This is a genomic window from Shewanella rhizosphaerae, from assembly GCF_019457655.1.
Lineage (GTDB): Bacteria > Pseudomonadota > Gammaproteobacteria > Enterobacterales > Shewanellaceae > Shewanella > Shewanella loihica.
In genome coordinates, this window is the sequence record NZ_CP080420.1 from 2,010,867 (window position 1) to 2,068,537 (window position 57,671).

Annotated in this window: 42 protein-coding genes (1 of these 42 only partly in view); 27 read left to right on the plus strand and 15 right to left on the minus strand. The window is 53.8% G+C overall.

The genetic code is table 11. The features are described from left to right. The 3 genes in view from napA to K0I63_RS09075 are tightly spaced (at most 11 nt apart) and all read left to right on the plus strand, a layout consistent with a single transcriptional unit that may run on beyond the window. A protein-coding gene (napA, locus tag K0I63_RS09065) for a nitrate reductase catalytic subunit NapA (protein ID WP_220080810.1) crosses the window boundary here: on the plus strand, positions 1 to 2,459 show its 3' portion. Its footprint begins 31 nt before the window's first position; only the last 2,459 of its 2,490 coding nucleotides appear in the window; the start codon falls outside the window, past its left edge; its stop codon occupies positions 2,457 to 2,459. A gap of 11 nt (positions 2,460 to 2,470) precedes the next feature. Continuing rightward, on the plus strand, positions 2,471 to 2,950 hold the full coding sequence (locus K0I63_RS09070) for a nitrate reductase cytochrome c-type subunit (protein WP_011865569.1): 480 nt from the start codon (positions 2,471 to 2,473) through the stop codon (positions 2,948 to 2,950). A 10-nt stretch (positions 2,951 to 2,960) separates the two neighbouring features. After that, positions 2,961 to 3,548, plus strand: coding sequence for a cytochrome c3 family protein (locus tag K0I63_RS09075; RefSeq protein WP_011865570.1), 588 nt, complete (start codon positions 2,961 to 2,963; stop codon positions 3,546 to 3,548). Positions 3,549 to 3,648: 100 nt separating this feature from the next. On the opposite strand, the gene K0I63_RS09080 is transcribed toward K0I63_RS09075, so the two are convergent. Beyond that, positions 3,649 to 4,569 (minus strand): LysR family transcriptional regulator, encoded by a 921-nt coding sequence (locus K0I63_RS09080; RefSeq protein WP_220045018.1) that lies wholly within the window; start codon positions 4,567 to 4,569, stop codon positions 3,649 to 3,651. A gap of 301 nt (positions 4,570 to 4,870) precedes the next feature. Between K0I63_RS09080 and K0I63_RS09085 the strand changes: the two genes are divergently transcribed. Next, entirely contained in the window at positions 4,871 to 5,353 is a 483-nt protein-coding gene (locus K0I63_RS09085; protein ID WP_220083201.1) for an excinuclease, read from the plus strand. Between the two features lie 216 nt (positions 5,354 to 5,569). Here the strand turns inward: K0I63_RS09085 and ilvN are convergent, their stop codons facing one another. From ilvN to K0I63_RS09105, 4 genes are all read right to left on the minus strand, one after another. Beyond that, a complete protein-coding gene (gene ilvN / locus K0I63_RS09090; protein WP_220083202.1) occupies positions 5,570 to 6,064 on the minus strand; it encodes an acetolactate synthase small subunit in 495 nt (164 codons plus the stop codon). Beyond that, entirely contained in the window at positions 6,064 to 7,785 is a 1,722-nt protein-coding gene (locus K0I63_RS09095; RefSeq protein ID WP_220083203.1) for an acetolactate synthase 3 large subunit, read from the minus strand. The genes ilvN and K0I63_RS09095 overlap by 1 nt, the downstream gene beginning before the upstream one ends. Before the next feature lie 453 nt (positions 7,786 to 8,238). Then, positions 8,239 to 9,462: a multidrug effflux MFS transporter gene (locus tag K0I63_RS09100; RefSeq protein ID WP_220083204.1), complete on the minus strand. Its 1,224-nt coding sequence runs from the start codon at positions 9,460 to 9,462 to the stop codon at positions 8,239 to 8,241. A 204-nt stretch (positions 9,463 to 9,666) separates the two neighbouring features. After that, positions 9,667 to 10,554, minus strand: coding sequence for a class II glutamine amidotransferase (locus K0I63_RS09105; RefSeq protein ID WP_220083205.1), 888 nt, complete (start codon positions 10,552 to 10,554; stop codon positions 9,667 to 9,669). 231 nt (positions 10,555 to 10,785) lie between these two features. On the opposite strand from K0I63_RS09105, the gene K0I63_RS09110 reads away from it, so the two are divergent. Beyond that, on the plus strand, positions 10,786 to 12,669 hold the full coding sequence (locus K0I63_RS09110) for a choice-of-anchor I family protein (protein ID WP_220083206.1): 1,884 nt from the start codon (positions 10,786 to 10,788) through the stop codon (positions 12,667 to 12,669). Between the two features lie 65 nt (positions 12,670 to 12,734). Here K0I63_RS09110 and K0I63_RS09115 read toward each other — a convergent pair whose 3' ends face one another. Next, positions 12,735 to 13,406 carry a glutathione S-transferase gene (locus tag K0I63_RS09115; protein WP_220083408.1) on the minus strand — a complete coding sequence of 224 codons (672 nt, stop codon included), beginning with the start codon at positions 13,404 to 13,406 and terminating at the stop codon, positions 12,735 to 12,737. Between the two features lie 309 nt (positions 13,407 to 13,715). On the opposite strand from K0I63_RS09115, the gene trhO reads away from it, so the two are divergent. From trhO to K0I63_RS09135, 4 genes are all read left to right on the plus strand, one after another. Then, a complete protein-coding gene (gene trhO / locus K0I63_RS09120; RefSeq protein ID WP_220058333.1) occupies positions 13,716 to 14,696 on the plus strand; it encodes an oxygen-dependent tRNA uridine(34) hydroxylase TrhO in 981 nt (326 codons plus the stop codon). 673 nt (positions 14,697 to 15,369) lie between these two features. Beyond that, positions 15,370 to 15,849, plus strand: a complete 480-nt coding sequence (slyA, locus tag K0I63_RS09125; RefSeq protein WP_220083207.1) for a transcriptional regulator SlyA — start codon at positions 15,370 to 15,372, stop codon at positions 15,847 to 15,849. Between the two features lie 5 nt (positions 15,850 to 15,854). Continuing rightward, complete coding sequence (locus K0I63_RS09130; RefSeq protein ID WP_220083208.1) at positions 15,855 to 16,913, plus strand: HlyD family secretion protein; 1,059 nt, start codon at positions 15,855 to 15,857, stop codon at positions 16,911 to 16,913. Positions 16,914 to 16,922: 9 nt separating this feature from the next. Next, a complete protein-coding gene (locus tag K0I63_RS09135) occupies positions 16,923 to 17,951 on the plus strand; it encodes a DUF2955 domain-containing protein (RefSeq protein WP_220083209.1) in 1,029 nt (342 codons plus the stop codon). Here the strand turns inward: K0I63_RS09135 and K0I63_RS09140 are convergent. Next, positions 17,948 to 18,751 carry a slipin family protein gene (locus K0I63_RS09140; protein WP_220083210.1) on the minus strand — a complete coding sequence of 268 codons (804 nt, stop codon included), beginning with the start codon at positions 18,749 to 18,751 and terminating at the stop codon, positions 17,948 to 17,950. The genes K0I63_RS09135 and K0I63_RS09140 overlap by 4 nt on opposite strands. Before the next feature lie 9 nt (positions 18,752 to 18,760). Next, positions 18,761 to 20,260, minus strand: coding sequence for an NfeD family protein (locus K0I63_RS09145; protein WP_220083211.1), 1,500 nt, complete (start codon positions 20,258 to 20,260; stop codon positions 18,761 to 18,763). Between the two features lie 172 nt (positions 20,261 to 20,432). On the opposite strand from K0I63_RS09145, the gene yegD reads away from it, so the two are divergent. Together yegD and K0I63_RS09155 are read left to right on the plus strand one after the other, a co-directional pair. Further along, positions 20,433 to 21,806, plus strand: coding sequence for a molecular chaperone (gene yegD / locus K0I63_RS09150; protein WP_220083212.1), 1,374 nt, complete (start codon positions 20,433 to 20,435; stop codon positions 21,804 to 21,806). Positions 21,807 to 21,873: 67 nt separating this feature from the next. Continuing rightward, a complete protein-coding gene (locus tag K0I63_RS09155) occupies positions 21,874 to 22,368 on the plus strand; it encodes a CreA family protein (protein ID WP_220083213.1) in 495 nt (164 codons plus the stop codon). Positions 22,369 to 22,468: 100 nt separating this feature from the next. Here K0I63_RS09155 and K0I63_RS09160 read toward each other — a convergent pair whose 3' ends face one another. The 3 genes from K0I63_RS09160 to pdsR form a co-directional block, all read right to left on the minus strand. After that, positions 22,469 to 23,656 carry a cystathionine beta-lyase gene (locus K0I63_RS09160; protein ID WP_220083214.1) on the minus strand — a complete coding sequence of 396 codons (1,188 nt, stop codon included), beginning with the start codon at positions 23,654 to 23,656 and terminating at the stop codon, positions 22,469 to 22,471. Positions 23,657 to 23,756: 100 nt separating this feature from the next. Then, the gene (gene pdsS, locus K0I63_RS09165) at positions 23,757 to 25,931 is read right to left on the minus strand and encodes a proteobacterial dedicated sortase system histidine kinase (RefSeq protein WP_220083215.1); all 2,175 of its coding nucleotides are present in this window, start codon (positions 25,929 to 25,931) and stop codon (positions 23,757 to 23,759) included. Positions 25,932 to 25,933: 2 nt separating this feature from the next. After that, a complete protein-coding gene (pdsR, locus tag K0I63_RS09170) occupies positions 25,934 to 26,626 on the minus strand; it encodes a proteobacterial dedicated sortase system response regulator (RefSeq protein WP_011865589.1) in 693 nt (230 codons plus the stop codon). A 219-nt stretch (positions 26,627 to 26,845) separates the two neighbouring features. Here pdsR and pdsO point away from each other — a divergent pair, with 219 nt between their 5' ends. The 3 genes from pdsO to K0I63_RS09185 are packed head-to-tail and all read left to right on the plus strand — an operon-like array spanning position 26,846 to position 30,759. Further along, entirely contained in the window at positions 26,846 to 27,601 is a 756-nt protein-coding gene (gene pdsO / locus K0I63_RS09175) for a sortase-associated OmpA-like protein PdsO (RefSeq protein ID WP_220083216.1), read from the plus strand. Between the two features lie 39 nt (positions 27,602 to 27,640). Beyond that, on the plus strand, positions 27,641 to 29,977 hold the full coding sequence (locus tag K0I63_RS09180; RefSeq protein ID WP_220083217.1) for a marine proteobacterial sortase target protein: 2,337 nt from the start codon (positions 27,641 to 27,643) through the stop codon (positions 29,975 to 29,977). Continuing rightward, the gene (locus K0I63_RS09185; protein WP_258406977.1) at positions 29,977 to 30,759 is read left to right on the plus strand and encodes a class GN sortase; all 783 of its coding nucleotides are present in this window, start codon (positions 29,977 to 29,979) and stop codon (positions 30,757 to 30,759) included. The genes K0I63_RS09180 and K0I63_RS09185 overlap by 1 nt, the downstream gene beginning before the upstream one ends. A gap of 66 nt (positions 30,760 to 30,825) precedes the next feature. On the opposite strand, the gene K0I63_RS09190 is transcribed toward K0I63_RS09185, so the two are convergent. From K0I63_RS09190 to K0I63_RS09205, 4 genes are all read right to left on the minus strand, one after another. Beyond that, complete coding sequence (locus K0I63_RS09190) at positions 30,826 to 31,845, minus strand: GGDEF domain-containing protein (protein WP_011865593.1); 1,020 nt, start codon at positions 31,843 to 31,845, stop codon at positions 30,826 to 30,828. Positions 31,846 to 32,001: 156 nt separating this feature from the next. Then, on the minus strand, positions 32,002 to 34,626 hold the full coding sequence (locus tag K0I63_RS09195) for a PqiB family protein (protein WP_220083218.1): 2,625 nt from the start codon (positions 34,624 to 34,626) through the stop codon (positions 32,002 to 32,004). Beyond that, positions 34,613 to 35,245, minus strand: a complete 633-nt coding sequence (locus K0I63_RS09200; protein ID WP_011865595.1) for a paraquat-inducible protein A — start codon at positions 35,243 to 35,245, stop codon at positions 34,613 to 34,615. The genes K0I63_RS09195 and K0I63_RS09200 overlap by 14 nt, the downstream gene beginning before the upstream one ends. Continuing rightward, positions 35,238 to 35,864: a paraquat-inducible protein A gene (locus K0I63_RS09205; RefSeq protein ID WP_041406612.1), complete on the minus strand. Its 627-nt coding sequence runs from the start codon at positions 35,862 to 35,864 to the stop codon at positions 35,238 to 35,240. Before K0I63_RS09205 ends, K0I63_RS09200 begins: the two co-directional genes overlap by 8 nt. A 244-nt stretch (positions 35,865 to 36,108) precedes the next feature. Between K0I63_RS09205 and K0I63_RS09210 the strand changes: the two genes are divergently transcribed. The 13 genes from K0I63_RS09210 (at position 36,109) to K0I63_RS09270 (ending at position 57,008) form a co-directional block, all read left to right on the plus strand. After that, entirely contained in the window at positions 36,109 to 36,405 is a 297-nt protein-coding gene (locus K0I63_RS09210) for a YebG family protein (RefSeq protein WP_220083219.1), read from the plus strand. 17 nt (positions 36,406 to 36,422) lie between these two features. Then, on the plus strand, positions 36,423 to 36,881 hold the full coding sequence (locus tag K0I63_RS09215; protein ID WP_220073765.1) for a GAF domain-containing protein: 459 nt from the start codon (positions 36,423 to 36,425) through the stop codon (positions 36,879 to 36,881). A 272-nt stretch (positions 36,882 to 37,153) separates the two neighbouring features. Next, a complete protein-coding gene (gene proQ, locus K0I63_RS09220; RefSeq protein ID WP_220083410.1) occupies positions 37,154 to 37,798 on the plus strand; it encodes an RNA chaperone ProQ in 645 nt (214 codons plus the stop codon). A 31-nt stretch (positions 37,799 to 37,829) separates the two neighbouring features. Beyond that, on the plus strand, positions 37,830 to 39,875 hold the full coding sequence (prc, locus tag K0I63_RS09225; protein WP_220083220.1) for a carboxy terminal-processing peptidase: 2,046 nt from the start codon (positions 37,830 to 37,832) through the stop codon (positions 39,873 to 39,875). A 72-nt stretch (positions 39,876 to 39,947) separates the two neighbouring features. Next, on the plus strand, positions 39,948 to 42,509 hold the full coding sequence (gene pepN / locus K0I63_RS09230; protein WP_220083221.1) for an aminopeptidase N: 2,562 nt from the start codon (positions 39,948 to 39,950) through the stop codon (positions 42,507 to 42,509). A 156-nt stretch (positions 42,510 to 42,665) separates the two neighbouring features. Beyond that, positions 42,666 to 42,884 (plus strand): DUF2835 domain-containing protein, encoded by a 219-nt coding sequence (locus K0I63_RS09235; RefSeq protein ID WP_220083222.1) that lies wholly within the window; start codon positions 42,666 to 42,668, stop codon positions 42,882 to 42,884. Positions 42,885 to 43,209: 325 nt separating this feature from the next. Next, complete coding sequence (locus K0I63_RS09240) at positions 43,210 to 45,258, plus strand: DUF1302 domain-containing protein (RefSeq protein WP_220045042.1); 2,049 nt, start codon at positions 43,210 to 43,212, stop codon at positions 45,256 to 45,258. Between the two features lie 18 nt (positions 45,259 to 45,276). Then, positions 45,277 to 46,641 carry a DUF1329 domain-containing protein gene (locus K0I63_RS09245; RefSeq protein ID WP_011865604.1) on the plus strand — a complete coding sequence of 455 codons (1,365 nt, stop codon included), beginning with the start codon at positions 45,277 to 45,279 and terminating at the stop codon, positions 46,639 to 46,641. Between the two features lie 147 nt (positions 46,642 to 46,788). Next, positions 46,789 to 47,802: a WD40/YVTN/BNR-like repeat-containing protein gene (locus K0I63_RS09250; protein ID WP_220083223.1), complete on the plus strand. Its 1,014-nt coding sequence runs from the start codon at positions 46,789 to 46,791 to the stop codon at positions 47,800 to 47,802. A 12-nt stretch (positions 47,803 to 47,814) separates the two neighbouring features. Then, on the plus strand, positions 47,815 to 50,118 hold the full coding sequence (locus K0I63_RS09255) for an efflux RND transporter permease subunit (protein WP_220083224.1): 2,304 nt from the start codon (positions 47,815 to 47,817) through the stop codon (positions 50,116 to 50,118). A 264-nt stretch (positions 50,119 to 50,382) separates the two neighbouring features. Further along, the gene (locus tag K0I63_RS09260) at positions 50,383 to 55,227 is read left to right on the plus strand and encodes an NAD-glutamate dehydrogenase (protein WP_220083225.1); all 4,845 of its coding nucleotides are present in this window, start codon (positions 50,383 to 50,385) and stop codon (positions 55,225 to 55,227) included. 62 nt (positions 55,228 to 55,289) lie between these two features. After that, positions 55,290 to 56,315, plus strand: a complete 1,026-nt coding sequence (gene pyrD / locus K0I63_RS09265; RefSeq protein ID WP_220083226.1) for a quinone-dependent dihydroorotate dehydrogenase — start codon at positions 55,290 to 55,292, stop codon at positions 56,313 to 56,315. 159 nt (positions 56,316 to 56,474) lie between these two features. Then, complete coding sequence (locus tag K0I63_RS09270) at positions 56,475 to 57,008, plus strand: cell division protein ZapC (protein ID WP_220083227.1); 534 nt, start codon at positions 56,475 to 56,477, stop codon at positions 57,006 to 57,008. Positions 57,009 to 57,671: the final 663 nt, after the last annotated feature.

The following is a 57,671-nucleotide window of genomic DNA, read 5'->3' on the forward strand; positions in this document are numbered from 1 at the left end:
CGGCCATGGCCGCTGCCTCAGTGGCTGGTTTGGCCTTGCCTGCAACGGCAAGCAACCTAATTACCAGTTCAGAGCAGACTAAACTTGAGTGGAACAAGGCGCCATGTCGTTTCTGCGGTACAGGTTGTTCGGTCATTGTCGCGACACGCGACGGCAAGGTGGTTGCGACTCACGGCGACGCCGAGAGTGAGGTAAACCGTGGCCTGAACTGTATCAAGGGTTACTTCCTGTCTAAGATCATGTACGGCAAGGATAGACTGCAGAGCCCTATGCTGCGTATGACCAACGGCAAATACGACAAGCATGGCGAATTTACCCCAGTGAGCTGGGACACTGCCTTCGATACCATGGCAGAGAAGTGGAAAGCCACCATCAAGAAGAAGGGCCCAACCGCCATCGGTATGTTCGGCTCAGGCCAGTGGACAGTATGGGAAGGCTACGCCGCCTCTAAATTGATGAAGGCCGGTTTTGGCTCAAACAACATCGACCCTAACGCCCGTCATTGTATGGCGTCTGCGGTAGGTGGCTTCATGCGTACCTTTGGTATCGATGAGCCTATGGGTTGTTACGATGACATGGAAAACGCCGATGCCTTCGTGCTCTGGGGTTCTAACATGGCTGAGATGCACCCCATTCTCTGGAGCCGTGTCACCGACCGTCGTCTGAGCGCGCCACACGTTAAGGTGTCTGTGCTATCGACCTTTACCCACAGATCTTTCGATCTGGCCGATCTCGGTATCGTCTTCACGCCGCAGACCGACCTGGCTATTCTGAACTTTATCGCCAACTACATCATTCAAAACGATGCGGTAAACTGGGATTTCGTCAACAAGCACGTTAACTTCCGCAAGGGTGAAACCGACATCGGCTATGGCCTGCGTCCAAGCCATCCGCTGCAGCAGAAAGCCAAGAACGTTAAGACGGCCGGCAAGTCTACGCCAATCGAATTTGATGCCTTCAAGGCCTTCGTTGCCGATTATGACGTGGCTTCTGTCAGCAAGCTTTCTGGCGTGCCGGAAGATAAGCTGATTGAACTGGCGAAACTCTACGCCGATCCAAATACCAAGGTGACCTCATTCTGGACCATGGGCTTCAACCAGCATACCCGTGGTGTATGGTGTAATAACCTGATTTATAACATTCACCTGCTAACAGGTAAGATCTCGACGCCGGGTAACAGCCCATTCTCGCTGACCGGTCAACCCTCTGCCTGTGGTACCGCCCGTGAAGTGGGTACCTTCTCGCATCGTCTGCCCGCAGACCTAGTGGTGAATAATCCAGAACACAGAAAGATTGCCGAAAAGATCTGGAAGATCCCAGATGGCATCATTCCGCCTAAGCCTGGTTACCATGCGGTTGAGCAGAACCGTCGCCTCAAAGATGGTGACATGAACTGTTACTGGGTGCAGGTGAACAACAACATGCAGGCCGGTCCTAACATGAACGAGGAAGGTCTACCTGGCTATCGTAACCCTGAAAACTTCATCGTAGTGTCTGATGCCTACCCAACGGTGACGACTCAGGCTGCCGACCTTATTTTGCCAACTGCCATGTGGGTGGAGAAAGAGGGCGCCTATGGTAACGCCGAGCGTCGTACCCAGTTCTGGCATCAGATGGTGAAGGCACCGGGCGAGTCTCGCTCAGATCTCTGGCAGTTGATGGAGTTTGCTAAGCGCTTCACCACAGACGAAGTTTGGCCAAAAGAGGTGCTGGCGGCGAACCCTGAGTACAAGGGCAAGACGCTGTTCCAGGTACTCTACCAGAACGGTAACGTAGATAAGTTCCCACTGGAGCAAGCCGATCCTAAGTACATGAACGATGAAGCCAAGCACTTTGGTTACTATGTTCAGAAGGGGCTGTTTGAAGAGTACGCCACCTTCGGTCGCGGTCATGGCCATGACTTGGCTGACTTCGATACCTACCATGAGGTGCACGGTCTGCGCTGGCCTGTGGTTAACGGTAAAGAGACCAAGTGGCGCTTCCGCGAAGGCAGCGACCCTTATGTGAAACCAGGTACAGGCTTCCAGTTCTACGGTAAGCCAGATGGTAAGGCGGTTATCTACGCGCTGCCTTATGAGCCTGCCGCCGAGTCGCCAGATGAAGAGTTTAACCTCTGGTTATCGACCGGTCGTGTGCTAGAGCACTGGCACTCAGGTTCTATGACCCAGCGTGTGCCCGAGCTGTACCGCGCCTTCCCGGATGCCGTCTGCTTCATGCATCCAGAAGACGCCAAGAAACGCGGCCTGCGTCGCGGTGATGAGGTGAAGGTGGTTTCTCGCCGTGGTGAGATCAAGACACGTGTCGAGACCCGTGGCCGTAACAAGCCGCCTGTCGGTCTGGTCTTTGTGCCTTGGTTCGACGCCAGCCAGCTGATTAACAAGGTGACGCTAGATGCGACGGATCCTTTGTCTAAACAGACTGACTTTAAGAAGTGCGCAGTTAAAGTAGTTAAGGCATAAGGAGAATCACCATGAAATCATTGAAACTTGTAACCTTGGCGACTCTGGTGACTCTCTCTGTCGGCGCGACCTTTAGCAGCGTGGCTGCCAGCGTGCCCGATGAGAAGGTTGCCACCCTCAGGCAGGCGCCGCTCGACACTAACCCGACGCCGCCTGTGATGCAGAAGGTGCGTAACACAGACGTTAAGCAGGTGCGTAACTATCCGATGCAGCCGCCGGTGATCCCCCATAAGATCGACGGCTATCAGATAGACCTGAAGGTGAATAAGTGTATGTCGTGCCACGCCCGTAAGCGTGTTGGCGACTCACAGGCACCTATGGTGAGTGTGACCCACTACATGGACAGGGAAAACAACTTCTTAGCGGATCTTTCTCCACGTCGCTATTTCTGTACTCAGTGCCATGTGCCACAGCTGGATGCAAAAACCTTGGTAGGTAATGACTTTATCGATATCGACCACTTGATTAAAGCTGAAGCAGCTAAGCACTAGGAGCGGCCGTATGTTAGATAAGTTGAAAAAAATCTGGCAGGTGTTAAGAAAACCCAGCGTGCATTTTAGCTTAGGTTTTCTTACCTTAGGCGGCTTCGTCGCGGGGGTGATCTTCTGGGGCGGATTCAACACCGCCCTGGAAGCCACCAACCAGGAAGCCTTCTGTATCGGCTGTCACGAGATGGAAAATAACGTGTATCAGGAGCTGAAGTCGACGATACACTTTACCAACCGCAGTGGTGTGCGTGCGACCTGTCCTGATTGTCACGTGCCTCACAACTGGACAGATAAGATTGCCCGTAAGATGCAGGCCTCGAAAGAGGTGTGGGGCAAGGTATTCGGCACCATCAACACGCGTGACAAGTTTGAGGCCAAGCGCCGCGAACTGGCAGAGCATGAATGGGCACGACTCAAGGCCAACGATTCGCTTGAATGTCGTAACTGCCACAATTTCGACTACATGGACTTTACTCGTCAATCGACACGTGCGGCCAATATGCACTCCACATCATTGGCCAGCGGCGAGAAGACCTGTATCGATTGTCATAAGGGTATTGCTCACCACTTACCTGATATGAAAGGGGTCGAAGGCTTCTAGTTAAGGCTCCTAGTTGGGCATTAGCGCTTAAGACACCATCTCCAAGTAAAAACGCCAGCATTCATCTCGCTGGCGTTTTTTTATCTTTTTTTCTCGAAGCTTAGGATTGCACCGAGTCGATGATCAGCTCCCTGAGCCAGCGGTGGCTGGGGTCGAGATCGAAATGTTTATGCCAGAGCAGCACATAGGTGCCGGGTACCATCTGTGTGGGGATCGGCAGTGATACCAGCTTAAACTGCCCCATCATCACCTTGGCGTATTTGGCGGGCGAGCAGAGGATGAGGTCGCTCTGCTCGCAGAGCTGCATGGCGCTGTTAAAATCGGTGAGGTTGACCGCGATGTCCCGCTTGAGGTGCTTCATCTGCAACACGTCATCCAGCAGCCAGTGGGAGATCCCACCGAAGGTGACCTGCAGATGGCGATACTTCAAAAAGGTACTCAGGTTCCACTCCTCTTGTAGCAGGGGATGGCCTTCGCGCACCAGACAGAGGGAGTGATCCCGGGTCAGCTCGACGAAGCGCAGGGCGCTGGGCAGGTTGTTGATATGCTGCAGCGAGCGTTCGTCCCATTCCCGGCAGGCGATGCCAAGATCGGTATCGCAGCGCAGCAGTCGCTCCATGCTCTCGCTATGCCAGGTGTGGCTGTCTAAGGTGATCTTAGGTGCCTGCTTGAGCAGCTTGGGCATGAAGCGCGGGTAGGTCAGCGAGTAGGCGGTCTCTACCAATTCGAGCCGAAAGCGTCTATGGCTCTTGGAGGGATCGAAGTCGCTGGGGCGGGTGAGGGAGGAGACCTGACTCAAGATTTGACGGATCTCCGGCCCCAGCTGCTTGGCCTTGGGTGTTGGACGCAGGCCGTGGGCGGTGCGCTCGAACAGCTGGTCGTCGAAGGAGTCTCTGAGCTTATTGAGCTGTTTGCTCACCGCAGATTGGCTCAGATGCAGACGCTCGGCGGCGGCCGTGACGCTCTGCTCCTCCAGCAACACCTCCAGCAGGGGAAGCAGGTTAAAGTCGAATGCTTTCAATGGGAATTCCGTTAGGGGATGGCGTTAACTGCTGCCATGATAGCCAGCTGGCAGGTTTTTAGGTAGCCCTATCTCAAAGTTTGCCTTTGGCTATTTACCTTTAGCCATGGAGTTGGTTATGCTCGGCGAATCCCACGGCGTATGCCTTTGGCTGTTTATGCCAAACTTGGCGTTAATCTAGCGCGCCGGGAAACAAGTTGGACGCTGACAGGACTGTCGGTCTGGTAATGTTAATGGAAGTGCTAGTGTGAACTAGTGCGCGGCGTGAGGATTAACTCATGCCAAATCAACGGAATTTGTAATGATGAAAAAGATACTGCTTGTAGGTTTGACCTCTCTGACCCTATGTTCTCCGCTGGCCTTTGCCAGAGATGATGTCGGCAACTATAACATCGCCTCGGTGCTTAATTCAGAGGCGGCCAAGGCCAAGCTGGGCAGTGATGTCAGCTTCTATTTTGGCGAGCAGGCCTATGGTGAGCCTGTGCAGAAACTGGGTGAGCTGAAGACCAACAAGAAGACCAATGCGTTTAATAAGTCAGATCAGGAAGCCTGCGAATGGGTCTTCCTGTCGGCGATGATTGCCCTGAAAAACAGCGCGCTGAAGCAGGGCGGTAACGCCATAGTGAATATTAAGTCTAACTATAAGAACAACCTGACCTCGAGCGAAGAGACCTTCCAGTGTGGCGCCGGCGCCCTGATGGCGGGTGTGGCGCTGACCGGTGAGGTGGTTAAGTTGGCCGAGAGTGCTAATTCTGAAACGGCTAATCCTGAAAGCGGTAAATAAATTGTTTAATATCCAAGGATTATTTTGAATTAGAACACTTGGATTAGGGCCCTTGGTTTAACGCACTTAAGTCGGACCCTTGGGTTAGGGCTCTTGGGTTAAAGCTCTTGTGTTAAGACTCTTGGTTTAAAGCTCTTGTATTAAGAAAGTAAAAACGCCAGCAAATGCTGGCGTTTTTTGTGAGTATTGATTAGTCGCTAACGATTGGGTATGCGCTTAGGCGCGCATCGCCTTCTCGCCGCGGCACAGACCGACAACACCTGAGCGGGAGATCTCAATCACCTTAGTCACCTCGCCGATGGCGGCGATGAAGGCATCGAGCTTATCCGAGGTGCCGGCCATCTGAATGGTATAGAGCTCAGAGGTGACATCCACTATCTGACCGCGGAAGATATCGGCGGTGCGCTTCACCTCCTCACGACCCGCGCCCTTGGCTTTCACCTTGATCAGCGCCAGCTCTCGCTCGATATGGCTGGACTCGGTAATGTTGGACACCTTGAGAATATCGATAAGCTTATGCAGCTGCTTCTCAATCTGTTCCAGCACTGCCTCGTCGGCCACTAGGGTGATGTTGAGCCTGGAGAGGGTAACATCATCTGTGGGTGCCACCGTCAGACTCTCGATGTTGTAGCCGCGCTGGGAGAAAAGGCCTACCACACGGGATAGGGCGCCGGGTTGGTTTTCGAGTAATACAGAAATAATTCGACGCATTAGCTTTTCTCCGTCTTGCTTAGCCACATTTCATTCATCCCGCCACCGCGGATCTGCATTGGGTAGACGTGCTCTGTCTCATCGACGCTGATGTCGACGAAGACCAGCTTGTCCTTCATGGCAAGGGCCTTCTCGAGCTCGGCTTCCAGCTCGGCCGGGTCGCTGATGGTCATGCCCACGTGGCCGTAGGCCTCGGCTATCTTGGCAAAGTTAGGCACTGAGTCCATGTAGGAGTGGGAGTGACGACCCGAGTAGATCATATCCTGCCACTGCTTCACCATACCGAGGAAACGGTTGTTTAAGTTGATAATTTTAACCGGCGTATCGTATTGCAGCGCGGTAGACAACTCCTGGATATTCATCTGGATTGAGCCATCGCCGGTGACGCAGATAACCGTCTCGTCCGGCTTGGCCATCTTCACCCCCATGGCGGCTGGCAAGCCAAAGCCCATGGTGCCCAGGCCGCCCGAGTTGATCCAGCGTCTTGGCTTGTTGAAGGGGTAGTAGAGGGCGGCAAACATCTGATGCTGACCCACGTCCGAGGCCACGTAGGCATCGCCATTAGTCAGCTTGTGCAGGGTCTGGATCACCTGCTGTGGCTTGATCCGCTCGCTGCTCTTGTCATAGGCCAGACTGTTGCGACTGCGCCATTGATTGATCTCGCTCCACCAGTAGTCGATGGCGCCTTCATCGTTTTTCATCGACGGCTCATCGTCAAGTAGGGCCAGCATGTCATCGAGCACGCTGTCGGCCGAGCCCACGATGGGGATATCCACCCTGACCGTCTTGGAGATAGAGGAGGGGTCGATATCGATATGCAATATCGTGGCGTTGGGGCAATATTTTTCCACATTGTTGGTGGTGCGATCGTCGAATCTTACCCCGATGCCGAAGATAAGGTCGGCGTTGTGCATCGCCATGTTGGCCTCATAACAGCCATGCATGCCTAGCATGCCGACGCTGTTGGCGTGAGTGCCGGGAAAGGCGCCCAGCCCCATTAGGGTGCTGACGACCGGCAGGCCGAGTCTATCAGACAGTTTGAGGATCTGCTGGTCTGCGCCCGAGATCACCGCGCCGCCGCCCACATAGAGTACCGGCTTCTTGGCCTTTAACAGGGCCTGCAGGCCACGGCGGATCTGTCCCTTATGGCCCGTCGTTGTCGGGTTATAGGAACGCATGTTGATCTCATCCGGATATTGGTATTCGTGCAATATCTGTGGATTGAGACAATCCTTGGGAATGTCAACCACCACAGGGCCGGGGCGACCTGTGGAGGCGATATAGAAGGCCTTTTTGATGATGGCTGGAATATCCTTGGCGTCTGTCACCAGGAAGCTGTGCTTCACCACGGGACGGGAGATGCCTATCATGTCGCATTCCTGGAAGGCATCATTACCAATTAAGTTGCTGGGAACCTGTCCCGAGAGCACGACCAGCGGAATAGAGTCCATGTAGGCGGTGGCGATCCCTGTGATGGCGTTGGTGGCGCCAGGGCCCGAGGTGACCAGCACCACACCCACCTTGCCGGTGGCGCGGGCATAGCCGTCGGCCATGTGAACGGCCGCCTGCTCGTGGCGTACGAGAATATGTTCTATACCGGATTTTTGGTGCAGGGCATCGTAAATATCGAGTACCGAGCCACCTGGATAGCCGAAAATGTGTTTAACGCCTTCATCGATTAATGATCGGACGATCATGCTGGCGCCGGAAAGTTTTTCCATTGGTGATCCCTCTTAAGTTACCGCGACGGTATGCAGTATCTTGATACAGCGACGGTAATCGCTCTAAACATAGAGTCTGGAGGGTAATCCAGACTCGCGCTTCACCCGAAAGCGGTCGGCTTGGGGTGACTGTTGCCAATGAACAGAATTTCATCATATTCAATAGATGAATGAATTCAAGCCTTTTATCAGCAAAGTTTGCCAAGTTGAGCAAAACTCACGTTCGAGGTGAGATGGGCATTGGCCGAAGTGGCGGTTTGATGGGGGGTGAGGGCCGTCATTAATCTTTAATCGGGCGATGTAGACTTTAGTCTCAGAAGGTTATTTTATGGCATCGCCGCCCAATTGAGTCATCGGGCGGCGGTTATCTTAGAGTTCAAGTTAATGGTGAGCTTGACGGTGAATCTAACGTAAGCGTGGCAAGTTAATGCGGTAATTGACGTATCAGCACCGTTAGCCCTGTCTTTGCTGTGAATGCGCCAGGAATTGGCATAGGCCGACCAGCAGCACGGCGCCAAGCATGAGCGCCGAGAAGGGCACGGCTGTCCCAGTGTAGAAGAGCGCCAACAGGGGGCCGGCCAGGGCGCCAAAGCCAAATCTCAGGGTGCCGATCACCGCCGTCGCCGTGCCGGTTTCTTGCTGAAACTTCATCAGCACTATGGCGTCGGCATTAACAGACATTACGCCCAGGAAACCCATGAAGGGGATGAGCGCCGCCACGGTAAAGTGATAGCTGAGTCCCAGCAGGTTAACGCTTAATAAAGCGATACCGGCGACGGCAGCCAGCAATGTGGCTACTTTTAGCATGCGGCGCGAGCCATACTTGACTACGATGCGGCTGTTGATCACGTTGGCCAGCATCAGGGCGCCGACATTGGTGCTAAAGAGGATGGCAAACAGGCTCTTATCCAGACCAAACACCTCCATGTAGACAAACGGTGAGGCGGTGAGGTAGCAGAAGAAGGCAAACGAGGTCATCACGCCGCTGGCGATATGTAGCTTGACGCCAGGCTTGGTAAACACCACGGCATAGGCGCCGAAGAAGGAACGTTGACTGCGGCCGCTTGTTTGCGCGTCGCTGGGCATTCTTAGCTTGGTCAGTACCAGGATAAGCAGCAAGCTGGCGTAACAGGCCAAGATGAAGAAGATCAGGTGCCATTCGCCCAGCTCGAGGATCAGGCTGCCCATGGTGGGGGCGATGAGCGGGGCCAGCATCATGATCAGGCTGACATAGGACATCCCCTTGGCGGTGTTCTTGCCATAGACCTCCTTGATGTAGCCGGGCACCACTACGGTGGCGGCGGCGCCGATGAAGGCCTGCAGGAATCTCAGCCCCAGAAATACCTCCACGCTAGTGACGAAGGCCAGCGCCAGGCTGATTAAACCAAAGCCGGTTAAGCCAAGTAATACTAAGGGGCGGCGGCCGATGCGGTCGGCGATGGGGCCGAAGGTGAGCATGCCAAGGGCATAGCCCGCTAGATAGAGACTCAGCGACTGCTGCACAGTGGTGACGCTGGAGTTGAAGCTTTCGGCCAGGGTCGACATGGCCGGCAGGTACATGTCTATCGCCAGCGGCGTGATGGCGACGATGGCCGATAACATGGGGATCAACAGGGCCAGATTGGGGATGCCCTGGGGTTGGCTAAGCTCAGATGACGGGATCGACGCTTTGTTCACTCATACCTCTTGTGACCGAATTTAAGACAATTTGTGGGGGTGATAACAGGTGATGGGGATGTTATCTGGGAGAAGAATGATTGTACGGGATCTCGCCTCGCCTTGGCCAATGCTTTATTGCGCTTAGGCTAATGCAAGGCGAGCCGATTTGTAACAAAACCTTGCTAGGCGGACTAGGCCCGCTAGCGAGTCCTCTAACTTGGGTTAAAGCTCGGACTGAAACGGTAGGTCCAGCTTGCGCTGACTCACCCGCTCGTTGCCTATGGCGCTCACCATGTGGTTGCGCTCCACCTTGGTCCAGTGCTCGCTCTGATCCGTTGGTGGCTCCGAGCAGATGATGATGCTGGCCTGTTCTGTATCCTGAACTGCTTCCGTGTGGGGGATAAATTCGATCCCCTCCAGGCATTCGTTAACCTTGCCGCGACCGAAGAAGAGGGAGGCGGGTTTGACGCCCTCAAGCGTGGCGAAACGGGTGACTACTGTGTGTTTACCATCAGTCACCGCAAAGTTGATGAAGGCGTTGGTGTCGGCACCCGCTGCCTTGCGTAGGCGCATGATGCAGGCGATGGTCGCCTCCATCGCGTTTTCCAGCTGACTCAGACTGGCCTGCTCGGCAAATTCCAGCTTGTCCATGAAGAGGGCGAAGGCATATTCAGAGTCCGTGTTACCTTTAATTAAGGCAAAGGCGCGATCCGAGAGCTGATTGAGCAGCTGACGACGAAACTTATCGAACTGATCCAGGCGGCCGTTGTGCATCCATAGGTAATGCATGCAGGAGAAGGGGTGGCAGTTGGCTTGACTCACCGGCATCCCCTTAGAGGCGTCGCGCACGTGGGCAAAATAATGCTGGGTCTCTACCTTCTCGGCAATCATCTTGAGGTTACGGTTGCTCCAGGCGGGATCCACATTGACGAAGGTCGCCGGGATAGGGTCATCCTGGGTGGGATACCAGCCCAGACCAAAGCCGTCGGCGTTGGTGGGCACCTTACGTTTCTGGGCGTATTTACTCTGCATCACCAGCGAGTTGGAGGCCTTAAAGATCAGGGGGGACATCAGCGCCTTGGGGCCGCTATAGGTTAAAAATCTGCACATGGACTCATCTATCCGAAATCATACCGACTCAAAATTTAGCGCGAATCGCGCGGGCGACAAAGGGAAATTTACGCCTCAAGCTAATTTTCCCCTTGCCTGTCGTTAAACTGTCACCTTCACGTCATGAATTCGTCTTATCTCCGCCTTAGCTTAGCGCAATTTATAGCCTATTTATCCGCCGCTTGGCGGTTCTTACTTAGGCGTACTCAGGGCAAGCAAAAGGATTCGGCAATGAATAACAAGATGAATAAAACGGCGATAGCTGTGGTCGTGGCAACTTTGGGTCTGACGGCCTGTAGCGGCGATGACGGCAAAGATGGTGCAAATGGTAGCAATGGCACAAACGGCGCGAGTAGCCTGGTTGCATTTACCCAGCTGCCTGCGGGCGACCTTGAGTGTCCACTCGGTGGACAGATGATACAGACAGGCCTGGATCTCAATGGCAATGGCGTGCTGGACAGCGATGAAGTTAACGCCGAGCAGACTCAATACCTTTGCCGTGAGACGGTATCTGGGCTTAGCGCCGAGCTGGTGGGGCGTTATGAGTCTGGCGTCTATGGTCAGAGCGCCGCGGAGATCGTCGGTTTTCATGTGGCGAGTAAACGTATCTTCGTGGTGAATGCCCAGAGTGGTATGGTGGATATCGTCGATGCGGCCAACTTAGCCGCAATCCCGGTAGCAGGCAGCGATGCCCTGGTGCTCAATAACCTGCCTAAGCAGGCTGTGCTGGATGTGGCGCAAGATCTTGGCCTGGCTCGTCTTGGCGGCGTAAATAGCCTAGCTATTTATGGCGATCTGCTGGCGGTGGCCATAGAGCGCGGCGATGAGGCGGGCAACGGCAAGCAGGGGATGGGCTATGTCGCCTTCTATCACATCGATAGCGCCGGTGAAGCAAGCCTTATCCATGGTGTCGAGGTCGGGGCACTGCCAGACAATGTCGTATTTAGCCATGATGGCAAGCAAGTATTGGTGGCCGGCGAAGGTGAGCCGAGCGATGACTACAGCGTCGATCCGCTAGGCACGGTGGCCATCATAGCTGTGACCGATGGCGTGCCGGCGACCAGCGCGACCTTACTGGATTTCAGCGACTTTAATCTAGGCGGCGCGCGCGAAGCCGAGCTGTCGAGCGATATCAAGATCAACGGCCCGGGTGCCAGCCGCGCGCAAGACTTGGAGCCTGAATATATCAGCGTATCGCCAGACGATAAGCTCGCCTATGTCAGCCTGCAGGAAAACAACGCCATCGCGGTGATCGACATTCCAAGCAAAGCGGTCAAGGCCATCTGGCCTCTGGGCTTTAAGGATTTTGGCTTAGCGAAGAACGCGATAGATGCCAGCGACAAGGATGACAGGGTCAATATTCAGGCCTATCCGGGCGTGGTTGGCTTGTATCAGCCCGATACTATTGCCAGCTACCAGTGGCATGGCAGCGACTTTGTGGTAACGGCCAACGAGGGGGACTCTCGTGACTATGGCGGCTTCTCCGAAGAGGCCCGCGCCGACGACCTCACGCTCGATGCTAACCATCCGCAGTTTGCCGCGGCCCAGGACAAAACGCAGCTGGCGCGCCTTAAGGTAACTACCTCAATGGGAGATGAAGATGGTGATGGCGACTTCGACAAGATAGTGGCCTACGGCGGTCGCTCATTCTCTATCTGGGATCAAAACGGTCAGCAGGTGTTCGACAGCGGCAGCGATTTCTCCCGCATCACGGCAGCGCTGCTGGGGATGAACTTCAACAACAATAACGAAGAGAACAAGGGCGACAGCCGCAGCGACGATAAGGGCGCCGAGCCCGAGGCGCTGGCGATTGGTGAGATTGAGGGTAAGCGCTACGCCTTCATCGGCCTGGAGCGCACCTCTGGCTTCATGATCTATGAGATCACCAACCCGTTTGCGGTGAAGTTTGTCGACTATGTGGTTAATCGTGACTTCGAGGTCGGCTTCGAGATCGATGGCAGCGACATCACAGGTTCGCCTGGGGCGGCGGGGGATCTCGGCCCAGAGGGGATGAGCTTCGTGGCCGCGGCCGACAGCCCCAACGGTAAGCCGCTGCTGATCATAGGCAATGAGGTGAGCGGCAGCACCAGCGTGTATCAGCTGTCGCTGCAGTGAAATTCGGCATAGACAGCTAAGGAAGGATAAAGGCGCCTGAGGGCGCCTTTTTTGTATGCTCCCGGTTAGTTTTCTAGCAGTGAGAAGCTCTCACCACTGTCGAGCCAGGTGGGGTATTTCTTCATGATGGCGGTAAAGACTGGGCTATCGATATGATTGGCGAGCCAGGCGCGTACTTTAGGGTAGGGAGCGTGTTGCCACCAGTTATTATCCACGTGAGCAAACTGGCGCACGAAGGGGAAGATGGCATAGTCGGCGAGGGTTGGAAGGTCTGCCATCAGCTGGGCATGTTCGTTCAGCCTGGCTTCCAGCCTGGCGATAAAGCGCTCGCCCTGGGCGCGATAGTCTTCTTGCGTCTGCTCTGGATGACGATCGGCGTACTTATACTTATCCAGCCAGGGCTTAAATTCATTGTCGTTTTCAGCGATCAGTGCCATGGCCGCTTGTTGCTGGCCAGGCTCATGGCTGAGGAGCAGCGCCGCTGTTTTCTCATCTCCCTCTTTGGCTTTCTTACCGAGCGCCCACAGCATGATCGACAGGCTCTCGTCGATGACGCTGCCATCTTCTAGGATAAGCACAGGTACAGTGCCCTTGGGGCTTGCCGCTAACATGGGCTCGGGCTTATGTTTGAGCACTATCTCTCTGAGCTCCACCTCCTGGCCAGCGAGAAAGAGGCCCAGGCGGGCGCGCATGGCATAGGGGCAGCGACGAAACGAATATAATGTGGGGTAGGCCATGGGGTCTCCTTGATTGCTGGCGCTATTCTTCATGGCTTTGCGCCAAATCGCAACCCCGAATGGCGTTTAGTGGTTATGAGTAAGCGCCCGTGCGAGGGGTAATAAAATACCCTTACTTTTTCTGCCTGTTTGTTTAACTGTGATTTAGGTAGAATTCGCCTCCATTTTGCGCGCCATGTCACTTATGGTCATGCTTAGGTTGATACTTAGGTTTATTCTCAGCTTCATGCTTGGGTTTATTCTTAGTTTGTGAGCGCGCCTATCCATGCACTGGGGATTAAGCCTCAGCGAGCAGTTTAAGAGGTTGATATGTCTCAGTTTGTAGTTTGTGCGTTATATAAGTTTGTCTCCCTGCCGGCCTTCGAAGCCCTGCAGCAGCCGTTGCTGAAGGAGATGGAATCTTTAGAGATCAAGGGAACTTTGCTGCTGGCCAGTGAAGGGATCAACGGTACGGTTGCCGGCAGTCAGGCGGGGATCGATAGTCTGCTGGCCTGGTTAGACGCCCAGCCAGGGCTGGATAATATCGTCTACAAGCTGTCATTTGACCATGAGATGCCTTTCTATCGCACTAAAGTTAAGCTGAAGAAAGAGATAGTCACCATGGGGGTCGAAGGCATAGATCCCCGTAAGGTGGTGGGCACCTATGTGAAGCCTAAGGACTGGAACAAGCTGATCTCAGATCCCGAGGTACTGCTGATCGACACCCGTAACGACTATGAGGTCAACATAGGCACCTTCAAGAATGCGGTCGACCCTAAGACCCAGACCTTCAGAGAGTTTCCCGATTATGTGAAGCAGAATCTGGATCCTAAGCAACACAAGAAGGTCGCCATGTTCTGCACCGGCGGCATTCGCTGTGAGAAATCCACTGCCTACCTCAAAGAGCAGGGGTTCGATGAGGTGTATCACCTTGAGGGCGGTGTGCTTAAGTATCTGGAAGAGGTTAAGCCCGAAGAGAGCCTCTGGGAAGGTGAGTGTTTCGTGTTCGATAATCGCGTGTCGGTTAACCATCAGCTGGAAAAGGGACAGTACGACCAGTGTAATGCCTGTCGTCTGCCTATTACCGAAGAAGACAAACAAAGCGAGCATTATGTGCAGGGCGTAAGCTGCCCACACTGCATAGACAAGTTGTCTGACAAGCAGCGCAAGCGTTTCGTCGAGCGTGAGCGTCAGGTGCAACTGGCCAAGTCACGCGGCGAGAGCCATATCGGCAGCGATGTGAAGCAAGTGATCGAGGCGCGCCGTCAGGACAAGGTCGAGCGCAAACAGCGCCAGCACCAGGAAGGCTAACTGGTCGGCTCTGATATCTGCACGATTGTTTGGGCGAAAAGCCAGAACAGCTTCTATACTTAAAGGGCTGCTAGAGATGAGTTGCATCGGGCGACCTGTCTGTTTGATGAGCAGTATTGGCGAGGATGTAGATAGCCTTTCAGTTTTTAGAGTCTGAGCCAATGTATTCAGAGTAAGAAGCAAAGGCGAGTGTTGTGTTATGCAATGCTCGCTTTTTTATTGGCTGCGTTGGGTTGACTGATTTGGGTGAGTAGAAGAGAAGTCAGTAGCTGCGTTTGAGCTAGTTGCCTTGAACCAAGTGCCGTGAAGGCTAAGACGTAAGGTCTTGACTACCGCCGACCAAATTGTCTTTTTACGCTTTACCCAGTGTCCTTTTTATCTAGGTTATATATCTCGAGAAACTCGTTATAACCTTTAATTTTTAATTGTTTAAATTAGTTTCCTTTACCTTTTCTCCTCAGTTTCTCTACCTCTCATATTCTGTTTTTATGGATAACCCAAAACTCACCTAAGTCATTATTTTCAAATTTCTTAGTGGGCGAGGGCGCCAGGCGATGCAGACCCTGGATGTAATTTATTTTCATTTCACTATTTACTTAGCCTGCTAAATAAATATAATGCTTAGCATGCTAAGTAATTTGTCGGGTGTCGCTACCCAGCAATGAGGATCAAGATGACTGCAGAAAATCGAGATTGGGCCGAATCGTCCAACGCGGAGCGAGTCGCCAGGCTCGCAAGACTATGGCGCATGGTCGCCGATGCCGAGCTTGCCCCATTGGGCTTGACCCATAGCCGCTGGAGTGTGCTTTGGAAACTCTATCGCATGGGCCAGCAGACCAGTCAGAAAGATCTGGCCGAGGCACTCGAGATAGAGTTGGCGTCCCTGATGCGCACCCTGAGTCAGCTGGAGCAGCAGGCCCTTATCGAGCGTCACTGCTGCGAGCATGACAAACGCGTACGGCGCGTCTCCCTGACCCAGGCCGGCCTGGATCTGCTGGCCTTCATCCGTCAGCGCATTATCGATCTGCGCGCCGAGCTTTATCAGGGCGTCAGCCCAGAGCAGCTCGAGGCGTTCGAATTTGTGCTCAACCGCATCAGCGAAAACGCCGTAAAGAAATTACACCCCACCGCCACAGTTAAAGAGGAAAAGTAGAAAGCATGACACCGGATCAGCAATTTGCCCGTTTAGTTAAGTTTGCCAGCATTGGCTTTATCCTGCTGTTTGGTTATTTCCTGGTGGCCGACCTTAAGATGCCGCTGACCACCCAGGCGATGGCAACGCGCACCATTACCCAGGTCGCGCCTCAGGTGAGTGGCCGAGTCGTCTCGGTACAGGTCGCCAACAACCAGAAAGTGAAGCAGGGCGATCTGCTGTTTAGCCTAGATGCTACCCCTTTCCTACTGGCCCAGGAGCAGGCCGAGTTGGCGCTGGAGCAGGCGAGACAAGATAACGCCGAGTTAGATGCGGCGATTGCCGCCGCGACTGCCGAGGTGAACGCCAAGGAGATCGCCTACGCGCTCAAGCAGCGTGAGGCCAAACGTATTCAATCACTCTATGCCAATCAGAGCGTGTCGCAGCAGATGATCGATCAGGCCCAAACTGAGGTGAAAGCCAGTCGCTCACAGTTGCTGGCCGCCAAGGCGCAGCTGGCTAAGGTACAGACCCTGAGGGGCTTACCGGGCGAGGATAACCTCAAGCTGCGTCAGGCCAAGAATCGTCTGTCTCAGGCGCGACTTGCCCTGAGTTATACCCAGATCCGCGCCGAACACGATGGTGTGGTCACCAACGTGCAGCTGGCCTCGGGCAACATGGTGAATCAGTCGACGCCTGTCATGGCGCTGCTGCTGGATAATGTGGATGTGATCGCCGATTTTCGTGAGAAGAACCTGCGCCACATCGCCCCAGGTGCGACCGCGCTGGTGGCCTTCGATGGTCGCCCGGGCGAGCTGTTTCAGGCGAGCGTCAGCAGTGTCGATGCCGGTGTGAGTCAGGCCCAGTTCGATGCCAATGGACGTCTGGCGACCCCAACCGAGTCAAACCGTTGGGTGCGAGATGCCCAGCGTTTCCGTCTTCACCTGGAGCTGGCCCCCGATGTGGCCATAACCCTGCCGGCCGGCGCCAAGGCAACCGTGCAGCTTCAGCCAAGGAATGTTATCTATGAGCTGTTTGCCAAGGTGCAGATCAAGTTCATCAGCCTGCTGCATTACATCTACTAGGGGCGAAGCGTGTTAATTCGTCATCATCCCTTAAGTGCCAACGATCTGCGCCAGTGTCTGCGTATCGCGACTGGCGCCACCTTGGGCTTTCTCAGCTGCAAGGTGCTGGAATTTAACTACGGGGTCTTCTTTACCGTTCTGCCCATGTTGATGCTGGGGATCTTGCCTAAGATGTCGCTGCATGTGGTGCGACAGGTAATGGCCTCATCCGCCATCGCCATCATAGAGGTGGCGCTGCTGGCCGAGTATTTGGGCTCGCACCCGATAGTGATGTCTATCGTCGCCTTTTTGCTGTTTCTCTATCGCTTTGCCTGCATGTCCCGTGGCAGCCTGTTTCTGTTTGGCGCCACCGGGGTAATTAGTCTAAGCATCATGCTGCACTTTGCCAGCTACCCGGATACAGATGTGACAGAGCTGGCGATCAATAACTTTATGGGTTGTGGCTTTTCCGTGCTTATCGCCTATCTGATGATGTACCTGTTTCCCGACGTCGATGCACGGGCGCCTATGGCTGCTATGCCTAAGGCGCCCCATCGCATGCGTCACGAGGCGCTGATGGGGGCGACTATCGCCACCATCTCCTTCGCCGTGTTTCAGGTGTTTGATCTGCGTGATTCTCTGGCGGCCCAGGCGACGACATTGTTGTTACTCTTTCCCATGCACTGGAACGGCGCCCTGGGTTATGCCAGACGCCGCGCCGTAGGTACCATACTCGGGGTGACCTGTGGCCTCTTGATGCAGCTGCTGCTCTATACCTGGGCCCATGAGCTGATGCTCCTGCTGCCGCTGTTCTGGTTGGTGACCCTGCTGTTTAGTCAGGCTCATGTGACCGAGGCGATGGGCTCTGGGGTGGGATTCGGCGCCATGACCACCATGGGTGCCCTCTATGGGCAAAACCTGACGCCGGCGAACGATCTCATCTACAGCAGCCTCTATCGCGGCGCGAGTATCTTAGGCGCCATAGTGCTTACTCTGATGGCCTGTTACCTGGTGCATCTGCTGCTTAACCGCTTCGAGGCCACCCGTTTCGGCCATTAGTCTTCCGTTTTCTTTGCCGGGGTCTCCTCCTGGTCGCTAACCCGGTTTAGCACCCCCTTGAGGAGATCCATCGGCAGGGGGAAGAGGATGGTCGAATTCTTCTCGCCGGCGATCTCTGTCAGGGTCTGCAGGTAACGCAGCAAGATGGCGTTGGGCGATTTTTTCAGGTTCTGCGCCGCTTCTACCAGCTTGGCCGAGGCCTCCATCTCGCCCGAGGCGTGGATCACCTTGGCGCGACGAATACGCTCTGCTTCCGCCTGTCTGGCGATGGCGCGCACCATGGTCTCGTTGAGATCCACATGTTTTATCTCCACGTTAGAGACCTTGATCCCCCAGCCGTCGGTGCGGCTGTCGAGGATCGACTGAATGTCTGTGTTGAGCATGTCGCGATTGGCTAGCATCTCATCCAGCTCATGTTGCCCGAGTACCGAGCGCAGCGTGGTCTGCGCCAGCTGTGAGGTGGCCTGCAGAAAATCCTCCACATTGATGATCGCCTTCTGGGCGTCTATCACCCGAAAATAGATCACCGCATTGACCTGCACCGAGACGTTGTCGCGGCTGATCACATCCTGAGTCGGTACATCCATCACCACGGTGCGCAGATCCACCCGCACCATCTGTTGCACCAGGGGGATCACTATGATGAGGCCAGGGCCCTTGACCCGGTAGAAGCGGCCCAGCATGAAGATCACGCCGCGTTCATATTCCCGCAGGATCTTGAAGGTGCTGATCAGCAGTGACACCAGCAGGAAGACGAGGGCGACGAAGAACAGCTGGGTATTGTAGGCTAAGGCTTGCATATCAACCTCCTAAGGATTGTCTGATTCGGGCAGCGTCTCCGCTGGGGTGACGATCAGGGTAAGCTTGTCGCGCCCAAGTACGATAACCGTCTCACCCGTCTGGGTCTGGGTATCGGATCTGGCCTGCCAACACTCGCCGCCCAGGGTGACCAGGCCGTACTTCTCGAAGCCTTTTACCACCTTAGCACTGGCGCCGATGAGCAGATCGTCGCCGCTGACGTTGGCAGCCTTGCGCGCCTTCCACAGGCTGGAGAGCACCCAGAGAGAGAAACCCGACGCGGTAACCGTCACCGCGGCAATCAGCGGCAGTGAGATGGAGAGATCGCCGCCCTCGGCATCGATAAGAAACAGCGAGCCCAGGGCGAAGGCCGCGATACCACCCAGGCCCAAAATGCCGAAGCTGGGCACCATGGACTCGGCGACGATAAGGGCTATGCCCAGCAGGATAAGTCCAAGTCCGGCGTAGTTGACCGGCAGCAGCTGAAAGGCGTAGAGGGCGACCAAGAGGGCGATACCGCCGGTGACACCGGCGACGCCTATGCCAGGGCTGTAAAACTCAAGCAGCAGACCATAGATACCGATCAACATCAGGATATAGGCGATATTGGGATCGGTTATGGTGGCGATAACGCGATTGCGCCAGCTCTGCTGATGGGGAGCCAGATTCGCCCCTGTCAGGGACAGGCGCTTAGCCTTGCCATCCACCACCACGCTGAAGCCTTCGAGCTTGGCAACCAACTCTTGTGGATCGGCCGCTATCAGGTCGATCACATTCTGGGCCAGCGCCTCATCTGAGGTGAGGGTAGCGGCATCGATGACCGCACGCTCGGCAAACTCGACGTTACGCCCCCTCAGGTTAGCCAGGGAGCGAATATAGGCCACCGCATCGTTGAGCACCTTGTGGGCCATGGCATCCTTGTTGTCCTTTGGCGTTGACTCGGGAGGAGACTGACCCATGCCATCCTTTTGTGCTGCCTTATCCTGGGAGCCAGATTCTTTGGGATCAGAGCCAGAACCTGAACCGGAACCAGAACCAGAGTCTTGAGGTGATGAGGGCATGCCCAGCTGCACTGGCGTCGCCGCGCCTAGCGTGGTGGTGGGGGCCATGGCGGCGATATGGCAGGCATAGAGCATATAGGTGCCGGCGCTCATCGCCCTGGCGCCTGGCGGGGCTACCAGACAGGCGATTGGGATCTTGGATGCAAGGATCGCCTGATTGATGCTTCTGAGACTCGTGACCAGCCCCCCGGGGGTATCTAGCACTATCATGATAAGCTCGGGTCGCTGCTCAGCGGGCAGGCGATTGGCGTGCTCTATCTCCTCACTTAAGTATTCGCCTATGGCAGGGCCTATGGCGCCGCTAAATTGCAGCAGGGGGATGGGTTGGGGCGTGGTTTGCTGCGCGGACTCACTGTTTTCCTCTGCGGCCGACACGCTCTTACCCAGGCTCAGCGCGATTAGCAAGAGCAGGAGGATAACACTCAGTGAACGTCGGTTTAAGCAGTGCATAACGACTCCCAATATCCCTTTAAGTTTAGTCGATTTCCCATAGTCAATATTTGTGTGAGCATTTGTAAGAGCTTTTGTAGGCGCTTGGGTGGTGGGTATTTGAGTCGGCCGCTTGTCTTTTATGGTGAGTGTGTTATTTTGCTCGGCTTTTTCATGGGCGGGAGCGCTTTGCATGTTTGTTGGATTCGATTATGGCAGCGCCAACTGCGCCGTCGGCATTATGGATGGGGAAAGGGTGCAGCTGTTGCCCCTGGCGGGGGACTCTCACTACCTAGTATCGACCCTGTATGCCTTCGACCGTGAGCTGATTGCCGAGGCCGTCTATCAGCAGCTAGCTGGTGAATTGAAGGCCGATTATGCCAAGCTACGCTCGGCGCAGCTGAGCCGGGCCCGTCATGCCCGTCAGGCGCTGGATCTCGACGGCGATGAGCAGGCGGTGTTTGTCGGTGAACAGGCGGTGGCCCATTATCTTGAGATGCCCGAAGAGGGCTTCTATGTGCGCTCGCCCAAGTCTTTCCTGGGCGCAACCGGTCTACGAGCGGATCAAATAGCCCTGTTTGAAGATATCGTCACCCTGATGATGATGCATATTAAGACCTTAGCGGATAAGCAGTTGGGCGCTAAGGGAAGAGCCACCCACGCGGTGATCGGTCGCCCGGTCAACTTTCAGGGGATAGGCGGCGAGGAGAGCAATCGTCAGGCCGAAGCCATCCTGGCGCTGGCGGCTAAACGCGCGGGTTTCATCGAGGTAAGTTTCCTGTTCGAGCCCTTGGCGGCGGGGATGGATTTCGAGGCTAGCCTGACCCAGGACAAGACAGTGCTGGTGGTCGATGTGGGCGGCGGCACCACTGACTGCTCTGTGGTGAAGATGGGGCCATCTCATATCGCTAAGGCGGATCGCAGTGAGGATTTTCTCGGCCACAGCGGCCAGCGTATCGGCGGTAACGATCTGGATATCGCCCTGGCGATGAAGGCCTTCATGCCCCACCTTGGGCTGGGGTCTCAGATGGTCAATGGCCTACCAGTGCCCAGCCAACCCTTCTGGAATGCGGTAGCGGTCAACGACATCAGCGCCCAGCGTGACTTTGCCAGCCTGACCAGCCGCAAGATGATTGAGGAGCTGATAAAGGATGCCGAGCGGGCGGATCTGTTGTCGCGCCTGCTCAAGGTGCAACGGGATCAGCTCGGCTATCGATTGGTACGCAGCGCCGAGGGCGCGAAAATTGCCCTGTCAGATGATGCCGCCACTCAGGCGAGTCTGGATTATGTCGATGCTGTGCTGGTTGCCGAAGTCGATCAGCAAGGTTTCGTTGATGCAATCGCTCAGCCTGTGGGCTTGATCCAGTCCTTAATGGCTGAGGCAATGGCTAAAGCGACGGATAAGGCACAGGCCGATATTATCTATGTCACCGGCGGTACGGCCAAGAGCCCGGCGATTTACCAAAAGATTGCCCAGATGTATCCTGAGACTGAGATAGTGGTCGGTGACCACTTTGGCAGTGTGACCGCCGGACTAACCCGCTGGGCGCAGAAGGTATTTGGCTAACGCAATAAGGTGTTAGGGCGTCAAGGCAATAAGACCACAAAACAACGAGACAACAAGGCAAAAAGGAATGAAGATGAAAGCTTGGATTGGAATCATGTTTGTTGCAGCAACAAGCCTGCTGACCGGCTGCGGTGATGATGTGGGCAAGGTGAGCCTGGGGCTCTTTACCACCAAGGATGTGATCATCGAGGCCAGGCAAGATCCTAAGATCCCCGGCGTGACCTGTCACATCAGTCGTATCGAGGCGAATCTGGACTTTGCCGATCCGTCGGATATGGGGATCGCCTGTCGTCAGACAGGGCCTATTTTGCCTGCGGATCTCGCCAATATCGACAAGAGCCACGGCGGCGAGGTGGTGTTTAAGGCTTCACTGAGTATCTTGTTCAAATCTCTCAAGGTGAGACGCATCTATGACGCCGACAGCCAGACGCTGATCTATCTCTCATACTCCACCAAGGAGACAGATGGCAGCCATAAGCACAGCCTGTCGACCGTGCCCCTGTATGGCACGCAGGCCTGGCAAGCGCCTGCGGCGCAAAACGAAGCGCCAGCGACTCACTAGCGTGAATCGGAAAAACCTGCAGGTAATTAAAACAAAGAAAACGCCGTCATCTGACGGCGTTTTTTTTATGGGGGATCCTTAAGCTTATTCAGGTGAGGCGCTAGTCGCTCTGGCCATCCAATACCGCGTTGTAGCGGGCGAAGCCGGCCTCGAGATCTTTGATGAGATCTTCAGGATTTTCCAGGCCCACATGCAAGCGGATCAGCGGCTTGCTGCTGTCCCACTGGGTGGCGGTGCGCAGTTTGTCGATACCGAAGACCCCCAAGATCAGGCTCTCGTAGCCACCCCAGGAGAAGCCCATCTTGAAGTGGTCCATGCCTTCGACGAAGGCGGTGATCGCCTTGATATTGCCGCGTTTGAGCACGAAGGAGAAGAGGCCGTTGGAGGCGCTGAAATCCCGCTTGAAGAACTCATGTCCTGGGCAGGAGTCAAAGGCGGGGTGGCGCAGATGATCCACCTCTGGGCGTGTGGCCAGCCAGTTGGCGACCTCTAGTCCATTCTTCTCATGCTGGGCCATGCGTACTCCCAGGGTGCGCAGGCCGCGACTGGCGAGATAGATATCATCCGCCGAGGTACACTGGCCCATGAGGTAGCTGTTTTCCCTGAGCTGGTCCCAATGAGCCTGGTTGGCGGTGGCGGTTCCCAGCATCACATCCGAGTGACCGACGATATATTTGGTCGCCGCCTGGATCGAAATATCCACCCCCAGATCGAAGGGGCGGCAGTTGATGGGTGAGGCCCAGGTGTTATCCAGCATGACCACCAGATTGTGGCGATGGGCGATGGCGCTCAGGGTCGGCACGTCCTGCACTTCTAGCGTGATGGAGCCGGGAGATTCGAGAAACAGTACCTTGGTATTGGGGCGGATAAGCGCCTCTATGCCATCACCTATGAGGGGATCATAGTAAGTGGTCTCTATGCCGAAGCCCTTGAGCAGCTTGTCGCACAGATCCCGAGTGGGTTCATAGGCGGTATCGACCATCAGCAGATGATCGCCAGCCTTGAGGAAGGAGAGCAGGGCGCCTGAGATGGCCGCCGAACCTGAAGGGTAGAGGGCGGTGCCTACGCCGCCTTCGAGTTCGGCGATGGCCGCCTGGAAGGCAAAGTGGGTTGGGGTACCGCGACGACCATAAAACATCTCGCCGTTGGCGCGGTTCTTGGTGGCATGACGCATATCCTCTATGGTGTCGAACACCACGGTGGAGGCGCGAAATACCGGCGGGTTGATCACTCCCTTGCTCCATTTCTTGTCCCGGCCGACGCTGACTATCTTGGTCTCTCTTTTCATCCCATACTCTCGTGTTGGCAACTCAATGCAGCCATCTTAACATCTATACGGCTAAATGAAAGTGAGATTTATTGGAGTGGTTGCCCTTTTAGCGTGGAGGCTATTGCGCCTCCAGCGGCAGACGGATATGGATAACCACGCCGGTGGCCTGACCATCCTGCATCAAGTTTTCGGCGCGTATACTGCCCTTATGAAAATCGGTGATCAAGCGGGCGATGTAGAGGCCGAGACCCAGGTGAGGCTTGTCCTGCGCCTTCTGGGCGCGCACAGACACCATGGACTCGAAGATCTGCTCGCCCATGTTGGCGGGCAGCGAAGGCCCCAGGTTACTCACGCTCAGCAGCGCCTGACGGCCCTTGGCCTTGAGTGACACCTTAATCGGCGTATCGCTCTGGCTGAACTCGATGGCGTTGGCGATCAGCTTGTCCATCAACTGGGCAATATACTCGGGCACCCCGCGCATGGTCATGGGGTCTTTGTCTATCTCCAGCTCAAATACCTGATTGGCATAGGTCATCTGATAGCCCTGCATACAACCTGAGATCACCTTGGAGAGGGGGAAGTTGTCCACCTCGGCGTCGGTCAGTGCCTCTTCGAGACGGGTCGCCTCGCTCATGTTGTTGAGGATCATGTTGAGGCGGCTCACCCCTTCGTGGGCGCGATCAACATATTTTTGATGTTGCGGCGGCAGATCCTGACTGTTGAGGTGCTCGAGGGACGAGCGCACCACGGCGACCGGGGTGCGCAGCTCATGACCGAGGCGCGACGACATGTTCTCCAGATAGTGGGTATATTGGCTCAGTCGGCCGACTATGCTGGCAAAACTACGGCTGAGATCGCCTATCTCGTCGCGCACCTTAGAGCCGACAATCGCCTTTCTGATCCGCCCCTGGCTGTCGATCGCTTGCTCGGCATCGTCCCTCAGCTTACGGATGCGGCTGGAGATGCTGGAGGCGAAGAAGAAGAGTGCCAGGGTGCCCATGCTCATCACGGTCAGGATCACGTTAAACAGCTTCTCCAGCGCCTTGTTGCGCAGGGTGCGAATGCCGTGGGTAGTCTCCTCGGCGATCACTACGCCCATCACGGTTTCGTCTATCCAGATGGGGCTGGCGGCGGCGAGGATCACCGCCTTGCCATCTGGGCTGAGGCGCCAGGTAGAGCCAAACTGACCTGCCAGGGCCTTACGGATATGGCTACCCTCCAGCACGGTAGAGTCTTTGAGCGAGTCGACGAAATGCTTAGGCGGCGTGGTCAGAATGCGATAGTAGAGCGGGTGCAGGAACTGCTGCTTGAAGCGGCCCCAGAAGGTGTCGGGTGTCTGCTCGGTTGCCGTCTGCGCCCACACATTGGTGCTGCTGTAGATATCGCCGGATTTTGCCAGTACCCGGCCGTGGCGATCCACCACCCAGATCCGTGAGCTGTTGTGACTCATCCCCTTGATGATGCTTTCGATCTCTGGCGAAGGCACCAAAACAGTCCCCAGCTTGGTAACATCATCCGTGGCCGAGGTGCCGACGATCGCCTCGACGTTACGCGTCTTTCTGTCGTTAACATCGACGATGGCAAAGCCCAGCTTGCTGCCCACCATCTCAAGCGGCATCCTCAGCTCAATGTTGTAGCCTTTATCTGTCTTCAGCCACTTGCCCTGAATGCGTACCTCTGGAGTAACGGGTTGTGACTTGCGGGGATCGGCGGGCAGCTCGAAGGCGCTGATCCAGCCGTCACGTATGGTGGCGACGATGTAACGGCGAAACTGGCCGTCGGGCGCCAGGGTGGCGATGGCCAGATGATCGTTGTTGTCGATGCGCAGGCTGTTGGTGCCGCGGTAGATCACCTTAGGATCTGTCACCTCGAAATAGCCATAGAGGTAGCCGGCATACTTGCCCACCATATGGGTGAAACTGACGTTGAGGGGCTTGCCGTCATCGGCCTTAAACAGCTGGTGATCGGCGCCGTAGGTCACCGCGCGGTGGCGGTTAGAGGCCCATTCGCCCAGCTTGCCATCCAGATGGATAGGGCCGGTTAAGGGATAGGCGTAAAGATCCCGCCCCTTTTTTACCTGTGACAAGAAGCTCGCCTGCTTGTCGAACAGCTTGGGGCGTTCATGCAGGGCGGTGGCTAACGCCTGGGTGGTGCCTTCAAGAGTCTTTTCCTGGCCGTGGCGCAGGTATTTTTCCATCTCCCACACATATTGATAGCCCAGCCAAGGCAGGCAGAGCAGGAACAGAGAGAGTACTGCGACCTTAGTACGCAGGCCGATGGGCAGATTAAACATGCTTAGTCTTGGGTATCCCAGCGGTAGCCCATGCCGTAGACGGTATCGATGCAATCGAATTCTGGGTCTTGGCTGATAAATTTCTTACGGATCCGCTTCACGTGGGAGGTGATGGTGCTGTCATCCACATAGATCTTGGCGTCCTGCATCAGCGCCTGACGGCTACGTACATGGCCTGGGCGTTTGGCCAAGGCGTGCACCATCCAAAATTCGGTCACCGTCAGCTCGATAGGCTGCTGCTTCCAGTAGACCTGGATGCGGTTGACATCTATGGTCAGGTTACCGTGCTCGATCATGCCATCTTGTGGGTTGGCACCATTTTGGATGTCCGAGCGTCGAAATAGCGCCGCGAGGCGGGCGATCAGGTGGGGGAAGCTGACATCTTTGCTCAGATAGTCGTCGGCGCCCAGTCTCAGGCCGCAGACGGTGTCGAAGTCACTGTCTCTGGCGGTCAGAAAGATGATAGGCAGGGTGTTCGACATGGCTCTGAGTGACTGGCACAGGGTAAAGCCACCATCTATCTCATCTTCCAGGCCTATGTCGATGATTGCTAAATCGGGCAGACGCGTGTTGAAGGCCTCCATGGCGCTGGGGCGGTTGGCGTATGCCTGCACAAAGTAGCCTTGCTGTTGCAGCACCTCTTTGTAGTTTTCGCGGATAGCCGCCTCATCTTCCACTATTGCAATACGCTTCATGATCCATCCATTACAGCTTAGGGTTTCTGGAGTGTGACTATACAGCAAAATACCCGGGAGAAAAGTGGCCCGGGGTAAAAGCCATTTTCTTGCCACATTTGGTCTGCGCATCGTCATTTTTGCACCCCGGACTTGCCATTTCACTCAGGTTTAATGACCTCATCGACAGGAACCACAGGGTTCTTATTCACCAATCCATGTCAACTTGAGGATTTTCCCATGAAGAAGCAGATCATTGCCGCATTAATCAGTGTTTCGTTATTTGGCAGCTCAATGGCTTTCGCTGCCCCCGCAACTCAAGCGACTCAAAGTACAAACAATAGCTCGGCCGATGAAGAGACACTTATCGGTGTGGGTTCAGGCATAGTGCTGGGCGCAGTGGTTGCTGGCCCTGTGGGGGCGATTATCGGCGCCTTCACCGGCGGCATGATAGGCCAGACGGTGGCCAACGACAGCGAGATCAAACAGCAGCAGGCCACGTTAGCCGAACAGGAGAGCCGGATGATGGCGCTCAAGCAGCAAAATGAGGCGCTGCTGACGGTGCAGCAGGAGTATCAAGAGGCCAAGGTGGAACTGGCACAGCTTAGACAGCATCAGGGCACCCGTTTGGAAGAGCTGGCCCTGGGGCTCAACGTCCAGTTTAAGACGGGCTCATCGACCGTCGAGCCGCACTTTCAGAGTCAGCTCAACGAGGTGGCCGATGCCATGGCGATCTCGCCGCAGCTTAAGTTAGATCTCACCGGTTACGCCGATCGCCGCGGCGACAGCAGCTACAACCAGGCCCTGTCAGAGCAGCGCGTGGCCGAGGTGAGAAGCTACCTGGTATCCAGAGGCGTAGATGAGGCCCGTCTGGATGCCAAGGCCTATGGCGCCAGCGCGCCGGTGAAGGATGAACAGAGCTTCGAAAATGACTTCTTCGATCGCCGCGTCACCATCAAGTTGCTGCCTGGCGATACCGCCCTGGCATCTAACTAGATCCCGCACCATGAAGCAACGCGTAAAAGGAGAAGTAAGATGTTGCCACGCCCGCGTATCAGGATGAACCAGACCGACCTTTGCCCCCCGAGGGGGGCGCTTTTTTCTCGCCAGCGTCTGGTGATCGCCGCCTTGGTGTTCAGCGTCAGCGCGATTGGCTCGACGACGCCCGCCTTCGGGCGCATGGGTCAACCGGCCGGTGTCAATGTGACGGCTGCCAAATATGGAGAGCAACTGCACCATTTCGATCTGCCCGCCGCCGATGAGCCCATTTTAGGCCAGGGTATGCTCGAGTATCGCTTAGATGGCGTTCAGCTAACGAGCAAGTTGCCCGCTACGGCGCTTGCCGTGGATACCCAGGTGCAGATGAATATCTCTGGTTGGATCAACCGGGTGTCGGTAAAGCAGGTGTTTGTGAACGACAGCGAGCATTGGCTCAATGGTCGCTATCAATTTCCGCTGCCTCACGATGCCGCGGTCGACAACCTCAAGCTGCATATCGGTCAGCGAGTGATAATCGGTGAGATCCAGCCCAAGGCAGTGGCGAGGCAAACCTTCGAACAGGCCAAGGCCAGCGGCAAGAAGGCCAGCCTGGTGAGTCAGCAAAGACCCAACATCTTCACCTCAGAGGTGGCGAATCTGGGCCCGGGCGAGGAACTGGTGGTGGAGATCGCCTATCAGCAGCAGGTGCGTTATCAAGATGGCGAGTTCAGTCTGCGTTTTCCTACGGCAATCACCCCGAGATACTTTCCCAAGGGGCAGGCTCCAGACTTAGAACAAGTGTCAGTTAACGATATACAAGGACTTAACGCCCTGAATGAGGGCGCACAGAGCGATGAGCAGAAGCTCTATCTGGATGTGGTACTGGACGCCGGTATGGCCATCAGCCGACTGGAGACCCCCTATCATCAGATGCGTCAGACCCAGCTTGGCGGCACTAAGATAGGGCTTAATCTCACAGCCAACCTGCGACCCGATCGCGACTTTCTGCTTAAGTGGCGGCCGCTGCTCGCCGAGCAGCCAAGCGCCGTGATGTTTGCGCAATTAGGCAAGACTCATGAATTCAAGAACCATGAATTCAAGAATGAAGAATCTCTTGCATCTTCACAGGCTCACAATGATCAGGTGGTGATCGAAGCAAAAGCGAATCACGCAGCCGAGGTGCAAGCGAGTGATAAAGAGGCGAAAGACAGTTATGCCCTGGTGATGCTGATGCCGCCCCAGGATAAGGCGAGGGTGCGCCTGCCAAGAGAGCTGACCCTGGTGATCGACACCTCTGGCTCAATGACGGGGGACTCTATCGCCCAGGCCAAGTCGGCCATCTTAAACGCCTTAGCCGGCCTTGGCAGCCAAGATACCTTCAATGTGATCGCATTTGACAGCAGCGTGCGCAGCCTGTCGCCGGTGGCCTTGTCAGCCACTGCGGCCAATTTGGGCAAAGCAAACCTGTTCGTGCAGAGCCTGGAGGCCGATGGCGGCACAGAGATGGCCCCGGCGCTGCTGCGGGCCTTGAGTCAGCCAGAATCTGGCGTGTCGCCCATCTCTTCGGCCGTAAAACCCGAGCGTTTGAAACAGGTGGTGTTTATCACAGACGGCGCCGTGGGCAACGAGGCCTCGCTGTTTGCGCTGATCGCCGCCAATATCGGCCGCCAGCGGCTGTTTACCGTGGGTATAGGCGCGGCGCCTAACGGCTACTTTATGGAGCGCGCGGCCAGGGCGGGACGGGGCACTTACACCTATGTGGGCAAGATAAGCGAGGTGGATGCCAAGATAGGTGAGCTGCTGGAGAAGATTGAATCGCCGCAGATCAGCGATGTGACTCTGACCTTGGACGATGGCTCGATTCCCGATTACTGGCCGGTGCAGATAGGCGATCTTTATGCCCATGAGCCGATCATGGTGGCACTGCGACTCACGCCCGCCCAGAGATCGCGCAGCGATGCCCTGATCATCTCGGGCGATCTCGATGGCAAGAACTGGCAGCGCCGCCTGGCCTTGACGGGGGGCGATAAGCCCAAGGGGATAGATCTTATCTGGGCGCGCAATCAGATAGCCAGCCTGCAGCTGAGTAAAAACGCTAAGAATCAGGCGGCGATAAAAGAGAGCGTGACCCGATTGGCGATGTATTACCACTTGGTCAGCCCATACACCAGCCTGGTGGCGGTGGATAGGACGCCATCACGCCCCGAGGCTATGGATGCCATGGAACTGTTTAAACCGGCTCCTATGCCGATGCAAAATCAGTGGCCGCAGACCGCCACCGAGAGTCGTCTCTACTTGGCACTGGGCGCCATGATGCTGCTCCTGATCGGCGCCTATTGGGTGAGTTATCTGCCTTGTCTGCGCGGGCTTTGGCGCAGACGCTTGGAGGCCTGATGATGAATCGTCGCAGACGCCTGGGACTCAGGCATGTTTTGCTTCTAACCGCCTTGATGGCGGCGATGACACTGATCTTTAAAGGAGGCTATATGCAAGCCAAGGCACATTTTGCCCAGTTCCTGATCGAGCGGGCATGGGACAGAACCTTAGCGGATCGCCAGCAACATAAGCCGTGGAGCTGGGCCGATACCTACCCGATCGCCAAGCTGCACTTTGAGGACGAGCAGGGGAGGCGCCGCGGCGCGCCGCTGTATGTGCTGGCGGGCGCCTCCGGGCGCAATCTGGCCTTCGGACCCGCCGCCATCCTGGCGGATAATCAGATCAATCATTGGGGTAACACGGTTATCGCCGGTCACAGGGATACCCATTTCGCCAGGCTCGAGGGGATCTATCCGGGTCAGGTGATCACCCTGCAGGATGCCTCGGCCGAGACCATAAGTTATCGGGTGCTGGGCACTAAGGTGGTGGATGAGCAAGACACGGCGCTGCTGGCCCAAGAAGATGCACTGCGTCTTACCTTAGTCACCTGTTATCCCTTCGACAGCCTGGGCGGCCAGAGTCGTCAGCGCTTTGTGGTGATCGCCGAGCCCATACTTAGTGAGGGAGAGAATGGGGGTGAGGAGGCAGTAGCGACGCGTCTGCCCGCATCGCCCGATACGCCGACTATCTCTGAGGAAACTGAGCTATCTAATGTACCTCAGTCGCCCCAGGGATATAAGTCGCCTCAGGGATATCAGTCTCCTCAGTTACGTCAGCAATCGGGGCGACTTCAATCTTAGCGTCTAGCTTTCACAGATTAGCGATTTGCGCTCATAGATTAGGGATCAGTGCTCATAGAATAGGGATCAGAGCGGCATCACCCGATTTCGGCCCAGGCGTTTGGCATCGTAGAGAAAGCCATCTGTGCGCTCGATGAGTGACTCGAAGGTGTCTTTCGCCTGCCACTCGCTCACCCCAAACGAGGCGCTGATCTTATCGATCGTCTGATTCTTGCGTCTGTCCTTGAGGGAGATCTTTTCAAGTGTGCGGCGCATGGCGTCGGCCAGATGGCGCGCCTTGCGCTGATGGCTGTTTGGCACGATTAAGGCGAACTCTTCGCCGCCATAGCGGTAGAGCTTGACTCCGTCGCGGCAAGATTCGTTGAGGCGCTTAGCCACCGCCTTTAACACATTGTCGCCGAGATGGTGGCCATAGGTGTCGTTAAAACTCTTGAAATGATCCACATCGGCCAAGATGAGGCAGGTACCTTCTGGAGATTGAGCCAGCAGGCCCTTGAGATCTTGGTCGAAGGCGCGGCGGTTTAGGGCGCCGGTGAGGGCGTCATGGTAGACGTCTTGCTCGGAGCGTTTCAGCGCTTCTCTAAGCGCGGCGATCTCTTCCTGGGCCTTGTCGAGACGACCGGTAAAATATTCGGTACTCTGGCGAATATCGTCTGACTCCTTCACCAGATCCCGCACCAGCCCCAATACCTTCTCCAGGCTCAGACCCTCCTCCTCGATGCGATTGAGGCGATTGAAGTTACTGTCCACCCGCTGTTGAAAGACGGTGGCGTCCTGATTGGTATCCTTGATCGATTGCGACAGCTCTATGGTCATGGCCTCCAGGTTCTGGCGCATGTTAAGCACATTAACCTCGCTGGGATCGGCAATATGTTCGCGGTAGAGCAGCTCGGCGGTGACCGGCGGACAGGTGTTGTACTCATTGACTATTCTGTCCATCTTGGTGATGAGTTCTGGATTTTGCTGACCTACGTAGGCGTACCAGAGGGCATAGTTGGTGGGGGTCGTCGGGATCTGATGCTTTAACATCAAGGGGACGGCTCTTTTGAGATTGATTGCGGCTTCGCGCAGCAAATCTTTGCTCATATCGACTCCAGAAAAACGTGGTCTCGTTTGCGCCAAGTAGATCAAGGGGCGCTAAGTGGTGCAATGTCTTGTCGTTGGCAGATGACGCCCTTTAAGCGGTCGCTAATTAAAGCATAGCCACCAAAGTGACGCCCTGCCTTTCTATACTAGAGAGCCTTAATTCAGACTTTGTTGATTTGGCGCCCATTTTAGCCAATTAGGATCCAGTTTGCTTTGCAGACTAAAGACCTGATGCTGGCCGATACGATTATTGGCTGTGGTGGGGGATTGAGTCGCCACGCCTATGCCGCCGGCGATAATGGTCTCAAGGGAGCCGGTTTCTATCTGCGCACCGGAGAAGAGGCCGAGATCGACCTTGATGCCGGAGAGATCCCAGAACTGACTGCTCTGATTCACCAGATGGCTATAGCCCTTGGCAATCTGCGCCGTCATCTCTACCCGAGTGCCCGTGGTCGAGAGTTGCACCTGTTTGACTTCACCAATCTTAATGCCGCGAAAGATGATAGGCGTGCCTATCTTGACCGAGCCCAGGTTGTCATCCACCAGGGTGAAGGTGAGGGCATCTTGACTGAGCAGGGTGGGTGATTCGACGCTGCCCATAAAGTCATGCACCTGATTGCCACTCTGGCCCGGTAGCACAGACACATAGGGGCCGGTTATCAGGGTTTCGGCAGCGGTGACGCCGGAAAGCGAGATGTTGGCATCGACGATAAAATATTGGGCGTCGTCGGCCAGGAATGGCGCGGCATAGTCGCCATAGAGGTAGGCATCCACGTTGACGCTGTGTAAGTCCTGTGACAGCTTGACCCGCTCCACTTCGCCTATCTGGTGGCCCTGATAGCGGATAGGTGCGTGACTGCTCAGGCGGGTGCTGGCATCGAAGACTATGCTAATGGGGGTGGCCTTGGCGCGGGCCAAAGTCTCTGAGCCATAGAGGTGGCTCTGATTGTCGATATCGTCTTGTTCCAGCAGTCCAAGGGAGACGCTGCCCTTTAATGCGCCTTCCAGCGGCGCCACATCCAGCTTGACGCCGTTGAGGCTGGCATCGACGCTTAGCGCGCCGTTACGCCAGAAGATGGTGCTTGGCTTAACCAGAGAGGCGAACTGCTTGTCGATACCCAGCTCGATAGCAAAGTCTTCGCTGCTGGCGCGCCAGTTGACTCCCTGCACCTCACCGATCTGCATCTTCTTGTAGTAGATGGGGGAGTGGGCGGCGAGCCCGGCACCATCTGGGCTGCCAAGCACTATCTTGAGACGATTCTGCTTGGCGAGATAGCCTTCGGCCTGCTTGGTGTTGGCAAACAGCGGCAGCGTTTGGCTAGGATTAGCGGTCTTCTTGCTGCGGCCCTGCACCAGGCTGATGGCGCCCTTGGTGAGCGTGGTCAGATCCCTTGTGTTTACGCTCACGCCGTCAAGCGACGCATCGATGGCCAGGGCCGATTCGGCAACGAAGTAGCTCCCCTGATGGATAAGCTTGGCAAACTCTGGCCAGATCTGGACGCGGTAGGCAAGACCCGAATAGTCAGGCTTAAACTCAACGCTATCTACCTGACCTATGGGCAGCTGCTTAAAGCGCACCTCGGCGTCGGCCCTGATCCCCGGGTTCTCCTCGGCGCTAAGGCTGAGCATGAGCGGTGATTGCGAGTGTTGCGGTGCCTTGGCCAGCAACGGATAGCTGGTCTGGTGCTCGCCGCTGCCCGGTAGGAAGGCTACCACATTGCCAGTCACCAGGCGGCTGGCATGCTTGATGCCGCTGAGTGAAAGATCCGCGCCCTCGAGCCAGAATTGGCTGTCTGTGCCTAACAGCTCGGCGTATTGGGTGGCGATGCTGGCATCAAAGCTGACGCCCGTTTCTGTTAGATGAGTCTGGGTGATCTGCCCGATACTGATGCCGCGATAGACGATGTCGGCGCCTGTGCTCAGGCTATCGGCATCGTTGGCCGTGAGGCTAAAGGTGATGCCGCCCAGGGCATGTTCCTTATCTTCGAAGATGGTGAAGGTCTGATTGACGCTAGCCTGTTCGCTGCTGCCCTGGGATGAGAAGCTGACGCCGCCGGCGAGGATAGCCGACAGGCTCTCTGTCTTGACCTTGATGCCTGAGAGCGAGGCGTCCAGCGCCAGGCCCGAGACGTTCCAGAAGCGTGAGTCTTGCTTCACCAGATGGGCATATTTCTTCTCTATATAGGCATTGAAGAGGATGCTGTCGTCGTTCACCAGGCGGTAGCTGACTATTTTGCCAACAGGGATCTGACGGTAAAACACCTGGGAGCCCACATCTAATGAGCCGAGGGATGCGCTGGTGAGTTCTATCATCAAGCCGTCTGAGCCCGGCGCCACAGGCGGGGCCTGATCTTCGGCGGTAAATTCGTTCTTGTAATCCCCCTCGCCTGGCTGGATGGCGATATAGTTGCCCGAGAAGAGGGCGTCCAGCCCCTCGACGCCGGTGATCGAGGCCTTAGGGGTCACCAGCCAAAACTTGGTTTCATCGCGCAGGAAAGGCGTCGAGCGGTAGTCCATCAGTAGATCTACGTATACGCCCTGAAGCTGGTCGTCGATACTGATATCAACCACCTTACCCACGGTGAGGCCCTGGTATCTGACCAGCGTCTTACCCACGTCTATCCCCGTGGCGCTTGGGAAATGAATGCGCACCTCGACGCCGGATTCGCGAATACTCTTGATGCCCAGCCAGGCACCGAGTGCCAGGGCGATCAGTGGAAGTAGCCAGATGGGAGAGAAGAGTTTTTTCTTAACGACTTTTGGTGTTTCAATTTGTGTCATCTTTCGATTCCAATCGGTCCCAGAGTAAACGCGTGTCTAATACTTTTGCCGCCAGCTGTGTCAGCAGGATCACCAAGGCGAAGGCGGTGGCTGCTGGCGCGGGTTTGGCATCCCAAATCTGCCCCATGTTTATGAGCGCCGCGGTAATGGAGATCACAAACAGATCCAGCATGGACCAGCGGCCTATCCATTCGATGATATGAAAGCCGGCCATGAGTGTCTTTTTCGAGATCGGCAGGCGATAGCTGATCGCCGTCAGATAGAGCGCCAGCCCAAAAATCTTCAACATGGGCACTAAGATACTGGCGGTAAACAGAATAATGGCAATAGGTAATAGGTCTAGATGCACCAGATGATTGATGCCGCTGAAGATGGTGTCCTGGCGAACCTGCCCCTGACTGGTCATGATGGTGATGGGGTAGAGGTTGGCCGGAAACAGCAAGATGGCGGCGGTGATCAGTAGCGCCCAGCTCTTCTGCACACTGGTGCGATCCCGGCTCTGCACCGCCTGCCCGCAGCGTGGACAGTTGCCCTGTTCGAGATGGCAGAGGAACTTGCAGGTAGGGCAGTTGGTCAGCCCCAATGATTCGCCTTGAGGAGGCTTGCTGAGCTTACTCATCCAGTACGCCCCACATATGTTCTATGTCATATTCCCGCTGCATGAAGATCACCATGATAAACAGCATGGTGAAACAGAAGGTGCCGATGCCGAAGTAGAGGTCGGTGTAATCGGAGAGCTGAAATACCGAGACGAAGATGCTGATCATATAGATCTCCAGCATGGAGAGCTGGGCCAATAAGCTGTGCTGTTTCAGAAGCTTCTTATAGATATTGCGAAAGAAGGGCACCTTGAGTCGGTATTTGACGATCAGCACCTGAGTCAGAATTGACAGAATAAGCAGGCCGGGAGCGATCACCGCCGCCACTAATACGGCGATGCCCACTACCCAATAGCCCTGGGAGGCTACGGCCATGGCGCCGCCGGCTATGGTGGTGGTGCGAATACTGCCCAGAAAGTGCATCTCAAGTACTGGGAAAAAGTTAGCGGGAAAATAGAGCACCAGCGCCGTGATACACAGGGCCAACATTCCGTTGAGCGAGCAGTAAGGGGTATCATAGAGGTTGGTGTGGCAGCGAGGGCAGAGGGCCCGCACACCCGTTGGCAAAGCGCGCTTTCTCACGACCAGATCGCAAGCACGGCAGAGAACGATACTCTTATCTAACACCTCTGTTTTCATATCTGTTCTGGGGCGCTTCCTGTCATCTAAGGTCATAGCAAGAGTGCAAATTTCTTGATATAGACCAGTAATCTATTGCCTATAAGATATTACTATAGTCAATCTATTGAAATACCTAATAAGGTGGCTCCCAAATCCGGAGCCAATAGTTGCGCAGATTCTAACAGATAAAGTTTGAGACTTGCATAAGAAGTTGTATTTATGAGATTCTACAACTGTATATAAAAACAGTGTGAGGGCAGATATGGCAGTTATAACGAAATTTGTCGTAGTCAGAGAAGGGGTGGAGAAGATGACATTCACATCTAAGAAGGAGGCGGATGCCTACGATAAGATGCTCGATATCGCGGATAATCTTCTTCCTTTTATCGAGCAAGTTGATTTAGGCTTAGATGAAAATGCATTGGAAAAACTCTGTTTCTACATGGCAGAACATAAAGATCAGCTCATGGGACTCTTAAAAGGTGGCGCAGTGACTAAGGCGACACCGGCTAAGAAACCTGCGAAGAAAGCAGAATCAAAAGCTGAAACGAAAACATAAATTGTTAGGAAATTTGTATGAGTACACCTTGTTATACGACGCTTACCCGTCAAGTTGAAGCCCTGTTTAGCGGCGAAGATAATCTCGTTACTGCGATGGCGAATTTCTCTGCGCTGCTCAACGAGCATCTGGATGATATTAACTGGGTTGGCTTTTATGTGCTGCAAGGTGAACAACTGGTTCTGGGCCCCTTCCAGGGGAAAGTGGCCTGTACCCGTATTCCAATGGGGAAAGGGGTTTGCGGCACCGCGGCCCAGAGTAACACCACCCAGCGCATCGCCGATGTCCATGCCTTCGACGGCCATATCGCCTGTGATGCCGCCAGTAACTCGGAAATTGTTATCCCGCTGCGGCGCGATGGTCAGGTGATCGGCGTGCTCGATATCGATAGCCCCTCATTCTCTCGTTTCGACGAGGCGGATCAATTGGGGCTAGAGTCCTGCGTAAAAAGTCTGGAAAAGGCTTTATTTGCTTAAACTACAACCAATTTTGCACAATTGATGGTCGCTTTCGTCTGGCGCGCCCTTATAATAGGCCGCTTGATGAATTCAAAAACACGCCGTGACATTTTTCATTAGTTGAAATGAATACATGGCGTTTATTGACTGTAATTGATAAGGTATGTTGGATTGTGTGGTCGCCGCCCAGGGGCAAATAAGCGACCCGATGTCTAACCAATATGAACGACACGCCAGTGCCGACGTTAACCCGGCGAGGTGATAGTCCCTTTTAAACTGTGGAAGTAATGATGGAATCAACAGAAAAGTTGACCGACACCAACGCAATTCTTGCGTATTTATATGAAACATTTCCTTTATGCTTTATCGCTGAAGGTGAAACTAAGCCTCTAAAAATAGGATTGTTTCAAGACTTGGCTGAAAGGTTAGCTGATGATTCTAAAGTCAGTAAAACGCAATTAAGAATCGCCTTACGCCGTTACACCAGTAGCTGGCGTTACCTGAAAGGGGTTAAGGCTGGGGCACAGCGTGTCGATCTCGACGGCAACGAGTGTGGCGAGCTGGAACAAGAGCATATCGACCATGCACAGGCTACACTGAAGGATAGCCAAGAGAAGGCGAAGGCAAAGCGTGCGGCGAAAGCGGCAACAGAGAAGACTGACAAGTCTGGTCCTAAGCCTGAGAAGAAAGCCTTCAAGAAGCCACTGCCTAAGCGTAGTAGCAAACCAGCGCCTAAAGCGGCTAAGCCACAGGTTGAAGCAAAGGATTTAACCCCGGCAACACTGACTGAGTTGAAACCAAATCAACGCGTGAGTGTCAAACTAGGTAAATCGCCTGTTGCAGGTGTTGTTCTGGACATCAAGAAAGAAGATGTTCAAGTGCAGTTAGATTCAGGATTAACGGTAAAAGTCCCGGTAGAGCATATCCTGTTATAACTGTTCATCGTTTAAAAGGAGTAACTTGTTGATGCGAAAACTCACTCTGGCAGCATCCATTGCCAGCATCTTTGTAGGATTCTCGGCATGGGCACTGACGCCCAGTATTCCATCTAGCGAGTTGCCCTCTCTAACGCAAGAGCCGCAACATAAAGTAGCGAGTAAGCGAGTGACGGGTCTGTTCACTCGCGCCCATTATCATAGATTCGATCTGGACGACGCCTTCTCAGAGCAGGTGTTCGACCGCTATCTTAAGCAGCTCGATTATCGCCGCAATGTCTTGCTTCAGAGTGATATCGACAGTTTCAAGCCTTATGCGACTCAATTTGACGACATGTTGAAGAGCGGCGATCTAACTGCCGCCTACAAGATGTTCGATCTGGTGCAGCAGCGCCGCTATGACCGTTTTGCCTACGCCTTATCCCTGCTCGACAAGGAGATGGACTTTAACGTCCCAGGCGACAGCTATCAATACGATAGAGACGATGCGGCCTGGCCAAAAGATGAAGCCGAGCTCAACGAGCTGTGGCGTCAACGGGTCAAGTACGATGCGTTAAACCTCAAGCTGACCGGTAAGAACTGGGATGAAATTGTTAAGGTGCTCGATAAGCGCTACAACAATGCCATCAAGCGTTTGAGCCAGACCAAGAGTGAAGATGTCTTCCAGGGTGTGATGAACGCCTTCTCTCGCAGCGTTGAGCCACACACCAGCTACCTGTCACCGCGCAACGCCGAGCGTTTCCAGATGGAGATGAACCTGAGCCTTGAGGGCATAGGTGCCGTTTTGCAGATGGATGATGACTACACAGTGATAAAAAGCCTGGTTGCTGGCGGCCCTGCGGCAAACAGCGAAAAGCTGGCACCGGAAGATCGCATCGTGGGTGTTGGCCAGGAAGGTAAAGAGATTGTCGATGTGATCGGCTGGCGACTAGATGACGTGGTCGAGCTGATCAAGGGGCCTAAGGGCAGTAAGGTTGTGCTGCAGATCCTGCCTAAGAAGGGCGGCTCTTCTGCCAAACCGATCGACGTGACCATAGTACGTGACAAGATCCGCTTAGAGGATCGCGCCGCGACTTCTGAGGTAATAGAGCCGGAAATCGGTGATTATGCCGGCCGCAAGGTTGGGGTGATTAAGATCCCAGGTTTCTACATGAACCTGTCTCAAGATGTCACCAAAGAGCTGGTTAAGCTAAAAGATGCCAAGGTTGAAGGTGTGGTCATCGACCTTAGAGGTAATGGTGGCGGCGCATTAACCGAAGCGACACTGCTTACCGGACTGTTTATCGAACAGGGCCCTGTGGTACAGATCCGCGATGCTAACGGTAAGGTGTCGCAAAACCGCGATAACGACGGCCGTGTGACCTATTCTGGACCGCTCACCGTGATGGTGGATCGTTACAGTGCCTCGGCATCTGAGATCTTCGCCGCCGCACTGCAAGACTATGATCGCGCGCTTATCGTAGGTGAGTCGACCTTTGGTAAGGGCACAGTGCAGCAGCATAAGAGCCTGGGCCGTATCTATGATATGTACGACAAGCCAATCGGCCATGTGCAATACACCATCGCCAAGTTTTACCGCATCAATGGCGGTAGCACCCAGCTTAAGGGCGTGACGCCGGACATTCCATTCCCGAGTGCCCTAGAGCCAGGTGAATACGGCGAAGCCGAGGAAGCCAACGCACTGCCTTGGGATAAGGTACCCGTGGCTCAGTACGGTACGCTTGGGGATATCACTCCAGAGCTAGTGACTAATCTCGATTCGCGTCACCAGCAACGTATCAAGAAAGACGTTGAATTTGGCTATATCGATCAAGATATTGCCGAGTTCAAGAAGAGCCACAAAGAAACCAGCGTCTCTCTAGTTGAGAAAGAGCGTGTGGCCGAGCGTGAAGCCAACGATGAGAAGCAACTTGCGCGTCTCAACGAGCGCCGCGCCGTGGATGGACTTGAAGCACTTAAGTCTCTGGATGACGCAGAAGAAGATGTGAAGGCGCCAGATGCATTTCTCGACGAGACTGTCTATATCACACTGGATCTAGTGGATATGGAAAGAGTGGCTAAAAACCAGGCGAAATAATATTGAGCCAAATTTTTTAAAAACGCGCTATTGGCGCGTTTTTTTATAATCTTTTCAGATGAGGGAATCTTAATGGCACAGGTTAAGGCCAAATATTTAAAAGACTATCGCGCACCGGATTTTACTATTACTCAGGTGGACCTCTCCTTTGTGCTCGATGGTGCCAATACTCAGGTGACTGCGGTCAGCCAGGTGAAGCGTCTAAACGATGCTGCACACACCCTTGAACTGGACGGTGAAGGCTTAAGCGTTAGCCAGCTGCTGGTCGATGGTAAGCTTCATGATTATCGCGTCACCGAGGGGCAGCTGAGTATCGAAACCGACTTAGCCGACTTTGAACTCACCATAGTGACTAAGCTGGATCCCGAGGCCAACCTGGCGCTGGAAGGCCTATACATGTCAGATGGCGCCTATTGTACTCAGTGTGAGGCAGAAGGTTTTAGACGCATCACCTATTTCCTCGATCGCCCCGATGTGCTGGCGATTTACAAGGTGCGCATCGAAGCCGACAAGGCGGCGTTTCCTTACCTTCTGAGCAATGGTAACCGTATCGATTCGGGCGAACTTGACGGCGGACGCCACTTCGTCTGTTGGGAAGACCCTTTCCCGAAACCTGCGTACCTGTTTGCCTTAGTCGCGGGTGATTTCGATCTGCTGGACGATAGCTTTACCACTAAAAGCGGACGCGAGGTTGCGTTGCAGGTCTTCGTCGACAAGGGCAACCTGCACAAGGCACACCACGCCATGGCATCGCTGAAGAAGTCGATGGCCTGGGATGAGAGCCGCTTCGACCTCGAATATGATCTCGATATCTACATGATAGTCGCGGTGGATTTCTTCAACATGGGTGCCATGGAGAACAAGGGTCTGAACGTGTTCAACACTAAATATGTGTTGGCAGATAAAGACTCGGCGACCGATGAAGATTATCACGGCATCGAGTCTGTAGTGGGTCACGAGTATTTCCATAACTGGACGGGTAACCGTGTTACCTGTCGTGACTGGTTCCAGCTGAGTCTGAAAGAGGGCCTGACGGTGTTTCGCGATCAGGAATTCAGCTCAGATGTGGGCTCCCGAGCGGTCAACCGTATCCATGCCATCAAGGTTATAAAGAATCAGCAGTTCGCCGAAGACAGCGGCCCAATGGCCCATGCCATTCGTCCCGAGTCTGTGATCGAGATGAATAATTTCTATACCGTGACCGTCTACAACAAGGGCGCTGAGGTGATCCGCATGATGCACACCCTGCTCGGTGAACAGGGTTTCCAGGCGGGGATGAAGTGTTATTTTGAGCGCCACGACGGTCAGGCCGTGACCTGCGATGATTTCGTCGCGGCAATGGAAGATGCCAGCGGCGTGGATCTGACTCAGTTCATACGTTGGTATAGCCAGTCGGGTACCCCTGAGCTCTCGGTCGCCGAGCGCTATGACGCCGAAAAACAAGAATACCGTCTCAGCCTGCGCCAGCATACGCCGCCGACGCCGGAGCAGAGTGAGAAGTTACCGCTGCACATTCCACTCGATCTCGAGCTGCTTGGCAGCGATGGCCGCTCGCTGCTCAGCCAGGTCTTTAGCATCACCGAGGCAGAGCAAGAGTTGGTGTTTAACGGCATGAGCGAGCAGCCAGTGCCTTCGCTGCTGCAAAATTTCTCGGCGCCGGTGAGACTTAACTTCGACTATAGCGTAGAGCAACTTATCCACCTGATGCGTTATGCCAGCAGTGAGGTGGCCAAGTGGGAGGCCTCGGCCGCACTCTTTAGCCAGGCGGTTTGGCAAAATGTGGCCCACCTAAAGGCTCAGAAGGCTATGTATGTCGACCCTCGTCTTGTCGATGGGGTGAAGGGCTTACTTCTCGATGAGCAACTGGATCAGGCATTGCTGGCAGAGGTGCTTAGGTTCCCAAGCCTGAATACCTTGGTAGAGCAGGTGACTCGTGTCGATCTCGATGCCCTGGCTTCGGCCCGCGAGTTTATGCTCGAAGAGATCGCCGCAGGCTGTGAAGATGAGCTGCTTGCGCGTTATCGTGAGCTGAGTCTGTTAGACGATGCCGGGGCGAGAGCCCTGAAGAATGCCTGCCTCGGTTTACTGCTGCAAACGTCGGATGCTCATCAAGGCCTGGCTCAGCGCCAATATGAGCAGGCGGGCAACATGACAGATAGCCTGGGCGCTCTGGCCGCGCTCAACCTTGAGCAGTCTGAGCTGCGCGCCAGTCTGCTGCAAGACTTTCAGCAGAAGTGGGCCGATACGCCATTGGTGATGGATAAATGGCTGACGCTGGAGGCATGCTGTCCGGGTGAAGATCGCTGTGATGCACTGCGTGAGCTTACCCAGCATAGCGCCTTTAGCTTCGCCAATCCGAATCGGGTACGCTCCTTGATCGGCGCGTTCGCGGCGGCAAACCCTGAGGTGTTCCACCGCATCGACGGCAGTGGTTATCGTTTCCTGACTGAAGCTATCATTAAACTTAATACCTTAAACCCTCAGGTGGCTGCACGTATCATTACGCCGCTGATCCAATTTAAGAAGTTTGATGAACAGCGCCAGCAATTTATGCGTAGTGCTCTGCAGGAGATTTTGGCCTTGCCGGATCTGTCTAAAGACCTGTATGAGAAGGTCTCTAAGGCGCTGGCTTAGTTACTGGCTTATGATCTGATTCAGTTACAGGCTCAGTTTCTGGTTTAGTTATCGGCTTAGCCGTTAGCGAATCGTTAGGCTGAATAGCCTTAAACAGATTGTCTAAGAGAGTAGGGCGAGGTGCATAGCATCTCGCCCCATTTTAGAAAGCAAATTATGATGATATATACCTTTCCCATGCAGGTGAGTTACCAGGAGTTTCTCAATTATTATCAAGGCAGTATCGATAAGATTGAGGTGAAAGACAGCTCAGGTAAGACTCTCTGGATCCACGCCCGTCACTTCAGACCCTTTCTGACCACCTCAGGTATCAGGGGTTACTTTCGTTTGCAACTCGATGACCAAGGTAAGCTGGTTTCTCTGACCCAAGCTTAAGATTTTTAGAGTATATACTTCAAACGGGCGATTTTGATTCATCAAAGGTTTAGCTTTCGATGACACAAGTTTAATTGCCTGTTTATGCTTGCTTTTTCAATGGGCGTTTTTCATCTGGTACGACTTGTTAGAATAGATTTAAATCGTGTGTTTGAATTTACGTAAGCCCTTTAGCTTAAGTGCACAAATCTCAAGGTAATTTTCTGTTTTTTCGCCTTGCTCATCACCCCCAAATGCTGTAACAATGGTGTTACCTGTACGCTAACAAGATGTTGGCCACCATTCCTATAACAAAGAATCCAGCAGGTTACGGAGAAGAGCTAAAATGAAAAACGTTAAAAATGGCTTTAACAAGTCAGCGCTAGCTTTGGGGATCGTCGCAGCGTTGAGTATTGGAGCGACTACGGGTGTGCAAGCCGTGTCGTTCGATTGGGGAGAAGTTCAAGGTTCGTTCGATTCAACATTCAGTGCCGGTGCAAGTTGGCGTGTTGAGGAGCGAGACTGGGATAATCAGATCGGTAAGGTGAATCACCCGCGCTTTGACTGGTCAAACTATACCGCATTCGGTAACACCAAATATACTTCGGCCGAGATTTGGGCTCAGCCGGGTTCCTACTCGAGTAATGGTGACTTGAGTAACATGCTCTACTCTCAGGGTGACGTAACCTCTATGGTGTTCAAGGGATTGCATGAACTGTCACTCAAATATAAGAATTTCGGTCTGTTTGCCCGTGGCATGTATTTCTACGATCAGAAGGCCAACAACGGCAGCTATGGTTATAGCGATCCGATAACTGGCAAAGAGTATGACCCTTGTGCCGACTCCGAAGCTTCTAAGGTACAGTGTAAAGATGTGCGCCTGTTAGATGCCTTCATCTATGGCGATTTCGATCTTAACGATGGTGCCAACCCACTTAGCGTTCGTATCGGTAACCAGGTGGTCTCTTGGGGTGAAAGCACCCTGATCCCGCATGGTATTGGTGTGATCAACCCAGTCGATCTTAACATTCTCAATGCGCCAGGCGCCGAGCTTAAAGAAGCCTTCAGACCTCAGGGGATGATCTGGGCGTCATTGGGTGTGACCGAATCGCTCTCGGTTGAAGCCTTCTATCAGTACGATTGGGAACCGGTTTGGGTGCCGACTCCGGGCTCTTACTTCTCAACCAATGATTTCGCCGGCTACGGCGGCTATTCGCAAAATGCGCAGCTGGGCTTCAACGCTAACCCGGATATCAATCTCGACTTCCTGATTGGCGAGTATCAGAAGCTGGCGGCCATGGTGGCATCGGGTCAATATGATGCGGCAACACTGGGTTCATTGGCTCTGGCTTATCCGACTAAGGTGACCCTGATGCAAGATCAGGCGAGCGCCAGCGACTCGGGCCAGTACGGTATCAAGCTAGGGTACTATGCACCTGAGCTGGGCGAGACTGAGTTTGGTTTCTACTACATGAACTACCATAGTCGTCGCCCGCTGATCAGCGGCACCGCGGCTAACTTTACCCAGGAAGCGATTGGTAAAGACTTAGCGACCCTAGCAGCCCTTGGGGCAACCGGTGGTACGGTCGATCGTCAGACACTGCTGGGTCTAGAGACCTTCTCTAAGGCACAGATCGAATACCCAGAAGATATCAAGCTCTATGGCTTTAGTTTCAACACCCTGATTGGCGACACTTCTGTGGCCGGTGAGATAGCTCACCGTCAAGATGAGCCGCTACAGATTGACGACGTGGAACTCCTGTTTGCCGCCATGCCACAGCAGCTGGCCAATGCGGGATTGCGTCCAGAGTTTGATGGCATCTCTCAGGTGAAGGGAATTGGTTCTGGTGAAGCGGCCGAAGGTTATATCCGCCGTGATACGACTCAGGCACAGGTGACCTTCACCCATCTATTTGGTCCAACTCTGGGTACCGATAACCTAGTCATGCTGGCCGAGGTTGGTGGTGTGTGGATCCACGACATGCCAAGCTTTGATGAGCTGCGTCTCAATGGCCCAGGTACTGCGCGCTCTGGCGGCAACCCAAATATGCCTGGCATCATAGAGGCTGTTCACAATGGTCCTGAGACTAACCCTTTCCCAACAGATTTTGCCTGGGGTTATCGTCTGGTGGCCAAGGCCGAATACAACAACCTGTTTGCCGGGGTCAACATGGCGCCGCGCATCATCTTCTCACATGATGTTGACGGGATCACACCCGATCCTATGTTCCTGTTCACCGAAGGTAAGAAGTCCGTCGCTATCGGCGTGAATTTCGATTATCAGAGTCGTTGGGGCGCAGATTTCTCCTACAACTCCTTCTTCGGTGGTGTCGGCACCACGAATCTGATGTCAGATCGCGATTACGTGTCGTTTAACATCAAGTATTCAATCTAATTCACAAGGACAATAAGAATGAAAAAACTAACACTATTGTCGGCAGCTGTGATCGTCGCACTAACCGCGCCAACAGCCTTTGCAAAAGTATCAGAGGCCGAGGCGGCCAAGCTTGGCACCGAACTTACGCCGCTCGGCGGTGAAAAGGCGGGTAACGCAGATGGCTCTATTCCTGCCTGGGATGGCGGCATCACCAAACCTGTTGCGGGTTACGAGAAGGGGATGCATCATCCAGATCCTTTCCCTGGCGATAAGATTGAATTTACCATCACCAATGCTAACAAGGCGCAGTACAAGGATAACCTGACAGAAGGCCAGCTCAAGCTGTTCGATCTTTATCCTGATACCTTCAAGATGAATGTTTATCAGACACGCCGCACCGCCTCTGTGCCGCAGTTTGTCTACGATGCGACTAAGGCCAACGCTTCGCGCGCAGAATTGGTGGCCGATGGTAACGGTATCTCCGGCGCCTCAATTGGCGTGCCTTTCCCCATCCCACAAAATGGTCTCGAGGCTATTTGGAACCACGTGCTGCGTTTCCGTGGCGTAGATGTGGAAACCGCCCGTAGCCAGGCGGCGCCTACAGCATCTGGTAGCTACACCCTGGTGGAAACCGCCGAAGAGATCCGATTCGAGTACTCTCGTCCCGAGATGACCCTGGATAAACTAAAAGAGTCGAACACCCTGTTCTACTTTAAGCAGGTGGTGACACAGCCGGCGCGTCTGGCGGGTACCGCACTGTTGGTGAAGGAGACCATGGATCAAGAGGCGCTACCGCGTCAGGCCTGGACCTATAACACAGGGCAGCGCCGTGTGCGCAAGGCGCCAAACGTCGCCTTCGATACTCCGGGTACTGTGTCTGATGGTCTGCGCACCACAGACGATTTCGATATGTTCAACGGCTCGCCAGTGCGTTACAACTGGGAACTGCTAGGCAAGAAAGAGATCTACATTCCATACAACGACTACAAGCTGCACTCAGATAAGCTCAAGTATGAGCAGATCTTGAAACCTGGCCACATCAACCCAGATTATGTGCGTTGGGAGAAACATCGCGTATGGGTGGTCAAGGCTCAGCTAAAGGAAGGGATGCGTCATATCTACAAGACTCGCGTCTTCTACCTGGATGAGGATTCTTGGCAAGTGTCTATGGCGGACATGTACGACAACCGCGATGAGCTTTATCGCGTAGCTGTGGCGCACGCCATTAACTACTACGAAGTGCCGACTCACTGGACCACACTCGAAGTGATCCACGATCTACAATCTCGTCGTTACCTGGCCATGGGTCTGGACAACGAGGGTCGTATGTATAACTTCGACGCCAAGTTGAGCGAAGCGAACTTTACCCCAGCGGCATTGAGACGCGCTGGTATTCGTTAAGCGCTTATACCTAGGCTTATATTTAAGTATTTAAGTATTTAAGTATTTAAGTATTTAAGCCTAGGTACTTGTGTATTAAGGACTCATTCTTTAAAGAGTTAGCGTAGAGGGGCCTGTTGGCCCCTCATTTCACGAAAGGAAGTTTGTATGTGGTTTAGCATGCTTCGGCTTGTCGCTTTATCTTCACTCTGTTTTGTCACTCTCGGCGGGGCCCAAGCGGCAACCGAGGTGACAGGCTCCGATATTCAGCCGCTGGCGACGCACTCCTTGGTATTGGATATTGCCAAGCAGGGCGAGACCATGATTGCCGTAGGCGATCGCGGTCATCTATTCCGTTTCACCGATGGCTGGCAGCAGGTGAGTTCACCGAGCCGTGCCTTGCTGACCAAGGCGACCCTATTAACGCCTGAGCTTGGCTGGGCTGTGGGCCATGATGCCACCATCTTGCATACCCAAGACGGCGGTAACAGCTGGGTAGAGCAGATGCGCTCTCCTGAAATTGAAAAGCCGTTTTTGGATGTGCTCTTTTTCGATGCCGAGCATGGTATCGCCATTGGCGCCTATGGTCTCTTCTACCGCACCCAGGATGGCGGTAAGCAGTGGCAGCAAGAGTTTCACACCGAACTTTTATATGAAGAAGATCAGGCGTATCTGGATGAGTTAAAGGCGGAAGATGAAAGCCTTTACTTGAAAGAGCGCAGCACCTTACTGCCGCACTTTAATCGCGTGGTGCGCCTGGCCGATGATCGCCTCTTGATGGTGGGCGAACTCGGTTTAGCGGCCCAGTCACAAGATAAGGGCCTCACCTGGCAGCGCATCGATTTTCCCTACGAGGGCTCGCTGTTTAACATCTTAGTGGCTAAACAGGGGATCTATGTGCTCGGGCTTCGCGGTCACCTGTTTAAGAGTGAAGGGGATCTCGAGCAGTGGCAAGAGATTGAGCTGACCACTAAATCGACCCTCAACGGTGGACTAGTGCTAAGTGACGACAAGGTCAGGCTGGTCGGCAACGGCGGCGTGGTGATCGACGTGGCCAGCGATGATAGCGTGACTATGGTGACGCAGCGTCAGGGGGAAAACCTGGTGGCCATCGGTCAGGATAAGACGGGTACACTGTGGATTGCCGGTACCAAAGGCTTAGTTGCATTACAACAAAAATAATAAGGCCCAGGCATGTTAGATAAATTAGTTAATGGATTAGAATCCTTCCTGTTTCGGCAACGGGCCTATGTGATATTCGCCTTCTTGCTGGCAACCCTGTTTCTTGGCTTCCAGGCCAGCCATCTGAAGATGGATGCGGCGTTCGTTAAGAACATTCCGCTCAATCATAGCTATATGCAGACCTACCTGAAGCATCAGAAGCAGTTTGGTGGCGCCAACAGCATCATGGTGGCGGTAGAAGACAGCAGTGGCAACATCTTCAACCCCAACTTCTTCGATACCCTAAAACAGGTACACGATCAGCTGTTCTTCATCCCAGGCGTCGATCGCGCCCAGGTGAAGTCGCTCTATTCTCCATCGACCCGCTTTACCGAGGTGGTGGAAGATGGTTTTGCCGGCGGCCCAGTGATCCCGGCGGATTTCTCGACTACCCCTGCCGGGCTTGAGGTGGTGCGTAGCAACATAGAGAAGGCGGGTATCGTCGGGCGTCTCATCGCCGAAGATTATTCGGCGGCCATGGTGACAGCTCAGTTGATGGACTTCGATCCTCAGACTGGCGAGCCACTCGATACCCTAGCCTTTGCCAGTCAGCTCGAGAAGGAGCTGCGCGGCCAGTATGAAAATGACAAGATAAAGATTCATATTATTGGCTTTGCCAAGATGGCCGGCGATGTGGCCGAGGGGGCCAAGGGCGTGGTGCTCTTCTTCGCCATCGCCATTTTAGTAACTGCCGTGATGGTGTATCTCTTCTCCCACTCGGTCAAGCTGACCCTGCTGCCGCTGGTGTGTAGCCTGGTAGCTGTGGTTTGGCAGCTGGGTCTGCTTACTGTGGTTGGCTTTGGTCTCGACCCTATGTCGATTCTCATTCCCTTCCTGGTATTTGCCATCGGGGTGAGTCACGGGGTGCAGATGATCAACGCCGTCAGGCGCCGTGTGGGTGAGGGGGAAACCACTAAGGCCGCTGCCGCGCTGGCATTTCGTAGCCTGCTGATCCCCGGCGGGGTGGCACTGCTCTCAGATACCGTAGGCTTCATGACACTACTGGCCATCGATATCGGTATCATTCGCGAGCTGGCGATCTCGGCCTCTTTGGGTGTGGCGGTGATCATCCTGACCAACCTGGTGCTACTGCCACTGCTGATCTCCTTTACCGAGGTCAAGGCGCTGCCGACTAAGTCTAACGGTAAGGTGGATGCGCTCTGGCGTAAGCTCTCTAATTTCGCGACGCCCAAGTATGCGATTATCGTGTTGCTGGCCACCGTCGCCCTTTATGGTGTGGGCCTGCAGCAGGCGAGTAAGATGAAGATTGGTGACCTGCAGGGCGGCGCACCGGCGCTGCATTTTGACAGCCGCTACAATCAGGACACCTTCTATATTACCGATCACTTCTCTATTACCACAGATGTGATGACGGTGATTGTCGAGGCGTTTCCTGAGGCCTGTACCTATCATGATGTGCTGACCCAGATAGATGAGTTTGAGTGGTTGGTGGCTAATACTCCGGGGGTTGAGTCGACCGCGAGTCTTGCCTCTATCGCCAAGCGGGTCAACGCAGGGTTTAACGAGGGTAACCCTAAGTGGCAGGTGTTGCCTCGCACCACGGCGAGTCTGGTCCAGGCGGTAGGGCAGATCCCGACCACCTCGGGCCTACTGGATGGTAACTGCTCTGTGATGCCTGTGTATCTGTTCCTTAAAGATCATAAGGCGGAGACCATCGAGCAGGTGATCGACAAGGTCAAGACACTGTCGGCCAAGATGGACAGCGATAAGCTCAAGTTTAAGCTGGCTTCAGGCCCGGTTGGTGTGATGGCGGCGACCAACGAGGCGGTGGCCGAGGCGCAACTGCCTATGATGCTCTATGTTTATGGCGCTGTGTTTGTGCTCTGTCTGATCAGCTTCAGATCGATTCGCGCGACCGTGGCGGTGATCCTGCCGCTCTATGTGGTATCGACCCTGGCGCAGGCGCTGATGACTCAGCTCGATATCGGTCTGGCGGTGAGTACACTGCCGGTGATCGCGCTCGGTGTGGGCATAGGCGTGGATTATGGTATCTACATCTTGTCGACCATGGCGGTCAAACTCAGAGACGGCATGCCGGTGCAAACTGCTTATCATCAGGCCCTTATCGAGCGGGGCAGCGCGGTGATCTTCACCGGCCTGACACTGGCGATTGGCGTGAGCACCTGGTTCTTCTCTGCACTTAAGTTCCAAATGGACATGGGGATCCTGTTAACTTTCATGTTTTTAGTGAATATGTTGGGTGCAATAATTATTTTGCCTGCGATAGGCGCGGTTTTCTGGCGTAAGCCGCGATAGTGAACTGAAAGAGAGAGCATTAGCTCTCTCTTTTTTTGCATAGTTACGCTCACTTTACGATTGTTTTTTCATCATGCACATCAATATGGCCGCAAAACCCCGGGGGATGAGGATCTACCACTAAAATAGTTCTCGAAAATTGCCACATTTAGTAATAAACTTCGCGCTATGACTTAGGTCACATAATTAGATTTGGCCTGTCATATGCTCAAGCATCCATAAAATTACAAAAACGCTGCCATAGACCCTAAAGGAAACAGCAACATGGCCTTGAAAGATGCAATGCCTTCAGTACTACTCGAGAACGTAGTCAGCCTAATTCATTCGAAAGTTCCCAATACACAAGCCAAGCAAGTTGAACAGTTCGCAACTTGTATTTATGCCCACATGTCGAAAGATGACTTGCAACACCGCAATGACAGTGATCTTTACGGCGCCGTCCTCAGCCTTTGGAATGCCGCGAACAAGACGCCTGTTGGCGAGACCCATATTCGCGTGTTTAACCCGAGTCAATCTAAGCATGGTTGGAAATCATCCCACTCAATTATCGAGGTGATTCAACCGGATATGCCTTTCCTTGTTGACTCTGTAGGCATGGCGCTTAACCGCATGGGCATCACCACTCACATGATGCTGCACACGCCATTGACCGTGAAGCGTGACCAAGGCGTGATCACAGGTGTTAGCTACAACGATGACAAGGATGAGAGCAACGACAAGGTTGCCGTATTCCTGATCGAAGTCGACAGACTGAGCAGCGACGCCGATATCAAGAGCCTGGAAAAAGAGATTCAATCTGTATTGGGTGACGTGGCTGCTTCGGTCAACGACTGGCAGGCGATGTCGAACAAGCTGAGCGAGACCATCGCCGAGCTGCCTAGCCGTCCATTCCCGGGTGAGAAGCGTGAGCTGGATGAGGCCATCAACTTCCTGACCTATCTGAACAATCACCATTTCACCCTGCTGGGTTACCGCCGTTACGACCTGCACAAAGTCGAGGGCGATCTCGAGCTGCTGCCGGCTAACGAGACCAGCCTGGGTTTGATGAATGTACCGGGTAAGCCTAAGAGTTCTAAGGGACTCATGCTTTCCAGTCTGTCAGATACCGCACGTAAAGAAGCACTCGACAGCAGTCTGCTTATCCTGACCAAGAGCACTGAGAAGAGCCGCGTTCACCGCCCAGCCTATGTCGACTATATCGGCATCAAACGTTTCGACGAGCAGGGTAATGTTATTGGTGAAGACAGATTCATCGGTCTGTACGCCTCAAACCTGTACAACCGTAGCCCACGTGAGATCCCGCTGCTGGCAGAGAAGATCCAGCGCGTACTGGACGATTCTGGCCTGACGCCGCATTCTCACGACTACAAGGCTTTGATGCACATTCTGGAAACCTTGCCGCGTGACGAGATCGTTCAGGCTCGGGAATCTGAACTGGCCAGCATGGCTCATGGCGTACTCGAGATGCAAGATCGCGACAAACTCAAGCTGTTTGTGCGCAAGGATGGCTTTGGTCGTTTCCTCTCTTGCCTGGTTTACGTCTCTAAAGACAGATACAACACTAAGCTGCGTGAAGATACTCAACGTATTCTGGCACAGCACTTCAACACTAAAGAAGATGTTGAATTTACAACTTATTTCTCTGAGTCTACGCTCGCGCGTACTCACTATATAGTCAAAGTCGATAATAATATTACGGATGTAGATGTGGCTGCCATCGAAAACAATCTAATTGAAGCTGCGCGTTCATGGGAAGACAAGTTAAACACAGCGCTGATCACTGCCCAAGGCGAAGAGTCTGGCAACCGTTTGGTCAAACGTTATGTGAATGCGTTCCCTCGCAGCTACAAAGAAGATGTATTGCCTAGCTCTGCCGTGGTGGATATCGAACACTTAGAAGCGCTGGATGACGATCATAAGCTTGGCATGCTCTTCTATCAGCCACAGGAAACCGCGCTTAAAGACAACAAGGTGCGCCTGAAACTCTTCCATAAAGATGAGCCAATCCATCTGTCTGATGTATTGCCTATGCTGGAAAACTTCGGCCTGCGCGTGATCAACGAGCGTCCATATGAAGTGATGACCGCCGATGGTTCTACCTTCTGGATCCTAGACTTCTTGATGACGGTACAAGGCGCGGCGGTTGATAACCTGGCCGACAGCCAAGATAGATTCCAGACAGCCCTGTCACAGGTATGGCGTAAAGAGCTTGAAGATGACGGCTTTAACCGTCTGGTATTGGCGACGGGTCTGTCTGGCCGCGAAGTGTCGGTGCTGCGTGCCTATGCTAAGTATATGCGTCAGATCGATGCCACCTTCAGCCAGGCTTACATCGAAGAGACCTTTAGCAGCTATCCACAGATCGCCGATCTGCTGGTGAAGATGTTTATCCGTAAGTTCAACCCTAAGCTGAAGACTCGTACTCTGGCTAAGTTTGTTGAACAGATCGATATGCGTCTGGAAGATGTGTCTAGCCTGGATGACGACCGTATCATTCGTCGTTACCTGGATCTGATCAACGCCACACTGCGTACCAACTTCTACCAGGTGCTGCCAGACGGTAACAACAAGCCATATGTGTCATTCAAGTTCTCGCCTGAAGAGATCCCTGAGATGCCACGTCCGCTGCCTAAGTTTGAGATCTTCGTCTACTCACCAAGGGTAGAGGGTGTTCACCTGCGTGGTGGCAAGGTTGCCCGTGGTGGTCTGCGCTGGTCTGACCGTCGTGAAGACTTCCGTACCGAGGTACTGGGTCTCGTGAAAGCACAGCAGGTGAAGAACACAGTTATCGTACCTGTGGGCGCCAAGGGTGGCTTCGTCTGTAAGCAACTGCCGACCGAAGGTGGCCGCGATGCCTTCTTCACTGAAGGCCAAGAGTGTTACCGCCTGTTTATCCGCGGTCTGCTGGATATCTCTGACAACATCGTTGAAGGCGAAATCGTGCCACCGGCAAACGTGGTTCGTCACGATGAAGACGACCCATATTTGGTTGTTGCGGCCGACAAAGGTACCGCGACCTTCTCTGATATCGCTAACGCTATCTCTGAAGAGTATGGTTTCTGGCTAGGCGACGCCTTCGCATCGGGTGGTAGTAACGGTTACGACCATAAGAAGATGGGTATCACGGCGCGCGGCGCGTGGGAATCGGTTAAGCGTCACTTCCGCGAAATCGGCGTTGACTGTCAGACCACAGATTTCACCTGTTTGGCGATCGGTGATATGGCCGGTGACGTATTCGGTAACGGTATGCTGCTTTCTGAGCACACACGTCTGGTGACGGCATTTAACCATATGCATATCTTCATCGACCCGAATCCGGATGCGGCTAGCAGCTATAAAGAGCGTGCGCGTCTGTTCGAGATGCCGCGTTCAAGCTGGGAAGATTACAATAAAGATTTGATCTCTAAGGGCGGTGGAATATTCCTGCGCTCGGCCAAGTCAATCACACTGACGCCAGAAATGAAGAAGATGCTGGACACCAAGAAAGCATCTATGACACCAAACGAGCTGCTTAAAGAGCTGCTGAAGATGAAGGTGGATCTGATCTGGAACGGTGGTATCGGTACCTACATCAAGGCGACCAGCGAGACGCACGCCGAAGTGGGCGACCGCGCCAACGACGCACTGCGCGTCAATGGTAACGAGGTTCAGGCTCGCATCATAGGTGAGGGTGGCAACCTAGGTTGTACCCAGTTAGGTCGTATCGAATATGCCGCTAACGGTGGCCGCATGAACACCGACTTCGTGGATAACGTGGGTGGTGTGGATTGTTCGGACAACGAAGTTAACATCAAGATCTTGCTGAACGCCATGGTGGCCGAAGGTGAGATGACGGTGAAACAGCGTAACCGTCTGCTGGTTGAGATGACTGACGAAGTCAGCCGCATCGTACTGCAAGACTGTAAGGATCAGACCCGTACCATCTCTGTGACTCAGGTGCGCGGCGCCGAGCAGTTGAAAGAGCAGATCCGCTTCATCCATTACCTGGAGAAGGAAGACAAGCTAGACAGAGCACTCGAGTTCCTACCGAGTGATGATGAGTTAGCAGAGCGTTTAGCGAACGGTAAGTCACTGACTCGCCCTGAGCTTTCGGTACTGGTGGCCTACGCCAAGATGGTATTGAAAGAGCAACTGCTCACGCCGGAAATTACCGACGATTCTTTCCTGAGTCAGCTGCTTATCGAATATTTCCCTCGTCAGCTACAGGAGAAGTACAGCGAGCGTATGGTTACCCATCCGCTGCGCGCCGAAATCATTGCCACCTCTTTGGCCAACGAGTTGGTTAACGACATGGGCTTGAATTTCGTTCAGCGTATGCAAGATGAGACAGGTGCCTCAGTCGCCGAAGCCGCAATCTGCTACACTATGGCTCGTGAAGTATTTGGTTTAGCTGAATTAACTAAATCGATCACGGCGCTAAACGGTGTGGTACCTGCTGTGGTTCAGGGTGAGATGCTGCATCAGTTGCGTCGTAATCTACGCCGCGCGTGTCGTTGGTTCTTACGTCATCGTAACCGTAACCAAAGCATCGAGCAGGTTGTGGCCTTCTTTAGCCCAGTGTTCCAGGAACTTCGTCAGAACGTTCATCAGTATCTGGTGGAAGATGAAGTTAACGGCATCCGCGCCGAGATTGCAGCGCTGGTGAAAGAAGGAGTACCAGAGCAGGTGGCGACCGATGTCGTCAACATGAGCACGCTCTTCTCTGCACTGGACATCTCACAAATTGCCGAGCTGGAAGACAAGCCTGTGGCCTTGGTTGCCGAGACCTACTACAAGTTAGGTGCTCGTATCGACCTGCACTGGTTCCTCGAGCAGATCAGTGCCCAGCCTGTGGCTAACCACTGGCAGGCGCTGGCGAGAGCGGCATTTAGGGAAGAACTCGATTGGCAGCAACGTTCACTGAGTTCAGTGGTGTTACGTACCTGCCCATCGGTTTGCGAAGCTGACGCCATTATCGATCAGTGGGTCGAATCCAATCAGGGCTTATTGGAGAGATGGTTCCACATGCTTGCAGACTTTAAGACCTCGCAGACCCACGAGTTTGCGAAGTTCTCAGTCGCCCTACGTGAGCTGAATCTGTTGATCCTTCATTGCGAAGGTCAATCGTAAAAAATAAAAATTAGTCATGAGCCCTGGCAATCGCCGGGGCTTTTTTCGGTCTAGGAGAATGCATGTTTTACAAAATCGCACAGAAAGTGATGTTTCAGATGGATCCAGAGAAGGCCCATAACCTTGCTATAGGCAGTCTGAAGTCAACTGCGAATTCGCCATTAAACTGCTTTTATGCACAGAAGCTGCAAGCGGCCCCTGTCGAGTTTATGGGATTGACCTTTCCTAATCCTGTTGGCTTGGCTGCCGGTATGGACAAGGACGGTGAATGTATCGATGCGTTCCACGCCATGGGATTTGGACATGTAGAAGTGGGTACGGTAACGCCGCGTCCACAGCCTGGTAATGATCAGCCGCGCCTGTTTCGTTTAAAGCCGGCTAAGGCGATTATCAATCGCATGGGCTTTAACAATAAGGGTGTCGATAATCTGGTCGCTAACCTGAAGGCAGCCAAGTCTGGGGCCATGGTTGGGGTGAATATCGGTAAGAACAAGGATACGCCGGTAGAGCAGGGCAAAGAGGATTACCTCATCTGTATGGATAAGGTTTATCCTTATGCAGCCTATATTGCGGTCAATATCTCATCGCCAAACACACCAGGCCTGCGCAGTTTGCAGTATGGCGATCTGCTTGATGATCTATTGGGATCACTAAAAGCTAAGCAAAAAGATCTTGCCGAGCGTCATGGAAAGTATGTGCCGATCGCGCTGAAAATTGCGCCGGATCTTGAGCCTGAGGAGATTGAGAAGATTGCCGAGTCGCTCATTCGTAACGAGTTCGATGGTGCTATCGCCACCAACACCACATTAACGCGCGACGGTGTCAGCGGCTTGGTGAATTCTAATGAAGCCGGTGGATTAAGCGGTAAGCCATTGAATTCATTGTCAACAAAAGTGATAAAGCAATTAGCTGATTGCTTGAAAGGTCAGGTGCCCATCATAGGGGTTGGTGGTATTAACAGTGCTGCCGATGCGCTCGATAAACTCGATGCGGGTGCAACCATGGTACAAATTTATTCTGGTTTTATTTATCGCGGACCAGAATTAATTAAAGAGATCGTCGATGCTTATCGCGTACAAAGTAAATAAGATCTTATTTTAGATCTTAAAACGATCGCGCGATCTTATTTAGATCGCGTTTGATCGTGATAACGTGTTGTAATCTATATCATATTTATAATATTTTTTTTGATATTGGATGAAATATCATCTATTATCGAGCTGTATTAAAGTATATAGGTACACGTTATGTTATTAATGCCACAAAGGGATTGGCAATGGATATATAACGATTCGTATGGGGTTTTAAGCGTTTCGTTAGGTTCGGATATGGAATTTCTGACTCCCTATAAAACGAAAGCACTTATTCCTGATGCCCTGGCCACCACGGAATTTAATGTCGAGCACGCCAAATTCTATATAGAGTTTATTGAGCGTATCGGTAAGTCATTAAATATAGCCGACGCGGTAAGGGTACAGCTGGCGCTTAATGCCACGGCGGCCCATTTTCTATTAAAACCTCAGATGCCTAAGTCGTGGTTTTTTGAGACATCTGCCGTCTGTGTATACAGTGAACTGGGCAAGGTGTTTCAATTGAAATGCCAAGGCGAGGTGGTGCAAGTACTAGTGGTCGAGTCTAATATTCAGGCATCCCTGATTATGTTGTTATCGCCTGAATTGCATTTGAGCGACAGTAAGGCGATGCGCCAATTCGACTGCATTAAGGTGATGAACGATAGATTGCATCCGCTAAAGGCCAATCGTCAGATAGCCGCGGCTTAATAACGCTAAATGCGAGAATAGATTCATTGGATGGGGAGCGTCTGCTCCCCATTTTTATGCCTACTGCTTGATCTATTTATTTTATTGCGATGATCAAATCTAAATCGTTTTTTCGATCCATGATGTTTTCTCATCTCTTTTTCTTTATTTTTCTTCTTTCTTTTTCTTCTTTGATTTCCCGTCTTTGATTAAGCTGCTAAGTGCTCATTAAATAGGCACTCTTCATTTCATTCATCTGCACAAAACAATGGAGAGAATGAATGCTCGCTAAGCAATAATGCTTTGTTGTCTATTTTGTGATCACATCTTTAGATTGGAGTATTGGGTAAAGCTCCAAGATTGCTCCATATTGAAGTTTGTGAATAAGGGAGAATAAACACAGCTGTAGTGAATTTGTTGACTTGAATTTCTAGAAAGGCTCTTTAAGCTTGGCGAAGTAGGTTACAAGTCTTTGTTGATTACTGAATGCTGATCATTGATTACTGTGATTACTGTGATTACTGATTGTATAGAGAGTTCAATCTGACGAGTAGTCAAACTGCTTTTTTTCATTGATTAAGTTAGGAAAGAGGGGAATTGTTTACGTAAGAAATTGGTTGCGGGGGCCGGATTTGAACCGTGGACCTTCGCAGCTTGTATAGAGAGTTGAGGCCGACGAGCCGT

What these genes read in the sequence shown, in the direction of transcription:
- K0I63_RS09070 (WP_011865569.1), top strand. Translation starts at nt 2,471, where the DNA reads ATGAAATCATTGAAACTTGTAACCTTGGCGACTCTGGTGACTCTCTCT.
- K0I63_RS09075 (WP_011865570.1), top strand. Translation starts at nt 2,961, where the DNA reads ATGTTAGATAAGTTGAAAAAAATCTGGCAGGTGTTAAGAAAACCCAGC.
- K0I63_RS09085 (WP_220083201.1), top strand. Translation starts at nt 4,871, where the DNA reads ATGATGAAAAAGATACTGCTTGTAGGTTTGACCTCTCTGACCCTATGT.
- ilvN (WP_220083202.1), bottom strand. Translation starts at nt 6,064, where the DNA reads ATGCGTCGAATTATTTCTGTATTACTCGAAAACCAACCCGGCGCCCTA.
- K0I63_RS09095 (WP_220083203.1), bottom strand. Translation starts at nt 7,785, where the DNA reads ATGGAAAAACTTTCCGGCGCCAGCATGATCGTCCGATCATTAATCGAT.
- K0I63_RS09105 (WP_220083205.1), bottom strand. Translation starts at nt 10,554, where the DNA reads ATGTGCAGATTTTTAACCTATAGCGGCCCCAAGGCGCTGATGTCCCCC.
- K0I63_RS09110 (WP_220083206.1), top strand. Translation starts at nt 10,786, where the DNA reads ATGAATAACAAGATGAATAAAACGGCGATAGCTGTGGTCGTGGCAACT.
- K0I63_RS09115 (WP_220083408.1), bottom strand. Translation starts at nt 13,406, where the DNA reads ATGGCCTACCCCACATTATATTCGTTTCGTCGCTGCCCCTATGCCATG.
- trhO (WP_220058333.1), top strand. Translation starts at nt 13,716, where the DNA reads ATGTCTCAGTTTGTAGTTTGTGCGTTATATAAGTTTGTCTCCCTGCCG.
- slyA (WP_220083207.1), top strand. Translation starts at nt 15,370, where the DNA reads ATGACTGCAGAAAATCGAGATTGGGCCGAATCGTCCAACGCGGAGCGA.
- K0I63_RS09130 (WP_220083208.1), top strand. Translation starts at nt 15,855, where the DNA reads ATGACACCGGATCAGCAATTTGCCCGTTTAGTTAAGTTTGCCAGCATT.
- K0I63_RS09140 (WP_220083210.1), bottom strand. Translation starts at nt 18,751, where the DNA reads ATGCAAGCCTTAGCCTACAATACCCAGCTGTTCTTCGTCGCCCTCGTC.
- K0I63_RS09145 (WP_220083211.1), bottom strand. Translation starts at nt 20,260, where the DNA reads ATGCACTGCTTAAACCGACGTTCACTGAGTGTTATCCTCCTGCTCTTG.
- yegD (WP_220083212.1), top strand. Translation starts at nt 20,433, where the DNA reads ATGTTTGTTGGATTCGATTATGGCAGCGCCAACTGCGCCGTCGGCATT.
- K0I63_RS09155 (WP_220083213.1), top strand. Translation starts at nt 21,874, where the DNA reads ATGAAGATGAAAGCTTGGATTGGAATCATGTTTGTTGCAGCAACAAGC.
- K0I63_RS09160 (WP_220083214.1), bottom strand. Translation starts at nt 23,656, where the DNA reads ATGAAAAGAGAGACCAAGATAGTCAGCGTCGGCCGGGACAAGAAATGG.
- pdsS (WP_220083215.1), bottom strand. Translation starts at nt 25,931, where the DNA reads ATGTTTAATCTGCCCATCGGCCTGCGTACTAAGGTCGCAGTACTCTCT.
- pdsR (WP_011865589.1), bottom strand. Translation starts at nt 26,626, where the DNA reads ATGAAGCGTATTGCAATAGTGGAAGATGAGGCGGCTATCCGCGAAAAC.
- pdsO (WP_220083216.1), top strand. Translation starts at nt 26,846, where the DNA reads ATGAAGAAGCAGATCATTGCCGCATTAATCAGTGTTTCGTTATTTGGC.
- K0I63_RS09180 (WP_220083217.1), top strand. Translation starts at nt 27,641, where the DNA reads ATGTTGCCACGCCCGCGTATCAGGATGAACCAGACCGACCTTTGCCCC.
- K0I63_RS09185 (WP_258406977.1), top strand. Translation starts at nt 29,977, where the DNA reads ATGATGAATCGTCGCAGACGCCTGGGACTCAGGCATGTTTTGCTTCTA.
- K0I63_RS09190 (WP_011865593.1), bottom strand. Translation starts at nt 31,845, where the DNA reads ATGAGCAAAGATTTGCTGCGCGAAGCCGCAATCAATCTCAAAAGAGCC.
- K0I63_RS09195 (WP_220083218.1), bottom strand. Translation starts at nt 34,626, where the DNA reads ATGACACAAATTGAAACACCAAAAGTCGTTAAGAAAAAACTCTTCTCT.
- K0I63_RS09200 (WP_011865595.1), bottom strand. Translation starts at nt 35,245, where the DNA reads ATGAGTAAGCTCAGCAAGCCTCCTCAAGGCGAATCATTGGGGCTGACC.
- K0I63_RS09205 (WP_041406612.1), bottom strand. Translation starts at nt 35,864, where the DNA reads ATGAAAACAGAGGTGTTAGATAAGAGTATCGTTCTCTGCCGTGCTTGC.
- K0I63_RS09210 (WP_220083219.1), top strand. Translation starts at nt 36,109, where the DNA reads ATGGCAGTTATAACGAAATTTGTCGTAGTCAGAGAAGGGGTGGAGAAG.
- K0I63_RS09215 (WP_220073765.1), top strand. Translation starts at nt 36,423, where the DNA reads ATGAGTACACCTTGTTATACGACGCTTACCCGTCAAGTTGAAGCCCTG.
- proQ (WP_220083410.1), top strand. Translation starts at nt 37,154, where the DNA reads ATGGAATCAACAGAAAAGTTGACCGACACCAACGCAATTCTTGCGTAT.
- prc (WP_220083220.1), top strand. Translation starts at nt 37,830, where the DNA reads ATGCGAAAACTCACTCTGGCAGCATCCATTGCCAGCATCTTTGTAGGA.
- pepN (WP_220083221.1), top strand. Translation starts at nt 39,948, where the DNA reads ATGGCACAGGTTAAGGCCAAATATTTAAAAGACTATCGCGCACCGGAT.
- K0I63_RS09235 (WP_220083222.1), top strand. Translation starts at nt 42,666, where the DNA reads ATGATGATATATACCTTTCCCATGCAGGTGAGTTACCAGGAGTTTCTC.
- K0I63_RS09240 (WP_220045042.1), top strand. Translation starts at nt 43,210, where the DNA reads ATGAAAAACGTTAAAAATGGCTTTAACAAGTCAGCGCTAGCTTTGGGG.
- K0I63_RS09245 (WP_011865604.1), top strand. Translation starts at nt 45,277, where the DNA reads ATGAAAAAACTAACACTATTGTCGGCAGCTGTGATCGTCGCACTAACC.
- K0I63_RS09250 (WP_220083223.1), top strand. Translation starts at nt 46,789, where the DNA reads ATGTGGTTTAGCATGCTTCGGCTTGTCGCTTTATCTTCACTCTGTTTT.
- K0I63_RS09255 (WP_220083224.1), top strand. Translation starts at nt 47,815, where the DNA reads ATGTTAGATAAATTAGTTAATGGATTAGAATCCTTCCTGTTTCGGCAA.
- K0I63_RS09260 (WP_220083225.1), top strand. Translation starts at nt 50,383, where the DNA reads ATGGCCTTGAAAGATGCAATGCCTTCAGTACTACTCGAGAACGTAGTC.
- pyrD (WP_220083226.1), top strand. Translation starts at nt 55,290, where the DNA reads ATGTTTTACAAAATCGCACAGAAAGTGATGTTTCAGATGGATCCAGAG.
- K0I63_RS09270 (WP_220083227.1), top strand. Translation starts at nt 56,475, where the DNA reads ATGTTATTAATGCCACAAAGGGATTGGCAATGGATATATAACGATTCG.